The sequence below is a fragment of the Paracidovorax cattleyae genome (assembly GCF_900104515.1).
GTDB classification, from domain to species: Bacteria; Pseudomonadota; Gammaproteobacteria; order Burkholderiales; family Burkholderiaceae_C; genus Paracidovorax; species Paracidovorax cattleyae.
Map to the genome: position 1 here is coordinate 55,427 of NZ_FNJL01000014.1, position 55,548 is coordinate 110,974.

Below are 55,548 nucleotides of genomic sequence, written 5' to 3' on the forward strand. Positions count from 1 at the left end.
CTGGCTGCGCAACCCCTTCGCCAAGTCCCCCGCTCCGCAGGATCCCGCCGCGCCGGTTCCGCCGCAGCCGGGCCCTGCGGCCGCTCCCGTGCCGGCTTCGCCAGCGCCCACGCCGATGCCCGCGCCGCTCCCCGCCGCCCAGGCCCCAGCCCCTCTTTCCCCAGCCATGCCCCCGGCTGCGACGGCAGCCGGACCCGTGCCCGCTCCGGAATCCGGGCAGGAGCGCAAGGGCTGGCTGGACCGGCTCAAGAACGGACTGCGCAAGACGGGCACCAGCATCGCCACGGTCTTCACCGGCACGCAGATCAGCGATGCGCTCTACGACGAGCTCGAAGAGGCACTGCTGATGGCCGACACGGGCGTCAAGGCCACCGAGCACCTGCTGCAGGACCTCCGGCGGCGTGTGAAGGAAGCCCGGGCCACCGATCCCGCGGCGGTCAAGGAACTGCTCGCCGATGCCCTGGCCGACCTGCTGCGCCCGCTCGAGAAATCCCTCGAGATCGGGCGCCACACGCCCACCGTGATCATGGTGGCGGGCGTCAACGGAGCCGGAAAGACCACCTCCATCGGCAAGCTCACCAGGCACCTCGCCACCGAAGGCGCCGCGGTCCTGCTGGCAGCGGCCGACACCTTCCGGGCCGCCGCTCGCGAGCAGCTCGGCGTGTGGGCCGACCGCAATACCGTGGAGATCGTGAGCCAGGAAGGCGGCGATCCGGCCGCGGTGAGCTTCGATGCCGTGAGCGCCGGCAAGGCACGAGGCAAGGACGTGGTACTGGTGGACACGGCGGGCCGGCTGCCGACGCAACTCCACCTCATGCAGGAGCTGCAGAAGATCAAGCGCGTCATCACCAAGGCCGACGGCACGGCGCCGCACGAAGTGCTGCTGGTGATCGACGGCAACACGGGCCAGAACGCCCTCGCGCAGGTGCGGGCCTTCGACGACGCGCTCCAGCTCACGGGGCTCATCGTCACCAAGCTGGACGGCACGGCCAAGGGTGGCGTGCTGGCGGCCATCGCGCAGGAGCGCCCCATACCGGTGTATTTCATCGGCGTCGGCGAGAAGCTGGAAGACCTGGAAACCTTCAGCGCCCGCGAGTTCGCGCAGGCCCTGCTCGCCTGAAGCGCCGGCCCCGGAACCCGGGCGCGGAGCGGCTCAGCGCGACCAGGCGCGCGTGGCCTGCCGCTGCTCGCCCAGGCCTTCGACGCCCAGCCGCATGGTGTCGCCCGGCTTCAGGTACACCGGCGGCTTCTGGCCGAGGCCGACGCCGGGCGGCGTGCCCGTGCTGATGATGTCGCCTGGCATGAGCGACATGAATTCGCTGATGTAGCTCACCAGCTTCGCCACCGGGAAGATCATCGTGCGCGTGCTGCCGTCCTGGTAGCGCCGGCCGTTGACTTCCAGCCACAAGCCGAGGTTCTGCGGGTCGGGCACCTCGTCCTTCGACACCAGCCAGGGACCGATGGGCGCGAAGGTGTCACAGCCCTTGCCTTTGTCCCACTGGCCTCCGCGCTCCATCTGGTATTCCCGCTCGGACACGTCGTTGACCACCGTGTAGCCCGCCACATGGTCCATCGCATCGACCTCGGCGACATACGAGGCCCTGCGACCGATCACTACGCCCAGCTCGACCTCCCAGTCGGTCTTGGTGGAGCCGCGGGGAATCACCACGGTATCGTCCGGCCCGACGATGCACGAGCTCGGCTTCAGGAAGAGGATGGGCTCGGCCGGGATCGGCGCCCCCGTTTCCGCCGCATGGTCCGCGTAGTTGAGTCCCACGCAGACGATCTTGCCCACGCGGGCAACCGGAGGGCCGTAACGCACTGCGCCGCCCACCAGGGGCAGGCTGCCAGGGTCGAGGGCGGACAGCGAAGCCCAGGCCCCGGGCGACGCCAGCAGGTCTGCGTCCACATCGGACACGTGGCCCGACAGGCCGCGCACCCGGCCTTCGGCATCGACGATTCCGGGCTTCTCCTGGCCAGGCTGGCCGTAACGTACCAATTTCATGAAAGTCTCCAGAAAGGGCGGACAGGATTCGCCGGACATTCTCGGCGAACCTTCGTCAGTGGGCCCCGCCGCCGTCGATCATGTGGATGGCCGGTGGCGGTGAAGACGGACGCCTCCATCGGCCATCTCACCCGGTCCATTACCGAAACCATCTTTTGTTAATACAAAAGTTTCATAAAAATAAACGAATAACTCATAAAAAATAAATTTATTTAACCCATAAACCAGACTCTCCCACGCCGCCCTTCAGAGAGCGTTTTATCCAGCCGGGACACTCAATAATCCGGCCTTGAAACCAACAAGGAGGAGAACCCGTGCAGGAGATATTCATTACCGCGGCGCCGGTGGGCGCAGTGCCGCGCAACATCGAGCCGCTGGGCCCGAAATACCTTTCCGCGGCGCTGTCACGGCACATTGCCGGGTTGGATGCGGCACTCGAGAAAGGCCATGGCTGGGAGCCCGTGGCCGAGGGTGGGTTGCTGGCCAGCGAATCGACCCGGATTCCCGCCGGGGCGGATTTCATCTGCTCCCTGGCGCCCACCGCGGACGTGCTGGATCGCTGGCTCCGGGAGACGGGTCTGCACGCACAGGACGGCGTCTTCCAATACCACCAGCCGGACGCCCCGGTGGCGCGGCACCTGGATGCCGCCTGTTTTGCCAGGATCGCCTCCCGGCAAACTGCGGCGGAACTGGTGGTGCACCTGACAGGCCAGGGCTGGACCGGCGATGGCGCCGGGGGCCTCGCATGGCGGCATGCCGGAGCGGTGGAGTCGTACATACCGCCGGAGCTCGTGGAGCGGCTCCATGCCTGCGGCCCCGGAGTGGTGGAAGGGCTTGCCGCCGCCGGCTGGTGCAGGGCCGGCTCGGGCCATGCGCTTTCCGGCAAGGGCGCGTCCTGCTGGCTGCCGATCGCACCCTCCGCCATCGTGGACGAGTGCGTGGCCGCGGTGCGGGAAGGGGCCGCCATCCTCCACCTGCACACCCGCGACCACGTCGGGCAGGCATGGCGCCTGCCCTGGCTGCCCATGTCCCTGGTTACCGGCCCGCAGCCCAACCGGATCGTGCCGGACGACTACGACGCCATCGTGCCGCGCCTGCGGGCCGAAGTGCCGCTGGCCATCCTCAACCTCTCCACCAGCGTGCGGGGCGGCGGCGATGCCGAAGGCGCCGCCCGCCGCGAGCACCTCAAGCCTTATGCGCCGGACGGCACGCCCCCCGAGCTGTCCTCGCTGAGTCCGGGCGAAGTGCTGTTCCAGTCCGGCGGCGGATATCACAATACCCCGGCCTTCCTACAGCAGCAACTCGCGCATGCGCGCAGATACGGCATCCGCCCCGAGATCGAGGTCTTCAACCGCACCATCCTGCAGGAGGCGCTGGGCCCGTTCAGGCCCTGGCTGGAAGAGGCAGGCGCCCCGTGCCTGCTCATGCTGGTGGCAGGCGTGGACCAGCACCGCCGCGCCGGGGATGCCCTGGAGGACGATTCGCTCATCCCGGCTGCGCAGCGGCAGGCGATCTATGCGTCGCTGCAGGCGGGGGATGCCGCCGGCATCGACCGCGCCCTGGACATGGCCGTGGCGGCGCTCGAGCCCTCCGTGGCGGCGATCCGCCAACAGCTCCCCGGTTCACGCATCTCGGTGCTGATGCCGGGGCCGATGCAGCAGTTGCTGCCCCGGCTGGCGGTGCGGCTCCGGCTCGACGGCGTGCGCATCGGGCTGGAGGACGGTCTCACGGTACCGGACCGGAGCGTGCCGGGCGGCATGCGCAAGGGAAGGACCGCGGAGCAGGTCCGCTGGCTGCGCGAGGAACTGCAGGCGCTCGGCTGCCACGTGCTCTCCGCCGAGGCGACCCGCCGCTTGCTGCAGATGCCCGCCGCGGCCCATGCCCTGTTCCTGGCGGCCATGGATGCCACGTCGCACCTCGCCACTCCGCAATGCCCGCCCTCCGCCAGTCCGATGGCCGCCGTGATCGGAGCCCTCTCACACCTGCGTCCGGCCTTCGACCGCCGCGAGCAGTGGCTGCGCGGGCAACTCGTGCGCCACAGCCACAGCCACGGCGACAGCGCCAGGGCGGCCGCCATCGCCCGCGACCTGATCCGCCAGGCCGGCCTGTACGTGCGCTGCTTCATCGAGGAGCGGGACCGCTATCCTGCGCAGGGTGCGAGCGCCTTCCGCCCCATCCACGACATACAGCCCCTCAACCATGCATGGGAACTGCTGCTGGAAAACGGGCAGGATGCCACTTTCTACCAGCAGGCGCTGGAAGGGCTGGCGTCCGGGGCGGGCGTGGCACCGGACGGCTTCCTGACACGGCCGTCCCAACGCAAGGGCCCGGACCTACGCTTCCTCGAATACCTCGCGTCGCTTTCCTGCCGGTTCAGCGCCGACCGCCAGCACGTGGAGAACCTGGACCTGCGCCTGCAGCCCGGCTACGCGGCGTTCCAGGCCACCCTGTTCCAGGCCGTCGAGGAGGCGTACCGGCGCATGCGTGCCGGCAGCGAAGCCGAACCCAAGCATCCAGGCATCCTCGCATTCGACGCCGGCACGGGCGACACCGTGGATCCGGCGGACCTGCGCCAAGCGGTCCGCGACAGCCACTGGATCATGCTGCCCAGCACGCCGACGACCCACTACGCGGAAGGGCTGCAGCTGTCGCGGGGGCTGTCCACGACCTTCCTGTCGCACCTGCGCCGCATGCTCCCGCGCCAGGCCGATGGGCTTCGCATCCTCGGCTTCGTGCATGCGGGGCTGGACGGCGAGGGCCACCCCCTGATCGAGGCCAGCATGCTCCACAACCGCTTCCTGCTGGGAACCGACCGGGAGGGCAGTCTCGTCGGCCACCCATCGCGCCTGCTGTATGAAGCACTGCTGCTGCCCCGGTTGGTGGAGCACCCCGCAAGGCTGCTGCGAAACGCGGACGGCACGGTGGAGCGGGAAGGCGGCATGCCCCTGTATGAAGACCGCAGCCCCGCACGCCGCATCGACTTCCGGTCCATCGAGGACATACCGCCCCTGCGCTTCCTGGCGCACAGCTCGGGTATCGCGACCATGCAGCAGATGGACAACGCCATGCGCCACGACATGGAACGGCTGGGCTATTCACTGCTGGAGCAGACCGAGCTGTTCAACCGCAATGTCGTGGTGTCGTTCGCATCGGCCGCGGACATCGCTTCCGGCACCCCCGGCACGCCCACGGTGGACGTGACGGCCTACAACGACATCCGCAGCATGGCGGGGACGACCACCCCCGACTATGCGATACCGGATGCGCACCGCCGCCGCCAGGCGCTCTCCGCCCGCGATGCGAACCATCGCTATGAAGACACGCAGTGGAAGCTGATCCGTGGCGCTTCCGGCAAGGTCGTGTTGAGGCGCATCGGCGTTTTCCTGCGCGAAGACCCGGCCCGCCAGCACGATAGCCATTCGATTCGCCGCTACCTGGAAGGCGCGCCGGAGGCCGTCAGGCACCTGCTGGAGCAGTTGCACACGATGTCCGGCGCACCACGCTTCGATTTCACGCTACGGCGCCTGGCCTCGGCGGATGCACAGCCGGAACCGGAGCTGCAGCCGTGATGCGCATCGCCATCATCGGCGCCGGCTGCAGCGGCACCCTGGTGTGCCGCAGCCTGGTGCCGGAGGCACGCAAGGGCCGGGTGGCTGCGGTCACCCTCTTCGACGCCTCGGGAGACTTCGGCCCCGGCCTGCCTTACGGCAGCGGCACCACGGCCGACAGCTTCCTGCTCAACATGACGGCATCGACCCTCGGCATCGGCGAGCCACCGGACGATTTCCTCGACTGGCTCACCAGCCAGGGTCAGACCGGCGGCTACGTTCCCCGGCGGATGTTCGGCCAGTACCTCCGCACCGCGCTGGCCAACACCGTACGCGACCTGGCCGACGCCGCGGTGGATGTGCGCCGGGTGCACGGCGCAGTGACCGACATCCGGAAAACAGCCGGAGGCTACACCGTGGAGTCGCCGGCAGGCGGCATGGTGTTCGACCGGGTGGTGCTCGCGATCGGGCACCTGCGCAAGATCTCCCCGTTCGGTCTGAACGAACGCTATTTCGCCAACCCCTACCACGCGCTGGCCGGCATCGCCCACGCCATTGCGGAGGACGCATCGGTGGGCATCATCGGCAGCAAGCTCACCGCCATCGACATGGCCCTGTACCTGCGGGACCAAGGCATCCGGAGCATCCACATGCTCTCGCATTCAGGACGCCTCCCGCTCGTGCGCGGCGTGATGCCCGATGGGGGGGATTTCCGGACGGACCTGCCCCTGCAGCCTCGGGCCAGCGTGCGCCGCTTCCTGCGCCACTTTGCCGCATCGCGGCCCTTTGCCGCGGAATACCCGGGCTTCTTCACCCTCAGCGATCCCCGGTTGCGGCTGGACCTGGAGATCGAGGCGGCCCGGCAGGTCCGGCCGTGGCAGCTCTACCTGGATGGCACGAAACATGCCATCGACAGCTACTGGCAAGCCATGGATGCGCAGCAGAAGCGGCTATTCCAGCGCAAGTACCGGGGCCTGTGGATGAGTTGCCGCCATCCCATGCCCCTGGACAATGCGCTCAGGATCCGCCAGATGCTGGACGAAGGCAGCCTTTTCATCCACCGGGGCTACCGGTCCATGACCCGGCAACGCGAAGGCTTCTCCGCGCAGCTTCCCACGACCAGCCTGCCCCTGGACTACGTCATCGACGCGACCGGGGTGTCCGGCAACATCGGCCACATCGACGATCCACTCGTCGCGCGCCTCATCGACAACGGCCTTCTGGCCCAGCACCCTGCCGGCGGCATCCGGATGGAGCCGGACTCCCTGCGGGTCGCGGGCGAACCGGGACTGTTCGCCATCGGCCCCCTGACCCAGGGCACCCGGTTCTACGTCTCCGCCGTCGAGAGGCTCAAGGTGCATGCAAGCGCACTGACCAACGCGATGGTGCAGTCCATGCACGCGGCACCTTCGCAGGGCCGCCATGCTCTCCGCTCCACCCCTTCGTCCTGCTGAATCTCCACCATGGATACCACCACCGCCATCGTTGTTCTCGGCGCCGTCGCCGGCGGATTCGTGCAGGGCCTGTCCGGCTTCGCCTTCGGCCTGACCGCCATGTCCTTCTGGGCCTGGGCGGTCGATCCCCGCCTGGCAGCCTCGCTGGCCGTGTTCGGTGCACTCACGGGGCAGGTCATCGCGGCATTTTCCGTCCGGCGGGGTGCACACCTGTCCTCCCTCTGGCCCTTCGTGGCGGGCGGAATGGCGGGCATTCCCCTCGGCGTCGCCGTGCTGCCCTACCTGGATGTCCGCCTCTTCAAGCTGGTACTGGGCACGCTGCTGGTGCTGTGGTGCCCGGCCATGCTGTGGGCCAGGGACCTTCCGGCCGTCACCTGGGGAGGCCGCCTCGCGGACGGGCTGGTCGGCACGCTCGGCGGCGTGCTGGGCGGCATCGGCGGGTTCACGGGCACGGCGCCCACGCTCTGGTGCACGCTCAAGCGCTGGGACAAGGATCGGCAACGCGCCGTGATCCAGAACTTCAACCTGTCCACCCTGGCCGTCACGATGGGCATCTACGTGTTCAGCGGCGTCGTCACCCGCGACGCCCTGCCGCTCTTCGCGCTCGTGGCCCCGGCCATGCTGGTGCCGACCCTGCTCGGCTCACGGGTCTATACCGGAATCTCGGACGCCACTTTCCGCAAGGTGGTCCTGAGCCTCCTGACCCTGTCCGGCATCGCCCTGGTCGCTTCGGGCCTCCGGGGCTGAGCGTTCGGCCTGCTCGACGGAAGCGCTTCCCATGGTCCGCATCGCTCTGGGAAGACGGAGACACAGGTGCCGCTCCTACGGCCAGGCGGAAGCGCAAAAAGACAATCGGTTTTCCAACACCCGACGAGGAAAACGCCATGCCCACGACGACAAACCAGCGCACCCCCGCCGATGCCTGCAGCCTCCTGGACGCAGACCATCGCAAGGTGAAGAAGATGTTCAAGGAGTATGAAGAACTGGCCGGCTCCAAGTCCAAGACGTCCATCGCCAAGAAGCGCGACCTGGCACAGCAGATCTGCCTGGAGCTGACCGTGCATGCGCAGATCGAGGAGGAAATCTTCTATCCGGCCCTGCGGGAAGCGCTTCGCGAAACCGACCTGCTGGACGAAGCCGAGGTCGAGCACGCCAGCGCCAAGGACCTGATCGCCCAGATCCAGACCGGCGATGCCATGGACGACAAGTTCGATGCCAAGGTGACCGTGCTGGGCGAATACATCGACCACCACGTCAAGGAAGAGCGCAATGAAATCTTCGTCAAGGCCCGCGCGGCCCGCAAGCTCGACCTGGTAGCCATGCGCGACACGCTGCAGGCCCGCAAGGAGGAACTGATGGAGGAGATGCAGGCCATGGCCTGACGCGCCGCCCGCCCTGGAGCGCACCGAATCGCCCGCCACCGGATAACCGGTGGCGGGCGATTCGCTTTTCGGCACCGGGGGGCTGTGCCGATCCCGTCCGGGGAAGATCCGGCCAAAGAAAGGCTCTCTTCCTACAGAAATGCCTGCGGGACCCTATGCGCCGATGCCCCAGGCGATGGCGAGGAGAGCAGGATCTACCAGGAACTGCGCACCCAGGTGGCGGATTACAGCACCTGAGCCACGTGGTGGTGGCCTCCGGACGCGACGAGCTGGCGCAGATGCTGCAGGCCCTGGAGGACACGCGCGAGCACCCTGCGCACGACCGTGGGCAACGTGCACCACAACGCGGAAGCCGTGGCCACGGCCAGCGCGGAAATCTCCCAGGGCAACCAGGATCTGAGCGGCCGCACCGCAAGCCAGGCGAGCGCGCTGGAGCACACCGCCGCCTCCATGGCACAACTGGGATCGACCGTGCCACAGAACGCCGACAGCGCGCGCCAGGCGAACCAACTGGCCAAGAACGCGGCCGCCGTCGCGATGCAGGGCGGGCAGGTGGTCAGCCAGGTAGTGGAGACGATGCGCGGCATCAACGAGTCGTCACGGCAGATCTCCGACATCATCCAGGTAATCGAGAGCATCGCCTTGCAGACCAACATCCTGGTGCTGAACGCCGCCGTGGAAGCCGCGCGTGCCGGCGAGCAGGGGCGCGGATTCGCGGTGGTGGCCAGCGTGGAGCGTGTGACCGCCGGCAACGCTCTGGTGGAGCAGGCATCGGGAGTGGACCAGGTGGGCGAGGCGGTCACGCAGATGGACCAGGCAACGCAGCAGAACGCCGCACTCGTCGAGGCAATGGCTGCGGCGGCCGGCAGCCTGAAGAAGCAGGCCGAGGATCTCGTGCGGGGCGTGGCGACGTTCAACCTGGGCGGCGGCCGCGTCTCCCACACTGCAGTGGGTTCTCCTGCCCGGCAGTTGCCCTCACGGCATGAAACCCCACGCCGGCGCTGTCGATGTGCGCTATGGCCGCGGTATGGGACTCGGTGGGCTGGCCGCTGTGAACACGCGACCCCTGCCGCCATGGAAAGCATCAAGCCGGCGGATGCGTCGCGCCGGACTGCCAGGCCTTGTGGCCGGGTGACTCGTGCGCTGCGCCTGCCTGCGCGCAGACCGGCGCAGGCGGCAGGCCCCCCACCTCGGCCGGGGTCGCCACCACCGGCTCGGCCGGTGCGAGCATGCGTGCCTGGCGCCAGCGGCCCCAGCGGTAGTAGGCCATCGACATCAGCATGGCGCACAGCGCGCTCGCCGGAAAGCTCCACCAGATCGCATCGGTGCCCAGCCAGGACTGCAGGCCGTAGGCGATCGGCAGGCGGATGCCCCAGAGCGCCAGGCACAGGATGATGAGCGGCGGCACCACCGCGCCGGTGGAGCGCACCACACCCGAGAGCACGAAGGTCACGCCGAAGAAGAGGAACGAGCCCACGGCGATGTGGTTCAGGTGGCGCGCCGCCTCCAGAGACGCGCTGCCGGCGGGCAAAAAAAGCGACAGCGTCGCGCGGTCCAGCAGCACCAGCGGCATGATGATCGTGCCGGTCAACAAGAAGTTGAACAGCGTGCCGCTGCGGGCCACGCCGTCCACCCGCTCCCAGCGGCCGGCGCCCACGTTCTGCGCCGCCATGGACGAGCAGGCCGCCCCGATGGCCATGGCCGGCATCTGCACGTAGGTCCAGAGCTGCAGCGCGGCGCCGTAGGCCGACGCGGTGACCACGCCCTGCGCGTTGACCAGACCCATCAGCATCAGCATGGCGGTGGAGATCATCACCATCTGCGCGCCCATCGGCAGGCCCTTGACGACCAGCGCGCGCAGGATGGTGCCGTCGGGCACGAAGAGCCGCCAGTCGGCACCCCCGATCCAGAGCGGGTGCCGGCGCCAGCGCAGCCAGGCCAGCAGCGCGGCGAAGCTGGTCGCGTTGGCCACCAGCGTGGCCATGGCCGAGCCGGCAATGCCCATGCGAGGCACTGGCCCCCAGCCGAAGATGAGCAGCGGGTTCAGCGCCGTGTCCAGCACCACCACCAGCAGCAGGAAGAGGAATGGCGTGCGCGTATCGCCCGCACCGCGCAGCACGGCCGAGATGAAGGCGAACAGGTAGAGCAGCGGGATCGCCAGGAACAGGGTGCGCAGATAGGTTTCGGCCAGCGGCAGGGCAGCGGCGGGTGTCCCCATCCAGCCCAGGATCTCGCGCGAAAGCGGCGGGCCGGCCGCGGCGATCAATGCGGCCGTGCCGCCGAAGAAGGTGGCACTGGTGCCGATCACGCGGCGCGCCTGCTGCGGGTTGCGCGCCCCCATGGCCTGCGCCACCAGGATGGTGGCCGCCATGCCCACGCCGAACACCGCGCCGATCAGCAGGAACAGGATGTTGTTGGCATTGGCGGTGGCAGTGAGCGCGGCCTCTCCCAGGTAACGGCCCACCCACACCGCATTGACCGAGCCGTTGAGCGACTGCAGCACATTGCCTGCCAGGATGGGCAGCGCGAAGACCAGCAGGGTGCGGCCGATGGGGCCTTGCGTCAGGTCGCGGGTCGGGGCGCGGGTGGACGTGGAAGAAGGATTTGCAGGCGGACTGGAAGGCAGGCTCGAAGGAGCGCTGGAGAGGTAGGGCGGCGAGGCGGGCATGCGGTATGGTGCCCACGCATTGCATGCCGGGCTGTCGGCCGACGCCGAAAGTCTGCGGCTGCGAAGGTGGATCCTGCCGCAGCCTGGCGACTCGCCGCCCTGTTCCCGCATTCGCGACGCTGGCCCATGCAGCAGGTGGTAAAAGCGTCGTTCCGCCCGGAGGCTCAGCAGTGCGCCGACGCACAACCTTTCAGGAGTTCGGGGTCTGCATCCAGAGCTCTTTTGCGCTCAAGAATGCAGTGGCGGCATCCCGTCGTGCAACATCGTGACGCCCAGTTCGTACACGCCGTCCCACACGATCTGCACGCCCAGGCACAGCAGGATGAAAGCCGATGCGGCGCGCCAGCAGCGCGCGCGTGGTCGGTGATGCCCCTTCGGTCAGGCCGAGGAAGACGGGCGCCGTGGCGGCCGGGTTCAGGATCGGCAGCAGCGCGGCAGCTTGGCCGTCCAGCGCTTGATCGCTCTTCCATCAACATACTCACGATGTCTTCCTTTCAAACATAACACCTGAGCAGGGTTTCACGCGGTCAATACGAACTCGCCCAGCGGGTGCTGATCTTCCGGCGCTCCGGACGGGGCCGGGGAGTTGGTGAGGTCGAAGCGGTGTCGTACCGCACCAAGGCTCAGCCGCAATAGCATTGCCGAACACGGACAAACTCAGCGAGAAAACTACAAGACTCACCGGAAATCGGCAGAAATCGCACTCCGACTTCGCAGACATCCCCAGTCCTACGCGGGGAAAGGAACTTCGGCCTTAGCACTCCATCCAAGAGACTGCTAAAGTGAAAGCATGGAAGAAAGGATTTCTGGAATGACGACTCAGTCTGGAACCGCCGCCACCGCGCTTGCTCCTGCCAACGCCTGGGCGCTGATCCCCCCGCTGGGCAACCTGGATGCGTACATCTCGGCTGTGAACCGGCTGCCCATGCTGACGGCCGAGGAGGAGCGCACCTATGCCCGCCGGCTGAAGGAGCACAACGACGTGGAAGCCGCGGGCCGGATGGTGATGTCGCACCTGCGGCTGGTCGTCTCTATCGCCCGGCAATACCTGGGCTATGGCCTGCCCCATGGCGACCTGATCCAGGAAGGCAACGTGGGCCTGATGAAGGCCGTGAAGCGCTTCGATCCGGACCAGAACGTGCGCTTGGTGAGCTACGCCATGCACTGGATCAAGGCCGAGATCCACGAGTACATCCTGAAGAACTGGCGCATGGTGAAGGTGGCCACCACCAAGAGCCAGCGCAAGCTGTTCTTCAACCTGCGTTCGATGAAGCAGGGCTTCAAGGCCGACTCCGCCGCCGGCAGCACGGGCACGCACCGCGAGACGCTTTCCGAGCAGGAGATCGATGTCGTGGCCCAGCAGCTCAACGTCAAGCGCGAGGAAGTGATCGAGATGGAAACGCGCCTCTCGGGAGGCGACGTGATGCTGGATCCAGCCCCTTCGGAGGATGGTGAACAGGCCTACGGGCCCATCGCCTACCTGGCCGACGGCACGCATGAGCCGACCGCCATGATCGAATCGCGCCAGCGGGACGTTCTGGCCACTGACGGCATCGCGAATGCCCTGGCCACGCTGGACGACCGCAGCCGCCGCATCGTCGAGGAGCGCTGGCTCAAGGTCAACGACGACGGGTCGGGCGGCATGACGCTGCACGATCTGGCCGCGGTGTATGGCGTGAGCGCCGAGCGCATCCGGCAGATCGAAGTCGCCGCGATGAAGAAGATGAAGAAGGCATTGGCGGAATACGCCTGACACCACCGGGCACCGTTTCGCACCACGGAATCTCCGTGGCAACAGCGATAATCGGGCGCGCCACCTGAACGGGTGGCGCGCCCTTTTTTTCATCTGCCCCACATTCCCATGCCACGCCAAGACACGTCCCTCGCCCCCCTGACCCGCCGCCGCATCCTGGCCTCCGGAGCCGCCCTGCTGGGCAGTGGATGGGCAGTGGCCGCACAGCCGGTGGCCCAGGGCGCCACCTGGCCTTCCAGGCCATTGCGCCTCATCGTGGGATTTCCCCCGGGTTCCTCGCCCGACCTGACGGCGCGCACCTTCGCGGATCCGCTGGCCCATGCCCTGGGCCAGCCGGTGGTGGTCGAGAACAAGGTCGGCGCCAGCGGCAACATCGGCGCCGACGCGGTGGCCAAGGCAACGGACGGCCACACCATCGGGCTGTTCATCAACGTCAATCTCACGATCGCCAAACTGATCAATCCGGCGCTGCCCTTCGATCCGCACCGGGATCTTGCGCCGCTGAGTCTCGTGGGCATCTCGCCCCTTGTGCTCACCGCGCCGGCTTCGCAGGCGGGCGTGCCGGCGCATGCGGATGCACGGTCCTTCCTGGCTGCTGCACGGCAGGCGGGCGACCGCTGGAGCTACGGCACGCCGGGGATAGGCACCGTCGGGCACCTGGGTACCGAACTGCTCAAGGCCCGCACGGGCATCGCGCCGGTGCATGTCCCCTACCCCGGCTATCCGCAGGTAGCCATGGGCATGCTGGGAGGGCAGCTGCAGATGGCCTTGCTGCCGCCGGCACTGGCGCTGGCCCAGCAACGCAGCGGCAAGCTGCAGCTGCTGGGGGTGACCTCGGCCGGCCGCAGTTCGTTGGTGCCGGGGGTCCCGAGCCTTGCCGAGGCCGGCGTGAAGGATTTCCAGCTGGAGATCTGGAACGCCTTCGCCGCACCCGCGGCCATGCCGGCCGCCCACCGGGCCCGCCTTTCCGCGGCGATCGCCGAGATCGCCCGGGCTCCGGAAGTGCGCGATGCGCTGTTCCAGCAGGGCTGGCAGGTGGCGGGCACTTCCGCCGAGGGCCTGGCCCGGCGCATCGATGCGGATACATCCCAGATGGAGCAGGTGATCCGCGCACAGAACATCCGGGTGGAGTGACCGGCGGCGGGCCGCCGCTCCCGCGGGCGCAGCGCGGCCATTGATGTAGATCATGCCCGCCAGGGCATCGCGCCCGCAGACTCCGGTCATCGTTCCAATTTCCGGGAGTTTCCTGCCATGCCAACATTCCGCATCATCGTCATCGGTGCAGGCCAGACGGGCACGCCGCTGCTGCGCCAGTTACTGTCCGCACCCTTCGTCCAGGTACTGGGCGTGGCGGACCTCGATCTGTCGCTGCCCGGCATCGCGCTGGCGCGCAGCCATGGCGTGCCCGTGCACCAGGATTACATGGACATCCTGCAGCAGCATGGCGCCACGGCGGACATCGTGATCGACGTCACCGGCCAGGCACCGGTGCGGGAGGCCCTGCGCAAGCACATGGTGGACTCGGGCAACCAGAAGACCGTGATCCTGCACGAGCGGATCGCGCTGCTCATGATGTCGCTTTCCGCCGGCGCCCTCGTTCCGAGCCGCCACGGCGACGTGGCCTACGCCTGAGCCCGCCCGTCACCGGTTCACGGCGGGGCATGAGGCCCGCGGCGGGGCGCCCGCCAAGACCGCGCAGCCGGGTACTCCTGCCCTACTCCTCCCGAATGGCCTTCCCATGCCCCTCTCCGAACCGGACCGCAAGACCTGTCATGAATGCTCCAGCCGGCGTCTGTGCCTGATCGGCCGCCAGGGCGATGCCACGCGGGCGCCCTGGCCGGCGCTGGTGCAGGAGCACCGGTTCCGCAAGGGGGATGTGCTCCAGAACCAGGGGGAGACGGCCGAATCCATCTCGGTGCTCAAGGTAGGTACCGCGCTGCTGCAGCGCACAGGGCCGGACGCGGTGGCGCGCCCCGTGGCCATGGCGGGCTGCGGGCAGGCCCTGGGCACGGGCGCGGTGCTGGGCACCCCCGAACGGCTGACCTGGGTCGCCGTCCAGGAAGGGCGGCTGTGCCGGATACCGGCAGCGGCGCTGGTGCACTCCGGCGGGCTGGATTCGGAATTCCTGCAGGCGCTGCTGCAGGAGGAGGCGCAGGCGCAGGAACGGCTGGCGGACTGGTCCGGCCTGCTGCATCTGCGCGGCGTTCCCGCCCAATTGGCCAGCGCGCTGCTGCAACTCTCCCAGCTGCAGCGCAGCACGCTGGTGCGGCTGCCCACCCACACGGTATTGGCGTCCCTGCTGGCCACCACGCGGGAAACCATCGCGCGCTCCCTGACGCAGCTGGCACAGCAGGGCGCCGTCATACGCCACGACCGCTGGCATTGCGCCATCGTGCGGGCGCCGCTGGTCGCGCTGCTGGCGAACCAGGCAGTGCGCGCCGAGGCCCAGCCGCCCTCTCTGGTTCGCCGCCCTGCCCCCGCACGCGATGGCGGCAGGCCCGCCGCATGGCGCGCCGCCCGGGCCGCACCGGCCGCGCGCGCGCCCGCCGTTCAGGCCCTGGGTGTGTGACGCTGTCCCGCAGCCCCGCGCGGGTGCCGGGGCAAGGGCCTGGACTCCGCACCATGGCATGTGCCACGGCCGACCTTTCATGCTCAGGCGGCGGGCGCCTGCAGCAATGCCTTGACGTCGGAAGCCAGGGCCTGGGCGCCGCTGCCGTAGCGGTGATAGACGCGCAGCCGCCCTGCGGGGTCGTAGATGTAGCTGCCCGCCGAGTGGTCCATGGTGTAGCTGGTGGGCGTCTGTCCAGGCACCTTCTTGTAGTAGATCTTGAAGTCCTTGGCGACGGCCGCGAGTTGCTCGGGCGTGCCGCGCAGCGCCAGAAAGCTCGGGTCGAAGTTGGTCATGTAGGCCTTGAGCACCTCGGGTGTGTCGCGCTCCGGGTCCACCGTGACGAACAGCCCCTGCAGCCGGTCGCCGTCCGCGCCCAGCGAACGCTTGACTTCGGCCAGCTCGGCCATGGAGGTGGGGCAGACATCCGGGCACTGCGTGTAGCCGAAGAACACGACGACGACCTTGCCGGCGAAATCCTTGAGACGGCGCAGCTGGCCGTTGTGATCCGTCAGCGGCAGGTCGCGCGCGTATTCGGCGCCGGTGATGTCCACGCCCTGGAAGGACGGGGCCTGTTCCCTGGAGCAGCCAGCGAGCAGGCCCGCCGCGCCGGCGAACAGGGCGCAGGCCGCTGCGCTGCGAAGGAGGGTGCGTTTGTGCATGGGCATGGCGGTTCAAAGCACGTAGTGGTCCACCAGCAGCGCGGCGAAAAGCAGGCTGAGGTGGATGAGGGAAAAGCGGAAGGTCTTGCGCGCGAGCGCGTCCGAGTAGTTGCGCCAGAGGCGGAAGGCATAGGCGCAGAAGCCGGCGCTGAGCACCACGGCAGCGGCCAGGTAGATCCAGGAGCTCATGCCGTACACGAAGGGCATCAGGCAGCCGGCGAACAGGATGAAGGTGTAGAGCAGCACCTGCAGGCGGGTGAACTCGTTGCCGTGCGTGACGGGCAGCATGGGCAGGCCGGCCTTGCGGTAGTCCTCCACGCGGTAGAGCGCGAGCGCCCAGAAATGCGGCGGCGTCCAGAGGAAGATGATGAGGAAGAGGATCAGCGGCTCGGGGCCCACGTCGCCCGTCATGGAGGCCCAGCCCAGCACCGGAGGCATCGCGCCGGAGGCTCCGCCGATCACGATGTTCTGCGGCGTGCGCGGCTTGAGCACCACGGTGTAGATGATGGCGTAGCCCACGAAAGTGGCGAAGGTGAGCCACATGGTCAGCGCATTCACCCACATGAAGAGCACGAGCGAGCCGGCCAGGCACAGCAGGGCCGAGAAGGCGAGCGTCTGGGCGTTGGAGAGCTCGCCCTTGGCCGTGGGGCGCCAGGCGGTGCGCTTCATCTTCGCGTCGATGTGCTGCTCCACAAGGCAGTTGAAGGCGGCCGCGGCACCGGCGACCAGCCAGATCCCGAAGCAGGCGATGGCCATGTGCAGCCACTGCGCCCCGCTCGGCAGGCCGGGCACCGCGAGCACCATGCCGATGAACGCGCAGAAAACGATGAGCTGCACCACGCGCGGCTTGGTCAGCGCGTAGAACTGCGAGAAGCGGGACGGCACCGCGGGGGATGCGGTGGAAGCGGAGGCGGCACTCATGGCGAAGAAATTCTCTGGGCACCCGCGGCGGTTTCAACCGCGCGGGGGGTGGACATTTTGTCCCTGGCGCCCACGGCCCGGCTGGCGGCCAGGGTCCAGGTGAGCGCGACGACGAGGGCGGCCGCGCCGCCGGTGTGCAGCACGGCGGCCACCAGGGGCCAGTCGAGCACGACGTTGGACAGGCCGGTGGCGAACTGCAGCAGCGCCAGCCCTGCCAGCCAGCGGGCCTGCGGCCGCAGCGCCGGCACGCCGCGCAGGCGCCAGGCCAGCAGGGCGAGGGCGGCCAGCACGGCATAGGCCGCCAGCCGGTGCGCATAGTGGATGGCGGTGAGGCCGGCGAAGCTGATGTGGCTGCCGTCCTGCAGCAGGCCCAGGGGCCGCCAGATCTGGAAGCCCTCGGCGAAAGCCATGTCGGGCCACCAGCTGCCCTGGCAGGTGGGGAAGCTGGAGCAGGCAAGGACGGCGTAGTTGGTACTCACCCAGCCACCCAGCAGGATCTGCAGGCCCACCAGCGCCGCCGCCAGCACGAGCAGCGCGCGCAGGCCCGGTGCCAGGAGGGCCGTTGCGATGCCGCGCGAGGCCTGGGTCTGCCGCACGGCCTGCACGCACAGCAAAGCCAGCAGCACGATGCCGCCGACGAGGTGCAGCGTGACGATGGCGGGGAAAAGCTTCATGGTCACCGTCCAGGCGCCAAACGCGCCCTGCAGGCAGACCCATACGAGCGTGGCGGTGGGCCACCAGGGGTGCACGGCCATGCGCTCCTGCGCGGCATCCGGGCCTGCCCGGCGGCTGTCGCGCCATTGCCACCATGCGCCTGCCGTGAGCGCGATGATGAGCACGCCCACGGCGGAGGCCAGGTAGCGGTGGACCATCTCCACCCAGGCCTTGCGGTGCGTGACCGGGCCGGTGGGCATGGCTTCCTGCGCGGCGGAGATTGCCGCGCGGGCGCCCACCGGGCTCGCATTGCCGTAGCAGCCGGGCCAGTCGGGGCAGCCCAGGCCGGAATCGGTGAGCCGGGTGAAGGCGCCGAACAGCACCAGGTCGAACGTGAGGAACAGGGTGAGGATCGCCAGCGCCTGCCAGCGCCGCACGGGCGAGCCGTGGCGGTTGCGCCATGCGACCCAGGCGAGCGGCCCGAGGGCGATCGCGAGGCCGAGCAGCATCAGCTCGGCGAGCGGCGCGAAATCGTAGAGCGGCTGGGCGGCGTTCATTGTGCGGGGCCTCCGGAGGAGGCCGTCACGCCAGCGCATGGGCTGACCCGGATCATGGCTGCGCCTCCGGGCGGCCGGGCTGGTCCCACGACGACGAGGCCCGCATCAGCCGCTCCAGGTCGCGCTTGGCCCGGGCAGCGCCCGCGGCGTCCAGGCGGGCGGGAAAGCGCATCATCCAGTGGCCCATCGGGTCCACGACGAAGAGATGGTCGGACAGCGCATGGCCCGGCGCCGGGGCGAGCCAGCCCGCGAGTGCCTGGGCGTCCACGCGGCGTACCACGGCGTCGCGCAGGCCCGGGGCGATCTCGGCCGGGGCCGGGGCCGCGTCGGTCACGAGCCACACCCAGTCCATGCGCTCCTTGTCCTTGCCGAGGCTCTCGCGCAGCTGGCGCTGCAGGTAGAGGTGATTGCGGCACGGTTCGTCGCATGCGCCGGATGCCACGCTGACGAGCAGCCACTGCCCTTTCAGCGCCCCGAGCGGGCCGGCCGCTGCGCCGTCGATGCCGCGGGTGGCCAGGGCATCGGGCAGCGGACGCTGCGGATCGATGAGCTCGCCGTAGCTGCGGCGGGCCTCCGGGCGCACCAGGTAATAAGCGGTGTAGGAGGCGATGACGGGGGCGGCGCACACCAGCAGCACGCCCAGCATCTTCCAGCGGCCCTGCCCTGCGCGCTTTTCCAGCGCCGCCATGGCATCCGCCGCGGCTGGCAGGCCGTGCACGCTCAGGCCCAGCGGATGGGAGGAACCCGGGCCGTCAGGCAGAGGGGGCCGGCTGGCGGCCTGGGCGAATGAAGCGTCGGACGATTTGGAACCAGACATAGAGGATTGCCACGAGGGCGCAGAGCCCGAACCACTGGAAGGCGTAGCCATGGTGCCTGGCGACCCCGGCATCGACCGCCGGCCAGTCGCGCTGCAGCGGACCCTCGGGCCCGCCTGTCTCGATCACCGTGAGGGGGGCGAGCCGCTGCAGCCCCGTCTCGGCGCGGTAGGCCGCCAGGTCGAGATTCTGCCGGATGCGGGAAGACCCCTCTCCGCCTGCGGCGGAAGCCGGTCCGCCGGGATCGTAGAGCCGCGACGGTGCGGCCGCGATGCGGCCGCGCACTTCGACATCTTCCTCAGGCGCCGGCACCTCGGGCAGGCGCGTGCGATCCTGGAAATCGCGCGGCACCCATCCGCGCTGCACGAGCACCACGGCCCCCCCGGCCCCAGGCGAGGTGAGCTGCAGCGGCGTGAGCACGAAGAATCCGGGACGCCCCTGCATCTGCCGGTTGTCGAGGAAGACCGTATCCTGGGGAAGCCATCGGCCCCGGAGCACCACCGGGCGGTGCACGAGGGGGTTGCCACCGGGTATGCCGGAGGCGCCGTCCTCGGCCGGTGCCTTGGTGCCGGCCACCTCGGGGCCGGACACGGGCGGCAGCGATGCCAGGGCCGTGGCAGGCACGGGCGGCATCGCCTGCCGCGCATCGACCATGGCCTGCAAGGCCTGCTTCTCGGCCGCGCGCGCCAGCTGCCAGCGGCCGAGCGCCGCGGTGGCTGCCATGGCGGCGACGGCTGCGGCGGTGATGCACCAGAAGCGCCAGTCCGGCCGGAAAGGCCTGGCTTCATCGGTGTGCTTGCGGATAATGGACTGCATGAAATACGTCGTGGTGCTGGCCTTCCTGGCCATTCTGGCGAGCCTCGCGTCGGCGCTCTTCTTCATGATGCGCACCGGGCGGGACGATGCCCGCCGCGGCAGGCACATGGCCCGGGCGCTCGCGGTGCGGGTGGGCCTGTCCATTCTGCTCTTCCTGTGCCTGCTCGCGGCATGGAAGCTGGGCTACATCCAGCCCACGGGCCTGCCCGTCGGGCGCTAGGAGCAGCGAACACGACCCCTTCTGGCGTCGTTGCTGCAACTTGTCGTACTGCGTGTACTGCCTGCGATGCTGCGCTTCGCCAGAACCGCTTCGCTGGGTCGTGTCAGCCGCTCCAAAGCCCCCGCCCCAACGGCCCCGGATGCAAAAAAGCGCCCGGAGGCGCTTTCCTGCCGGGGCGGGCGCCGGCTCAAAGCCAGTAGACCAGCACGTACAGGCCCAGCCACACCACGTCCACGAAGTGCCAGTACCAGGCAGCACCCTCGAAGCCGAAGTGGCGCTCGGCGGTGAAATGGCCCTTCTGCAGCCGCAGCGTGATGAACAGCAGCATCAGCATGCCCACGAAGACGTGGAAGCCGTGGAAGCCCGTCAGCATGAAGAACGTGGAGCCGAAGACACCGGAGCTGAGCTTGAGGTTCAGCTCGGTGTAGAGGTGGAAGTACTCGTAGCCCTGTACGCAAAGGAACACGAAGCCGAGAACCACGGTCACCCACATGAAGCCGACGGCGCGCGCGCGGTGGCTTTCGCGCAGGGCATGGTGGGCGATGGTGAGGGTGACGCCCGAGGTCAGCAGCAGCGCGGTATTGATGGTGGGCAGCCAGAAGGGCCCCACGGTCTGGAAGGGCTCGACGATGCCGGCAGGCGAGGCCGTGGCGCCCGCGGCCAGGCTCGGCCAGACGGCCTTGAAGTCGGGCCAGAGCAGCGCGTTGTCGAGGCTGCCCAGCGCCGGGATCGAATGCGAGCGCGCCCACCACAGGGCGGTGAAGAAGGCGCCGAAGAACATCACCTCGGAGAAGATGAACCAGCTCATGCTCCAGCGGTACGAGAGGTCGATCTTGCGGCTGTAGAGGCCGCCCTCGCTTTCGCGGGCCGCGTCGCGGAACCACTGGTAGAGCACGAACAGCCACCAGGCGAGGCCGAAGAACAGCGAATACTTGCCCCAGTCGTGGCCGTTGACCCACTGGCCGGCGCCGAGGATCACGAAGAAAAGGCCCGCGGCGGCCATGGCCGGATGGCGCGACTCGGCGGGAACGTAGTAGTACGGCGTGGTGCCCTGGGGGGTGGATGCACTCATGGCTGGCTCCTGTCTCTTTCCTTCTTGTCGTCTTTCGTCTTCTCGGGATCGGTCTCGGGCCGGGTGGCTACACCACCCAGTTCACGAGGGCGATGAGGCCGCCTACCAGCAGCACGATGGCCACGAGGCCGACCGCGATGATGTGCAGCGGGTTGATGCGCTCGGTGTCCTCCCGGTATTCGGCGCCCTTGCGGATGCCCAGCAGCGACCATGCCACGGCGCGCACCGTGCGCCACAGCGATCCGGGGCGCGGGGCCGGCGCGGCGTGGCGGGGTTCATGGCGCGATCCCGTCATGAGCCGGCCTCCGGGCGGACCTGCGGCGCCGCGGACACGGTGGCGGGCGCCGGGGGCGTCCTGCCGCCGACCTCGAAAAACGTGTAGGACAGTGTGATCGTGGTCACGTCCCTGGGCAGGCGCGGATCGACCACGAAAGCCACCGGCCATTCGCGCTTCTCGCCGGGCTCGAGCGTGTACTGGTTGAAGCAGAAGCACTCGAGCTTGTTGAAGTGCGCCGCCGCCTGCCGGGGCGCGTAGCTCGGGATCGCCTGGGCCGCCATGCGGCGGTTCTGCACGTTCTGGAATTCGTACATCACGGTGGTGAGCTCGCCGGGATGCACCTGGACGGAGGAGCGGGCGGGCTTGAAGTCCCACGGGCCGCGCGCGTTGGCATCGAACTCGACCGTGATCGTGCGGCTGGTGTCCACCTGCGTGTTCGCGGGCAGCTTCACGTCGCGGCCCGCCACGCCGTTGCCGGGCACCTGCCGTTCCGACAGCGAGAGGATGTTGATGCCCGTGATTTCGCAGATGTGCTTGTAGATGGGGATGAGCACGTAGCCGAACGCGAACATGCCGGCCGAGATCACGGCCAGCTTGCCCACCATCCTGAAGTTCTCGCGGCGGCGGCTCATCGTACTCCTTCCTCCTGCGGCACGATCCGCAGGGCGCAGCACCCCGACACGGCTTCACCCGTCCGAAGGCCGCGGAGCAGGCCACGCCAGCAGACGCCGTGGAACCGGCTTCGCCGGTCCACGGGCGTCGTCCCCCTGGAGGGGGAAGGCGCGCAGCGACTCAGGGGGTGCCTCATAGTCTCCAGGCCATCTTGAACATGAAGCCGATGAAGAAGGCCACGGCAATGCTCGCCAGGATGATGGCCATGCGCAGGTTGGCCTTCTTCTGCTCGGGTGTCGCCATGTCGCGCCTCCTCCTGTCTTTGCCGGTGCCGTCAGCCGATCACGCGGGTGGCGGATGCGTCGAGCTTGGGCGGGGTCTCGTAGGTATGGAACGGGGCCGGGGACGGCACTTCCCATTCCAGACCCTCGGCGGCCTCCCACGGGCGCTGGGGCGCGGGCTCGCCCTTGCCGCGCATGGCGGGCAGCACGACGGCGAGAAAGAAATACACCTGCATCAGCCCGAAGCCGAAGGCGCCGATGGAGGCGACCATGTTGAAGTCGGCGAACTGCATGGGGTAGTCGGCATAGCGGCGCGGCATGCCGGCCAGCCCCAGGAAGTGCATCGGGAAGAAGGTGATGTTGAAGGTGATGAGCGAGCCCCAGAAGTGGATCTGGCCGCGGCGCTCCGAATACATCACGCCGGTCCACTTCGGAGCCCAGTAGTAGTAGGCCGCGAACATGGAGAACAGCGAGCCGGCCACCAGCACGTAGTGGAAATGCGCCACGACGTAGTAGGTGTCCTGCAGCTGGATGTCGATGGGCGCCATCGACAGGATCAGGCCGGTAAAGCCGCCCATGGTGAACACGAAGATGAAGCCCACGGCGAAGAGCATGGGCGTCTCGAAGGTCATGGAGCCGCGCCACATGGTGGCGATCCAGTTGAAGATCTTCACGGCCGTGGGCACGGAGATCAGCATGGTGGCGTACATGAAGAACAGCTGGCCCGTGACCGGCATGCCCGTGGTGAACATGTGGTGCGCCCACACGATGAACGACAGGATGGCGATGGACGAGGTGGCATACACCATCGAGGCGTAGCCGAAGAGCTTCTTGCGGCTGAAGGCCGGCACGATCTGGCTGATGATGCCGAAGGCCGGCAGGATCATGATGTACACCTCGGGGTGGCCGAAGAACCAGAAGATGTGCTGGTACATCACCGGGTCGCCGCCGCCTGCCGGATTGAAGAAGCTGGTGCCGAAGTGGCGGTCGGTCAGCGTCATGGTGATGGCGCCGGCCAGCACGGGCATCACGGCGATCAGCAGGTAGGCGGTGATGAGCCAGGTCCAGCAGAACATGGGCATCTTCATGAGCGTCATGCCCGGCGCGCGCATGTTCAGGATGGTCACGATGATGTTGATCGAGCCCATGATGGACGAGGCGCCCAGGATGTGCATGGCGAAGATGCCGGCATCCATCGAGGGGCCCATCTGCAGCGTGAGCGGCGCATAGAGCGTCCAGCCCGCGGCGGGCGCGCCGCCGGGCATGAAGAACGAGCTGACCAGCATCAGCGCGGCCGGGATCATCAGCCAGAAGCTGAAGTTGTTCATGCGCGCGAAGGCCATGTCGGATGCGCCGATCTGCAGCGGGATCATCCAGTTCGCGAAGCCCACGAAGGCCGGCATGATGGCGCCGAACACCATGATGAGGCCGTGCATGGTGGTGAGCTGGTTGAAGAGTTCGGGGTTCACGATCTGCAGGCCGGGCTGGAACAGCTCGGCGCGGATCAGCAGCGCCAGGATGCCGCCGATCATCAGCATCGTGAACGAGAACAGCAGGTACAGCGTCCCGATGTCCTTGTGGTTGGTGGCGAACACCCAGCGGCGCCAGCCCGTGGGGCCGTGATGTGCATGGTCGTGGCTGCCGTGGTCGTGGCCGGCGGCATGCCCGGTGGGGTCGAGAACTGCGCTCATGTCGGGTTCCTCAATGCTTTAGCTGTCTCACTTGCCACGCTGGGCCACGATTTCCGCGGGCTGGACGATCTGGCCGGTCTTGTTGGACCAGGCGTTCTTCGTGTAGCTGACCACGGCCGCGAGGTCGGTGTCACTCAGTTGCGCCCAGGAGGGCATGGCCCCGCCGGCCGCGCCCTTGAGCACGATGTGGATCTGCCTGGTGTGGTCCTCGTCCTTCACGATGGCCGAGCCGTCGAGCGGCTTGATGGGGCCGGCGCCCTTGCCGTTGGGCTGGTGGCAGGCGGCGCAGTTGGCGGCATAGACCTTCTCGCCACGGGCCACGATGTCGGTCAGCGTCCAGACCTTGTTGGGATCGTCGGCCTTGGCGGCGGCCTTCTTCTTCTCGGCGGCGACCCACTGCGTGTAGTCGGCGGCGGAGAGCACCTTCACGTGGATGGGCATGTAGGCGTGCTCCTTGCCGCAGAGCTCGGCGCACTGCCCGTAGTAGTCGCCGACCTTGTCGGCGCGGAACCAGGTGTCGCGCACGAAGCCGGGGATCGCGTCCTGCTTGATGCCGAAGGCCGGCACCATGAACGAATGGATGACGTCGTTGGCAGTGGTGATCACGCGCACCTTCTTGCCCACGGGCACGACCAGGGGGTTGTCCACCTTGAGCAGGTAGTCCGGCGGCGCGTCGGCGACCTTGCCGCTGTCGGAGAGCCGGCGGTGGCTGCTGTCGAGCGTGGAGACGTAGGCCAGGCCCTGGCCCTCGCCGTTGATGTAGTCGTAGCCCCACTTCCACTGGTAGCCGGTGACCTTCACCGTGAGGTCGGCGTTGGTGGTGTCCTTCTGGGCGACGAGCACCTTCGTGGCCGGCAGTGCCATGAGGATCACGATGATGAAGGGGACGATGGTCCAGATGACCTCGACCGTGACGGACTCGTGGAAGTTGGCGGGCCTGGCGCCCTGCGACTTGCGGTGCTTCCAGATGGAATAGAACATCACCGAGAACACGCCCACGAAGATCAGCGTGCAGATGACGAGCATCATCCAGTGCAGGAAATGCTGCTCCTCGGCGATGCGCGTGACCGGGGGCGCGAGATTGAGCTGGCGCACGGCCGGGCCACCGGGGAGGTCCTGCACCGCGTGCGCAGCGCCCCCCACCCATGCTCCGCACAGCAGCAGCAACGAAGGCAGCGGGTTGGAAATGCTTTTCTTCATAGTTCTCACTTCTCAGCCTCAATTAACCCTTTCCCCAGGGCGCGCCCGCGTGGGGTCGGGCGGCGCCCGGGGGCATGCGGATTCCGACAGCCGGGGCACGGCGGCCCCCGGCCGCGGTGCCCCGGGTTCCGCACGAACCCGGCGTGATCGAACGCGCGGTGCCGGCAGCGCCGCGCGGGTGTCTCTCTCCTGTCCCTGCATGCACCGGCCCGCTGCTCCGCAGGGCGGCCAGCCGTGCATGGCGCAGCATGCCGTCCCCGTGGCGCGATTGCAATAGCGCGGGCGCCATCCGCGGCCCGGCCCAGTACAAACCATGAGAAGGAAGGAGGCGGCCGTGCGACAGTCGGCCGGGCGATGGCGCGCGACGGCGCCACGCACTCGGAACGGCGCGCGGCGCGGGGCGCGGGGCCCGTGCATGCTGCGCACGGGCCGGCAGGCCCCATAGCCCGCAAATTGTAGCTTGCTGTCGATTCAGGTCACGGGCCGTAGCCGCCCGGGACGACCCGCCCCGCGGCACGGCGCCGGACTGGGCCTGCCTTCAGGGTCCGGGCGTGCGCCCCTGCCGCAGCATGGCACGCATGTCCTGCAGCGAGACCGCGCTGCTTTCGCTCATCTTCAGCCGCGGCGCGGGCTTGAAGGCATGGCCGTAGATGATCTCGAAGGTGAGCGCGAGCTGCCCCCCGTGGTCGGGGCTGGCGAGGCGTTCGGCCAGCGCCTGCTCGAGCCGGCCGCGCCAGGCGCGGCCCCGCAGCGCGGGAAAACGCGCAGGGTGGAAGTTGCGGCCGAGTTCGCGCAACTCCTGCAGCAGCCGCGCGGGCGTGGCGAAGGTCAGCGTGATGCGTTCCATGTCCATCACCGGCTCTGCGAAGCCCTGCTGGACCAGCATGTCGCCCCAGTCGTGCATGTCGGTCATGGCGTGCCCCGCGGGCGGCCACCCCAGGGCCGAATGGAGCGCGTGCAGTTCACGCACGGTATCGGGCCCCAGGCACGAGAACATCAGGTAGCCGTCCACGGCCAGCGCACGGTGCCAGCGGGAGATCAGCGCCTGCGGATCGGCCGAGAGGTGCAGCGCCATGTTGGCCCAGAGCATCTGCACGCCGCCGTCCGGCGGCAGGCCGAAACGCGGCGCGCCGGACGCCCAGCGCCCCGGGCTCCACCAGGGCCGCGCAAGCACCTCGCGCGCCGCGGGCAGGTGATGCGGCACGGTCTCGGCGACCCATGCGACGGCACCGGGGTACCTCTGGGCCACCAGCCCGTGCCCCTGCAGGCCGCCGCGCACCGGATCCCAGTCGGCCCAGGCGGCGGGCGCCTGCCGGATCCACTGCAGCCGGTCCTCCATGCGGCGCGCAACCTCTTCGTGCAGCCACGGGGAGGCAGCAGGCGCGGCCGCATGCCAGCGCGCGGCGGCGGCCGGGTCGATGGTGGGGGGAAGCAGGCGGTCGGGAGGCGCGGACATCGGGTGCGGGCGGGAAGCGGGTCGGGCAGTATATTGATGCCATGTGGAAGCAGTGGTTCTCGGGGATATCGGGCGGACTCGCCGCCGCCGTCCGGACCGTGCCCAGCCAGTGCGCGGTCTGCCATGCATGGCCGGCGCGCCGCGTGTGCGATGCCTGCGCGGAGCGCTTCGCCCAGCCGCGCCACCGTTGCGCGACCTGCGCCCTGCCCGTGCCTGCGGGCGTGCGCCGGTGCGGGGACTGCCTGCGCGATCCCCCGCCCCTGTCGGCCTGCGTCGCCGCGGTGGACTACGGCTATCCGTGGTCGGACGCGCTCGCCGGGTTCAAATTCCACTCCGACCCCGGCTGGGCCGCCAGCCTGGCCCTTCTGGTGCGCGCAGCGCCCTGGGCCGAACCGCTGCTCGATGCCGCGGATGCGGTGCTGCCGATCCCGCTCGCGCCGGAGCGTTTGCGCGAGCGCGGCTTCAACCAGTCGGCGCTGCTGGCGGCGGCCCTCTCGCCGGAGCGCTGCGACGCCCGCACCCTGGTGCGCCTGCGCGCCGCGCCAGCGCAGAGCAGCCTGTCGCGCGCCGGGAGGCTGCGCAATCTGGACGGCGTGTTCGCCGTGGCGCCGGACCGGGCCGCCCGGGTGCGGGACCAACGCATCGTGCTGGTGGACGACGTGATGACCACCGGCGCGACGCTGCACGCTGCCGCCCATGTGCTGCTGCAGTCCGGTGCCTCCCGGGTGGACGCGGTGGTGCTGGCGCGCACGGCCTGAAGGGCGGTCGGGTAGGACAAATGGCCGAGCCGGAAAGCCTGCGCTGCCCGATACATTTTTTTGCAATCTGCCCTCCACCGCGCCGGGGCGCCCGCACGCTGCGGCACACAATAGGTCCATGTTCCACATCGTCCTCGTCGAACCGGAAATCCCGCCCAACACCGGCAACGTGATCCGGCTGGCCGCGAACACGGGCTGCACCCTGCATTTGGTGGAACCGCTGGGCTTCTCCATGGAAGACAAGCTCATGAAGCGCGCCGGCCTGGACTACCACGAATATGCGGAAGTGCAGTTGCATGCGGGGTGGACGGCCTTCCTGCGCGATGCCCGGCCCAGCCCCGAGCGCGTGTTCGCCATGACCACGCATGGCGTGCACACGGTCTATGAGACCCCGTTCCTGCCGGGCGACTGGTTCGTGTTCGGCTCCGAAAGCCGGGGGTTGCCCCCCGAGCTGCGGGATGCCTTCCCGCCCGCCCAGCGCCTGCGCCTGCCGATGCTCCCGGGCCAGCGCAGCCTCAACCTGTCGAATGCCGTCGCCGTGACGGCATACGAAGCCTGGCGGCAGAACGGCTTCGCCCCGCCCCAACCGGCCTGACGGCCCGTTGTCCCCAGCCCTATCCCAGCGCGCCCGAAGCCTGCATGGCTTCCTCGATGGAATGCCGCGTGCGCTGGCTCAGGAAGTCCAGGAAGGCCCTGGTGCGCGCCGGCATGAACTTGCGGCTCGGCAGGGCCGCGTACAGCGTGAAGCGCCCCGTGGTCCAGGGCTCCAGCACGCGCACGAGCCGCCCGCTGCGCAGGTAGGGCGCCGTCAGGTCGAGCGGCTGCGAACTGATGCCCGCCCCATCCAGCGTGGCGCGCAGCAGCGTGTCGATGTGGTTGGACACGCACACGGGCTGCACCGCGACCTCCACCACGCGCCCTTCGTCACCGCCTTCGAGCAGGCGTATCACGCCGGGGCGCGTCTCTGAACGCCGGCGCAGCAGGCACTGGTGGTGCTTCAGGTCTTCCGGCACCTGCGGGATGCCGTGCGCGCGCAGGTACTCGGGCGAGGCGCAGACGATGCCGTCGAGCGAGACGACGGGCCGGGCGATGATGTTGGCGTTGAAGCGTTCGTCCGCGCCGAGCAGGGTGATGTCGTAGTCGCCGATGGGCGGGTCGAGCGAGGAGTCCACGTGGATCTCCAGCGTGACCCGTGGATGGGCCTGGCGGAAGCCCGCGACCAGCGGGGCGAGGATGTGCACGGCCAGCGCCGGGGGCGCGAGCAGGCGCAGCACGCCGGCGATCTCGGAGGTGTGCGCCTGGGCGACGGCGAAGGCCTCGTCCACGTCGGCCAGGATGCTGCGCACCCGCAGCAGGTAGGCCTCCCCCGCTTCCGTGAGCGACACCCTGCGGGTGGTGCGCTGCAGCAGCCGCGTGCCGATGTGGTCCTCGAGGTCGGCCACCAGCCGGGTGACGGCTGCAGGGGAAAGATCCAGGGCCCGGGCGGCAGCGGCGAAGCCGCCCTCGTCCGCCACGGCCTGGAAGACGCGCATGGTGAGCAATCTATCCATGTTCGCAATGAAGGTGATCCATGAAATCAGATTATTTCAATTTCATGAATTAATCATTGCCGCCGATGCTGTTTTTCCGGGGGTTAACCCTGCGTACAGTCGGATCCATCGATGAGCGACCCGTCGGGCTCACCGAGGCAGGACAAGACCGGCGCCGCGCACCGCGCAGCAAGCCGGCCTTGCCCGGACATTTCCCGACGCATGGACAGACAAAGGAACACATCATGAACCGCAAGCCTCTCGCCATTGCCGCAGCCCTGCTCGCACTGACCGCCTTCTCCGCCCAGGCCGATACCGGAATCCAGGGCGACTGGAACAACTACCCGGCCGTGAACGACGGCCCCAGCACCCTGACGCGTGAAGCCGTGATCGCCGACCTGGTGGCCGCACGCCAGAACGGCACGATGCCGCGCAGCGGCGAATGGAGCGACGTCCCCGCTCCGCTGGCCGTGTCCAATGGCAACACCCAGGTGGTGACCCGCGACCAGGTGCGTGCAGAAGCCGTCGCGGCAGCCCGCTCGCACGAGATCGTCAGCGGCGACCATTGAGACCGCGCCGCAGCGCCCTGCGCCCCGGCAACGGGACGTGCGGCGCCGCACGCAGAACGCAAGCCCGCCCATGGCTTCAGCCCGGCGGGCTTTTTCACGCCTGCACGGCACCCGTGCGAGGCGGGCCGGCAGCCAGGCGATCAGGGTTTCGCGCCGTAATTGCGGGTGAGGGATTCGGCCACGCACACGGGCTTGTCGACGCCCTCGCGCTCGATCGTGGCCAGCCAGGTCATCTGCACGCCGTCCGGCGGCGCGGGCTCGCAGGCCTGCAGCGTGAGCCGCGCCCGCAACCGGCTGCCCACGGGCACGGGCGACATGAAGCGCACGCGGTTGAGGCCGTAGTTGACGCCCATGCGCGCGCCCTCGATATCGAAGGCCGACTCGAAGAAGCGCGGCAGCAGCGACAGCGTCAGGAAGCCATGGGCGATAGGGCCGCCGAAAGGCCCCTGCGCGGCACGCTCCGGATCGACGTGGATCCACTGGTGGTCGCCCGTGGCCTCGGCGAACCGGTTCACCTGCTCCTGCGTGACGGCGATCCATTCGGTGACGGCCACCTCGCTGCCGACGCAGGCCGCCAGCTCGGAATACGACTGAAAGGTCTTCTTCATGCCCTGCACTGTAGTGCGCGGGCCGCGCCGGGGCGTGTCGGCCCGGCGACAGCGCGTCAGCCGCCGGAGAGCCAGTCGCAGATGGGCTTCCACTGCTCCAGATCGCGGGCGACCCGGCCGGGCGAGACGTCGAAGAGCGACAGGCCCTGCGCCGCGAGGTGGATGTAGTTCTGGGTGTCGCGGAGCATGCCCAGGACGGGCAGCCCCAGCCCTTCCACGAATTCCTGCAGCTTGTCGGCGGCGATGGTGCGCGAGTCCACCCGCATGCCGACGATGCCGATCTGCGTCGAGGCGGCCTGGCGGTGGGCGGCCAGCTCGTCCAGGAAGCTGCGGGTGGCGAAGATGTCGAACACGCTGGGCTGCAGCGGTACGACCACCCTGTCGGCGAGCTTGAGCACCTCCTTGAGCGGGGCGCCGTGCAGGCCGGCCGGGGTGTCCAGCACCGCATGGGTGGCGTCGCGCGGGGGGCGCGGCACGGCGCCGGCGGGCGTCTCCCAGTCGGCGATGGGGCGCGCGGCCGGCGGCCGCAGGCTGCGCCAGAGGCGCGACGACTGCTGGGGATCCAGGTCGCCGAGGGCGACGGCATGCCCCTGGCTCGCGAAATAGCCGGCCACATTCATGGCTAGCGTGGACTTGCCGACACCCCCTTTGGGGTTTGCCACTGCGATCACGGGCATGTGCGACTCCTCGATGGCGGAAATCGTTCGGTACGGGACGCCGATGGTAGCGCCACGGCGTGACGGCGCAAGCTGTCCGTCGCCGTCAGGCGTGCTGACCGCCGCGCCGCACGAAGAACAGCCCGGCGCCCACGGCCATCAGCAGGCCGCCGAAGACACGGTTCTGGTTGCGTACCGCCCGGGGGCTGCGCAGCAGGCGCCGCAGCGCGCTGGCGCTGGCCGCATAGCCGTGCATGACGGTGAGATCCACCATGACCATGGTGGCACCCAGCGCGAGCAGTTGCGTCCACAGGGGCCGCGACTCCGTCAGGAACTGCGGCAGCACCGCGACCATGAAGATGATGCCCTTGGGGTTGGTGGCGTTGGTGAGGAAGCCGGCAGCGCAGCGCCGGCGCCAGGAGGCCGCGGGGGCGGCCCCTTCGTCGCCGAACACCGTGGCGCCGCGCGCGCGCCACTGGGTGAACCCGAGATAGATCAGGTAGCACGCACCCATCACCTTCACCGCGCTGAACGCGGTCTCGGATGCCAGCAGCAGCGAGCCCACGCCGGCACCGGCGATCACCAGCACGAGCAGCAGGCCCAGTTGCAGGCCGAGGATGGTCGCGCCCGTCCGGCGCACGCCGTAGGCCAGCCCGTGGCTCATGGACAGCACGGCCCCGGAACCGGGCGAGAGGGCGATGAGGCAGGCGGCCGCGGCGAAGGCGAGCCAGGTGTGGAAATCCATGGGAAGGCAGCAGGAGACAATGGAAAGGGGATGCCGCGCCGGCATGGCCGCCGACACGGTGGCGCATGTTAACGGGGCACAATGCCCCGGCGCCTCCCTCTTCCGCTCCCTCTCCTCGTTCCCGCCGCTGCCGACACCGCGTCCATGGCCCACGCACCCACCTGGCTCACCTACGGATTCCTCTACCTCGGCGCCGCCGTACTGGCGGTGCCCATCGCGCGCGCGCTCGGGCTGGGCGCCATCATCGGCTACCTCGCGGCCGGCATCGCCATCGGCCCCTGGGGCCTGGGCCTGGTGAGCAACGTGCAGGACATCCTGCATTTCGCCGAGTTCGGCGTGGTGCTGATGCTGTTCCTCGTGGGCCTGGAGCTGCAGCCGAGCCGCCTCTGGAGCCTGCGGCGGCCGATCTTCGGACTCGGCAGCGCGCAGGTGCTGGGCTGCGCGGCCCTGCTGTGGGCGGTGGCCTGGGCTTGCGGGCTGCCCTGGCGCGTGGCGCTGGTCGGGGCGCTGGGGCTGGCGCTGTCGTCCACCGCGATCGCGCTGCAGGTGCTGGCCGAGCGCAACCTGATGCGCACGGACAGCGGGCAGAAGGCGTTCTCGATCCTGCTCTTCCAGGACGTGGCGGCCATCCCCATCCTGGCGCTGCTGCCGCTGCTGGCCGCCGGTGCGGAGGGCGCGGGCGGCGCGGCGCAGCCCCATACGGCCGGCGGCCTGGCGCTGGAGGCCGCGAAGATCGTCGGCGTGGTGGGCGCGATCGTGCTGGGCGGGCGCCTGCTGCTGCGGCCGCTGCTGCGCTGGATTGCGCGCAGCCGCACGCCGGAGATTTTCACGGCCGCGGCACTGCTGCTGGTGGTCGCCACGGCCATGCTGATGCTGGCCGTGGGCCTGTCGATGGCGCTGGGCGCCTTCCTGGCCGGCGTGCTGCTGGCCGAGAGCGAGTACCGCCGCGAACTGGAAACCGACCTGGAGCCCTTCAAGGGCCTGCTGCTGGGCCTGTTCTTCATGGCCGTGGGCATGACCATCGACTTCGGCGTGCTGATGCGGTCGCCGTGGGCCATGCTGGCGCTGCTGTTCGGGTTCCTCGCGGTGAAGGGCGTGGTCATCTACACACTCGCACGCGCCACCGGCATGGCCTACCAGGAGCGGCCGGTGTTTACGCTGCTGCTCGCGCAGGGCGGCGAGTTCGCGTTCGTGGTGTTCCAGACGGCCGCGGGCGCGGGTGCGATCCCGGCGGAGACGGCATCGCTGCTGATCGGCGCGGTGGCGTTGTCGATGCTGTTGAGTCCGCTGCTGCTCACGGCGATGGACCGCGTGCTGCTGCGGCGCCATGCGCGCCTGAAGGACGAGGTCCCGCCGGAGGTGGAAGAGATATCCGAGCCCCAGGAGGCCCCGGTGATCATCGCGGGCTTCGGCCGCTACGGCCAGATCGTGGCTCGCATGATGCTGGCCCAGGGCGTGCCGGCCACGGTGCTGGACCACAGCGTGGAGATGCTGGAGGTGGCGCACACCTTCGGCTACCGTGTGTTCTACGGCGATGCGACGCGGCTCGACCTGCTGCGCATCGCGGGTGCCGCGCAGGCCCGCGTGCTGGTGGTGGCGGTGGACGATACCGAGCAATCGCTCAAGATCGTGAAGATCGCGCGAAAGCACTTCCCGCAGCTGGAGATCGTGGCCCGCGCGCGCGACGTGACGCACTGGAATGCGCTGCGCGACCTGGGCGTGGAGCGGGTGGAGCGCGAGGTATTCGAGTCCAGCCTGAAGACCGCGCGCACCGTGCTGGAGGTGATGGGCATGCCCGCCGTTCAGGCCGAAGCGCTGGCCGACCGTTTCCGCTGCCACAACACCGCTTTGGCCAACCGTATGTACCCCCACCACAAGGATCGCGCGAAAATGATCGCCGTGGCCAAGCAGGGCCGCCAGCAACTGGTGGAGCAGATGGCCAAGGAACGGCAGGAGCAGGCGGCCGCTGCCGCTGCCCAGGCTGGCGGTCCGGCGCCCGCGGAGGGTGCGGGCCCACCGGTCGGCAGCTCCTGATCCCTGCCGTCATCCGGCCGGCCCCGGCGGCCTGCGGGCCGCAGCCCCTTGAGGCGCTTTTTCCGAAAGGATTCACGACTTCATGCGACGTTTCGAACTGATCGAGGGAAACTCCAGCAAATTCTGGGAAGTGGAGCAGGCAGCCTCCGACCTGAACATCCGGTGGGGCCGCATCGGCACCGCCGGCCAGAGCCAGACCAAGCCGTGCGCGGATGCCGCCAAGGCCTCCGCTGCGCCGACCAGGCTGGTCGCCGAAAAGACGGGCAAGGGCTACGCGGAAAAGTCGGTGTCGCGCCGGGCGCGGCGATCGGCGCATCGCCGGCGAAACCCGCGCAGGTGAAAGCCTCCGCCGCCACCGCTCCGGACGAGGCGGCCGATACCGGAACGGTTGCGGTGCAGGCGACAACGACGGCGACGGAGATGGCGGCGGCTCCCATCCGGACGACCGATGCGCCCCCTGCCGAAAGCCTGGACGCGCAATGCGAACGCGCCGTCGCCGCGACCTGGGTGCAGCTGGCCGACTGCTCGCTGAAAGTGGGCGACGTGCTCTCCGCCGCGGGGCTCAAGCGCCAGCACGGGGTGAGCGACCAGGGCGCTGCCATGGCGTTCGAGCAATTGAAGTTCGAAGGCCTGCTGCAGGGCTGGGGTACGACGGCGAAGGTCTCCAGGCAGGCGCTGATGGTCGATACCGCGGCCCGCGCGGCACAGACCACTCACGCCGATCCTGGACCGGCCCCCGCCAGCGCCAGTGCAGACTCCGTGCCGCCGTGGCTCGCGCTGCGGGTGAAATGTAAGGGACGATGAGGAGGGGCGTTGCCTCCGGGGCTCGCTGTGCAACGTGGTTTCGCAGTTCCAGCAGCGCGGAACGGGCATACCGCGGTTGCGCATTCGCCTTGTATGCGCAGATGAGCAGATACTGGCGCCCATCCACGAGCATGCGGGCGATCAGATCCGGCCCCCAATCCCCGGACACGGTTTCAGCTTCGATGCCTTCGACCCGAAGGACCGGTACCTTCTCGAGCAGCCTGTGCAGTGCCTCGCCAGCGCGGGCGTCTGCCGCTCTCATTGGATAGGCCTTTTTCACTTGAAACCTTAATTTCAACATTTGCTGAAACCGCATTGCAAATTGAAATTGCCTGATGGACGGCCGTGTGTCGCTTATAGGATGGGCCGGAGATCAAAGACACAACCCCATCGCGTGCAGGGCGGCGAGCAGCTCGCTACGCGCCCTCGCCGCTCTCCAGCATCTTGCGCAGCAGGAAATCCAGCGCCAGCCGTTCCGCGGGGTTGAGCTTGCCGTAGGTGCTCTGGGTGATGCTGCGTGCGAACGGCTGCATCGTGCGCACGAGGCCGCGGCCTTCGTCCGTCAGCTCGATCACCACCTTGCGCCGGTCCACGCGGTCGTGGTCCACGCTGATCAGGCCGCGCTGCTTCAGCCGGTCGACCACGCCGCGGATCGTGGCCTGGTCGATCACGGTGGCCTTCACCACCTCGGCCAGCGAACTGCTGCCCTGGTCGTGCAGCGAGCACAGCACCACGAACTGGGCGGCCGTCAGCTGGGAATCGGGGATGTACTGCTGGAACAGCGCCGTGTGCCGCTGATAGACGCGGCGCAGCAGATGCCCCACCTGTTCGGAGAACACATACCCCTCATCGGCACCCTCGGTCGCGGTCTTGTCGTGCATGCCGGGATTGTAGGGAGCGCCTGCGGCGGGGGACGGATCAGTCGAGCGCGCGGTTGCGGGACTCCACATCCACCGCCCAGATCGACAGCGCGCCGCCCGCCAGCATGGCGGACAGCACGGCCAAGGCCAGCGTGAAATGCGTGGCCATGATCGGAGCGATGATGGCCGGGGCGAACAGGCCGCCGAAGCGCGCGACCGCGCCCGCCATGCCCATGCCGCTGGCGCGCAGGTCGGTGGGATAGACCTCGGGGGTGAAGGCGTAGAGCGCGCCCCAGGTGCCCAGCAGCGAGAAGCTCATGAGCAGGGTGGAGCCGATCACCACGAACGGCGACGAACCCAGGCTGTAGAGCATGCAGCCCACGGCGCTGAGCAGCAGGAAGCCGATCAGCGTGGGCTTGCGTCCCCAGCGCTCCACGCCATAGGCCGAGAGCGCGAAGCCGGGCAGTTGCACCAGGGCCAGCACCACCAGGAAGACCTGGCCGCGCATGAAGGCGAAGCCCTCGCTGCCGAGCTTCACCGGCAGGTAGACGAAGACGCCGTAGTACGCGATGGAGATCAGCGCCCAGGCCAGGAACAGCGCCAGGCTGCGGCGGCGCAGTTCCGCCGAGAACAGCGCGAACAGCGACTTGCGCTCCTGCTTCTCGGGCTGCAGCGGCGGGATCGGCGTGGTGTTGCCGTTGACCTTGGCCACGCGCTCGAGCACCTGGCGGGCCTGGTCGGACTTGCCGTTGCGGTTCAGGTACATGGGCGACTCGGGGATGTAGAACCGCAGCACCACGCCCACCAGCGCCGGAATGCCGGTCACGAAGAAGATCACGCGCCAGGCATCGTTGCCCCAGGACACGGCCACCAAAGCCAGGATGGCCAGGAAGATGGTGCCCACGGCCCAGAACGACTCCAGCAGCACCAGCCAGCGCCCGCGACGGTCGCTGGGCAGGAATTCGGCCATCATGGTGTAGTCCACGGGCAGCGTTCCACCCACGCCGATGCCGGTGATGAAGCGCAGCACCAGCAGCCAGGCGAACTCGGGCGCGAAGGCCGACGCCACGCCGGCGCAGGCATCGATCACCACCGCCATCATCAGCACCGGGCGGCGCCCGATGCGGTCGGCCAGGCGGCCGAAGACGAAGGCGCCGATCAGCATGCCGATGAAGAAGAAGGTGCCGGTCTGCAGCGCCTCGGGCACCGTCTTGCCGAAGGTCTTGGCGATGGACGGCGCGCTGAAGCCGATGGACAGCACCTGCATGGCGTCGGCCAGCCAGACCAGGCCGAAGATCACGAAGAGCCGGTACTGGAACCGGCCGACACCCGCTGTCTGGATGCCTTTTTCCACCGAAACGAATGAAGATGACATGGGAACTCCTGTGGTCGTCACCGCTAGCTGTTGATATGCCCCTTCCGCCAGGTCGCGACGCCGTACCGGCACGTGCCCTGCCAGAAAACCCCTGGCGATCGAACCCTCCGGCGCCACCCGAAGGGGCCGATCGCGAAAACCGTCCTCCCGCTTTTCCTCTTCTTGTCCGCGGCCCCGCGTACCGCAGCCCGCGCTCACCGGGTCATGCGGTCATGGCACGCCCGCATGTGCCGTCGCACGCAGCCGGTGGATCGTCTCCATATCGATCGGCCACGCTTTTTCCTCCGGCGCGAAACGCCAGCGCAGGTAGCCGAGCAGGTCGGTGATCTGCCGGTCGTCCAGGCTGTCGCCGAAGCCCGGCATGTAGCCCAGGGCGTCATTGGCGGGTTGCTGTATGCCGTGGAGGATGACCTGGACCAGGTTGTCCGGCGTGGCGGCATGCAGGTTGGTGTTGAGCCCTAGCAGCGGCCTGGCGCCGAAGAGGGTCGGGCCGCTGCCGGCCTCGTGGCAGACGGCGCAGGCGTTCTGGTAGAGGCGCTCGCCGCTGGCGTGGCGGTCCAGGGTGCGCGCAGGCACCGGCATTGGCACCGCTGCGGCCGTGGCCGCCGCCGTTACGGCGGCTGGCGCGGGATCCGCGGCCGGGGCGGCCTGCGGCGCCCGGCCGGGCAGCTCCAGCAGGTAGGTGGCGATGGCGCGCACGTCGTTATCAGGCAGTTCGGCCAGGCCGTGGATCACGGGCGCCATGGGCCCGGCGGCCACGCCGTGGCGCGCGGAGAAGCCCGTGCGCAGGTACTGGTAGAGCGATTCGCGGCTCCAGGGCCGCGGGCCGTCGGCCAATCGGTTGAGCGCGGGTGCGCTCCAGCCCTCGGCCTCGCCGCCGCCCAGGTAGTGGATGCCGCCCTTCTCGGCGCCCAGCGCGTTGCGCGGCGAATGGCAGGCGGCGCAGTGGCCCGCGCCTTCCACCAGGTAGGCGCCCCGGTTCCATTCGGCGCTGCGGGCCGGATCGGCGCGGAAGGGCGTGGCATCGTGGAACAGCAGGTTCCAGCCGGCCATGGCCGGGCGCAGGCTGTAGGGGAAGGCCAGTTGCGTCTCGGGTGCCCGGGCCTGCACGGCGGGCTGCGACATCAGGTAGCCGTAGAGCGCCTGCAGGTCGCCGTCGCCGAGCCTGGCGAAGGCCGTGTATGGGAAGGCCGGATAGAGCTGGCGCCCGTCCTGGTGGATGCCCTGGCGCATGGCACGCTCGAAGGCCGCATACGACCACCGGCCGATGCCGGTTTCCGTATCGGGCGTGATGTTGGTCGAGTAGATGGTGCCGAACGGCGTCTCCAGGCCCAGGCCGCCCGCGTTCGGGGCGCCGCCCGGCGCGGTGTGGCAGACGACGCAGTCACCAGCCGCCGCGACGAGGCGGCCGCGCTCGATGGCCTGCGCCGAGTAGATCGACACATCGGGCCCGTCGGTCAGCGGCAAGGCCGGCTTCATCGGCCACGCCATGGCAGCCAGGCCAGCGATGCCCGCGGCACCGGCCGCGAGCCAGCCCAGGCCGCGGCGCAGCGCGCCGCGCACGGGCTGGCCGCCCGCACCCGCCTCGCCGGACAGCGCGAGGCGCAGCGGCTCGGTCTGGAACGGCACTTCGCGCAGGCGCACGCCCGTGGCATGGCGGATGGCATTGGCGATCGCGGCGGCGGCGGGCAGGGTGGCCACGCCGTCCAGGTCCAGCTGGCCATGGCGGACGAGGGCCTGCTCACCCTGCCCTCCCGCCAGGAGTTCACCGCCCGCAGCCGGAGCCTCCTGGGCGGCAGCTGGGCTGTTCCATGTATCGAAGGCGGCCGGAGCGCCCAGCAACCGGCGCGCGCCGGCCAGCCAGTGCGCATCCTGCTGCACGGTCCGGGTGTGCACGCTGGCGCCCTGCGCTGCCTGCAATTGCTGGCTGTCGTGGCCTGCGACCACGCGGGTGACTTCGATCTCCCCGGTCTGCGGATGCACGGCCACCTCGGCCACCCAGGCGCTCCAGACCACGTGGTCCCGCCCCTCGGCATCCAGCGTCTGCATGCAGGCCGCCGCGAATCCCCGGCCATGCAGCCGTCCGTGCGCATCCGGCCCGCCGCCGGTCCACGGCGCGCTGTGCGCCACGCGCAGGGCCAGGTCGCGCGCCGGGCCTTCGGGCAGGTGCCGCAGGCGCCAGTCCAGCGGGTCCTGCCCCTGCTCCAGCGCCTGTTCGTGCCACAGGCTTTCGCTGGCGAACACCTGCGCGGCATTGAGATCGTCCACCCCGGCCTGCGCAAGGCCGCGTGCATGGCGCCCGCCCTGCACGGTGCCGGCGTCCTGCACGCTGGGCAGGGCCGCCGCGCGGGCCGCATCGGACTGGCTCAGCAGGCGTGCGCAGCTGGGCCGCACGGCCCAGGGCAGCGGGGAGGAAAAAGCAAAGGGGGCCGGCGCATCCGCATCGTCGCCGGCCGGCTGCAGCGCCGTGCCGGCGCCGACGGAGGGGCTGGCCGCAGCGTGCAGCGCCAGCGCGCACGGTTCGACGCCCGCCGCGCACGCCACGCTGACGGGCCGGGCAACGACCCGGGACAGCAGCGCCGCATCGGCCGCCGCGTCCACCAATGCCAGCGCGGGCGGCGCGGCGCCGTCCAGCGCGAACAGGCGCAAGCCCTGCACAGGCACTTGCAGCAGCGCCGCGATCTCGCTGGCGATCAGGGCCTGGACATCTGGCGCGCAACGGGGCAGCCACAGGCTGGCATGGCCGTCCATGCACCAGGCAATGGCGCGCGCGCCGGCAGGACCATCCGCGCGGGCCGGGTGCCAGACGAACGCATCGCCCGCCGGGGCATCGGGCAGCGGCTCACGCGCACCGGCACCGGCGTCCGTCCCGCGCCAGACCGGCGCCAGAACCACGGCCGCCTGCTGCGCATGGACCGGTGCCATGGCGACCACGCCCAGGAAGTTTCCGCTACGCACCGCGGCCACGACGCCGGCCATGGCGCGCACGTCGTCCAGCCGGGCATCGGCCAGTGCGTCGCCCTGGTAGCGCAGCCCGTCCCAGCCCATGCGGTCGGGCCGCAAGGCCAGCCCGTGCAGCAGGTCCGCGGGCACGCCCGGGACCTCGGTCGCAGCCGGCGCGATGGAATGGGCCGGCAGGTTCACGGACGCACTCCTGCTTCGCTCGCCGGGGCATCCGGGGCCGCGCCGCCCACGCGCAACCGCGCGGCGCGCAGCGCGGCCTGCAGGATCTCCACGTGCGTGCCGCAGCGGCAGAGGTTGTGGTGCAGCTCGCTGCGCACTTCCTGCTCCGATGGGTGCGGATTGCGGCGCAGCAGGGCCTCGACGGTCATGACCATGCCGTTGAGGCAGTAGCCGCACTGGGCCGCCTGGCAGTCGATGAAGGCCTGCTGGGTGGGACCGGGGCATTGGCGCGAACCGAGGCCCTCGAGCGTGGTCACCTCGCGGCCCACCGCAGCCTGCACGGGGATCACGCAGGACCGCGCGGCCACGCCGTCGATCAGCACCGTGCAGGCACCGCACTCGCCCAGGCCGCAACCGTACTTCGGGCCATTCAGTTCCAGGTCGTTGCGCAGCACGTGCAGCAGCGCCGTGCCGGGCGCGGCGGGCACGGCGCAGGCGCGGCCGTTGACCCGCAGCCGGAGGCCGGGGGCCGGGCTGCTGGATTGGACGGGGTTTCCCATGGGATGCGTTGCGGCTGCGCCAGGAAGTATCAGGCCGCTGCGGCGACCTTCGGTTCCACCAGGGGGATACTGAACACGTCGTAGCCGAAGCACCACGACGGGTCCTCGTTCGTGCGCAGCCAGGTGTTGTCGTGCGAGATGCGCTGCACCTTGCTCGCGCGCTCGGCGCGGTTCGCCTCGTACAGGGCGAACGCCAGCTCGTGGTTGTGCGCGCCGACTTCCTTCAGGCAGCGGGCCAGCATGGCGCCGTCCTCGATGGCCATCGCCGCGCCCTGCGCCATGTGCGGCTTCATGGGATGGCAGGCGTCGCCCAGCAGCACCAGGCGGCCGCGGCTCCACAGCGGCAGCGGGTCACGCTCCAGCAGCGACCACTTGGTCACTTCCACCGTCGCGTCGATCAGCGCCTGCACCGTGGGATGCCAGCCCGAGAAGGCCTCGCGCATCTCGTCCTTGCTGCTCGGCAGCCAGCGGTCGTTCAGGTCCCACTGCTCGACGGGCACGCCGGTCACGTAGTAGAGCTCGTCCTGCTTGCCGGTGACGAAGTAGGTCATCATGTGGCGGTCGTCGCTCCACCACTTCACGCAGGCGTCGAAGGGCAGCATGCCCGCCTTGACCTCGGGCGTGGGGAACACGGCGCGGTGGGCCAGGTAGCCCGCGTACTTGGGCAGTTCGGGGCCGAGCAGTTCCTCGCGGATGCGGGAGTTCACGCCGTCGGCGCCGATGACGATGTCGGCCTCTTCGGCCGTGCCGTCGGCGAAGTGCATGACCACCACGTCGCCACGGTCCTCGACCTGGGTCAGGAACTTGCCGTAGGCCATCACGCTGTCCGGCAGCGCATCGATCAGCAGCGCGTGGAAATCTCCGCGGTGCACGGTCAGGTAGCTGGCACCGTATTCCTTGACGGCGTAGTCGCCGAGCGGGATCTGCGCCATCACGTCGCCGGTCTGCCAGTGGCGGCTGTACCAGTAGTCGGGGTGCGAGCCCTGGGCGTCGAGTGCGTCCTCGATGCCGATGCGGCGCAGGATCTTCATTACGTTGGGCCCGACGTGGATGCCGGCCCCCAGGCGCGAGAAGCTCGGCGCCTGCTCGTACACGCGGACATCGAAGCCCTCCTGCAGCAGCAGCTTGGCGGCGGCGGCGCCGCCCAGACCGGCGCCGACGACGGCGATACGGGGGGATCGGGACATGGTTTCTCTCCTTGCGGGAATGGGGATCAATCGGACGGGCGGCCGTCGCTGCGGCAGGCTCTTGCCAGGGTGAAAAGCACTATCCATGCCATGCAAGAATTCACCCAATTTAGGTGTATGCACTTGATTTGTTGACCCACATCAAGCGCACCACGGTGCAGAAGGATACGGTGCATTGTGCATTTTTTGGTGCATTTCATGCACAACATAGGTGCAAACCCCGATGAAATTGCCGTTTGCCAGACGGCACGGGTTTTGCAAAAATGAAGCGTACACACCCATCTGATCTTTATCAAACGCGCATCGCGCGAACAAGGCACGCCATGACCCAGACATACCGCATCGGCCAGATCGTCCCCAGCTCCAACACCACGATGGAGACCGAGGTGCCGGCCATGCTGCAGGCCCACTCCACGCTGCGGCCGCAGGACCGCTTCACCTTCCACTCCAGCCGCATGCGCATGAAGAAAGTGCAGAAGGAAGAGCTGGCCGCCATGGATGCCGAAAGCGACCGCTGCGCGCTGGAGCTGAGCGACGCGCGGGTGGACGTGCTGGGCTATGCCTGCCTCGTGGCCATCATGGCGATGGGCAAGGGCTACCACCGCGTGTCGCAGCGGCGCCTGACGGAACGCACGGCCAGCAACGGCGCCACGGCCCCGGTCATCACCAGCGCGGGCGCACTGGTCGAGGCCCTCAAGGTCATGGGCGCGAAGAAGATCGCCCTGGTGGCGCCCTACATGGTTCCGCTCACCCAGCTGGTGATGGACTACATCGCCGCCGAGGGCTTCGAGATCGTCGATTGGCGTGCGCTGGAGATTCCCGACAACCTCGAGGTGGGCCGCCACGATCCCGCGAAGCTGCCGGGCATCGTCGCCGGCATGGACTATGCCGATGCCGACGTGATCGTGCTGTCGGCCTGCGTGCAGATGCCCTCGCTGCCGGCGGTCGCGCAGGTGGAAGCGGCCACGGGCAAGCCCGTGCTCACGGCCTCGATCGCCACCACCTATGCCATCCTGAAGGAACTGGGACTGGACCCGGTGGTGCCGGGTGCGGGCGCGCTGCTGTCGGGCGCCTATCCGTACGACACGGCCGCCACGGCCTGAGGAGCATTCCATGAGCGACCATGCCAGCACCTTCCGCTACGGCGGCCACGTCCATGCCAACGGCATCCGCCAGCACTACCTGCGCTACGGCGGCGCGGATGGCGAGCGCGCGCAGCGCGATGCCGTCATCCTGATCCCCGGCATCACCAGCCCGGCCGTGACCTGGGGCTTCGTCGCCGAACACCTGGGCCGCCAGTTCGACACCTACGTGCTGGACGTGCGCGGGCGCGGCCTCTCCTCTTCCGGCCCGGGCCTGGACTACGGCCTCGATGCCCAGGCCGCCGACGTGATCGCGCTGGCGCAGGCCCTGGGGCTGCAGCGCTGGGCCCTGGTCGGCCACTCCATGGGCGGGCGCATCGCCGTGCGCGCGGCCCGCAGCCAGCCGGCCGGGCTCATGCGCCTGGTCATCGTCGATCCGCCCGTCTCCGGCCCCGGCCGCCGCGCCTACCCGGCCGCCCTGCCCTGGTACGTGGATTCCATCCGCCAGGCCGCGCAGGGCATGGATGCCGAAGCCATGCGCGCCTTTTGCCCCACCTGGACGCAGGAGCAGCGCCAGCTGCGCGCGCAGTGGCTGCACACCTGCCACGAGCCCGCCATCGTGCAGAGCTTCGAGGACTTCGGCCGCGACGACATCCACGCCGACCTGCCCCGCATTCCGCAGCCGCTGCTGCTCGTCACTGCCGAGCGCGGCGACGTGGTGCGCGACACGGACGTGGCCGAGTGGCAGGACCTGGCGCCCCAGACCGTTCACGTCCGGGTGCCCGGTGCCGGGCACATGATCCCGTGGGACAACGAGGCCGGTTTCTACGCAGCGCTCGGCGACTTCCTCGGAGCCCGGGTGGGATGAGACGACACCCCCCTGAGCGGCTGCGCCGCTTCCCCCCGCTCTCGCCATGCAGCGCATGGCGGGCAGGGGGACGACGCCAGCGGCCGGGCGAAGCCCGTTCCGCGGCGCCTGCTGGCATGGCCTGCTCCGCGGCCATCGGACGGGTGACTCCGCGCCGGCTTCATGGGTTGCCGGTGGCGCGAAACGCCATGGATAACTGAAATGCACTTTCTCTACTACCGTACGCCAAGGAGCCCCGCATGTCCGTCAGCGACAACGATCTGATCCACGCCTGGAAGCAGGTGCTCACGCTGTCCCGGCTCGAGCCCGGCCAGACGGTCACCGTGCTCACGGGCGCCGACACGCACCCTCAGACGCTGCGCTGCGCGATCGCGGCCTCCAGCGACCTGGGCGCGCGCGTCAACCGGCTGGACCTGCCGCCCGTCAACGCCGAGAAATCGCTCAGCCGCGATTCGCTGGCCTACCTGGGCACCACGCCGTTGACCGGCAACCCGGCCGCCATCGCCGCGCTCAAGGCCAGCGACCTGGTGCTCGACCTCATGACCCTGCTGTTCTCCCCCGAGCAGCACGAGATCCTGCAGACCGGCACCAGGATCCTGCTGGCCGTGGAGCCGCCCGAGGTGCTGTGCCGCCTGGTGCCCACCGAGGCCGACCGCGCACGCGTGCAGGCCGCATCGAAGCGCATCGAGGCGGCCAGGCAGATGCACATCACCTCCGCGGCTGGCACCGACCTGCGCTGCGCGTTGGGCGAGTTCCCCGCCATCTGCGAATACGGCTTCGTGGACGAGCCCGGCCGGTGGGACCACTGGCCGAGCGGCTTCGTGCTGACCTGGCCCGACGAAGGCCAGAGCCACGGCCGCGTGGTGCTGGACCGCGGCGACATCCTGCTGCCCATGAAGGACTACGTGACCGATCCCATCGAACTCACGATCGAGAAGGGCTACGTGACGCGCATCAGCGGCGGCCTGCAGGCCGAGATCCTGAGCGAGTACATGGCCTCGTACGAAGACCCGGAAGCCTACGCCGTCTCCCATGTGGGCTGGGGCCTGCAGCCGCGCGCCCACTGGTCGATGCTGGCGCACTACAACAAGGAGACCCACATCGGCATGGACGCCCGCGCCTTCGAGGGCAACTTCCTCTGGTCCATGGGCCCCAACAACGAAGCCGGCGGCAGCCGCACCACCGCCTGCCACATCGACATCCCCATGCGCCACTGCACGGTGGCACTGGACGGCACGCCGGTAGTGATCGACGGCGTGGTGCAGGACGAAGCAGGACTGGCACGCGCCGCCAGAAGACCCCAGCAAGGCAAGGACATCGCATGACGAACGCCACCACCAACAGCGCCCAGGGCGTCCCCGCCGGGGCCGTCCAGGGCGACATCTCCGCCTACGCCCGCCAGGGCTTCGGCACGCCGCTGCCGCTCAAGGCGCCCTTCGGCCTGCTCATCATCGACTTCGTCAACGGCTTCGCCGACCCGGCGGTGTTCGGCGGCGGCAACATTCCCGAGGCGATCGAGCGCACCCGCGGCCTGCTGGCCCATGCGCGCGAGCGCGGCTGGCCGGTGGCGCACAGCCGCATCGTGTTCTCGGACGACGACGCGGACAGCAACATCTTCTGCCTGAAGGTGCCCGGCATGCTGACGCTGAAGGAAGACAGCCCGGCCAGCGCCATCGTGCCCGAGCTGGCCCCCGCCCCCGGCGAATACGTGGTGCGCAAGAGCACGCCCTCGGCCTTCTTCGGCACCATGCTCGCGCCCTGGCTGGCCCAGCGCGGCGTGCAGACGCTGCTGGTGGCCGGCTGCGTGACCAGCGGCTGCGTGCGCGCCAGCGTGGTCGATGCCATGCAGTCGGGCTTCCGCCCGCTGGTGGTGGCCGACTGCTGCGGCGACCGCGCCCTGGGCCCGCACGAGGCCAACCTGTTCGACATGGCGCAGAAGTACGCGGCCGTGATGCCCCTCGACCAGGCCCTGGCCGATACCGGCGCGCTCGCGCGTTGAAATAACGCCGCTCCATGAACCTGCTCCAGCCCCACGACCTGCACGCCCCGCTGCTGGACCGCCCCGACACCCTGCTGGTCGTGCGCCAGCCCGTGGCGCCTCCGAAGCCTGCGCCGGGGCAGCCCGGTTCGGGCACCGACTACGTGCAGGCCACGCCCGAGATCTTCGTGGCCGTGCTCGCCGACCCCGGTGCGGAAGCAGGCTGGCGCGCCCTGGCCTTCAACGGCCACGTGGACCTGGGCACGGGCATCCGCACCGCCCTGGCGCAAATCGTGGCGGAAGAACTGGAAGTGCCTCTGGCCCGGCTGGAGATGGTGCTGGGCCACACGGCCGCATCGCCCAACCAGGGGCCGACCATCGCCAGCGCGAGCATCCAGATTTCCGCGGTGCCGCTGCGCCGCGCGGCGGCCCAGGCGCGCGAGCAGCTGCTGGCGCTCGCCGCCGCGCAATGGGGCGTGGATGCCGAACGCTTGCAAGCGTGCGATGGCATCGTGCGCCTCGCGGATGGCGGCGATGCGCGCACGCTCCATTACGGACAGCTATTGCACGGGCTGCAGGGGCAGCGCCTGCACCTGCCGCTGGCGCCGCCCGAGCAGCCGGTGAAGCTCAAGCCCGCGAGCGAATACCGGCTGGTGGGCCGCGGCGCCGCGCGCGTGGACATTCCCGCCAAGGCCACCGGCGAGCTTAGCTTCGTGCACGACGTGCGCGTGCCCGGCATGCGCCATGGCCGCGTGGTGCGCCCGCCGCACCCGGGCCGCGACGGCGGCGACTTCATCGGCCACTGCCTCGTCGCCGTGGACCCTGCCTCCGTCGCCCACCTGCCGGGCCATGTGCAGGTGGTCACCGAGGGCGACTTCGTCGGCGTGGTGGCCGACCGGGAAGAGCAGGCCATCGCCGCCCTGCGCGCGCTGCGCGTGCAATGGCGCCCCGTGCCGCCCGCCCCCGACCTGAGCGACCTGGCGGGCGCGATCCGCGCGAACCCGGCGCAGCGCCGCGTGCTGATGGACGAGGGCGACGTGGACGCCGCCTTCGCGGGCGCCGAAACGGCCGCCGTGCTGGAGCGCAGCTACGTCTGGCCCTACCAGATGCACGCCTCCATCGGCCCGTCCTGCGCGGTGGCCGATTTCCAGGGCGGGCGGCTCAACGTGTGGTCCGGCACGCAGAACCCGCACATGCTGCGCACCGACCTGGACCGGCTGCTGCGGCTGGGCGAGGACCGCATCGACATCGTGCGCCTGGAGGCAGCGGGCTGCTACGGCCGCAACTGCGCCGACGACGTGTGCGCCGACGCGGCCCTGCTGTCCATGGCCGTGGGCGCGCCGGTGCGCGTGCAGCTCACGCGCGAGCAGGAGCACCAGTGGGAGCCCAAGGGCACGGGCCAGCTCATGGACGTGCGCGCAGCCATCGGCCAGGGCGGCGAGCTACTGGCCTGCGATTTCGCCGTGCGCTACCCGTCCAACGATGCGCCCCTGCTGGCCCTGCTGCTCACGGGCCGCGTGCCGGGCCAGCCGCGCACGCTGGAGATGGGCGACCGCACCGCCGTGCCGCCCTACCGCTACGCGAGCCGGCGCATCGCCTGCCACGACATGGCGCCGCTGGTGCGCTCCTCGTGGCTGCGCGGCGTCTCGGCCCTGCCCAACTCCTTCGCCCACGACTGCATGATCGACGAGCTGGCCCACGCGGCCGGCGCCGACCCGGTGGACTACCGCATCCGCCACCTGGGCGACCCGCGCGCCATCGAACTGATCGAGGCCACGGCGCGCCATGCCGGCTGGCAGCGCGGGCAGCCGGGCAGCCGGGGCCAGCCCGGTGCCCACGGCCTGCTGCGCGGGCGCGGCGTGGCCTATGCGCGCTATGTGCACAGCCGCTTTCCCGGCTTCGGCGCAGCCTGGGCGGCCTGGGTCGTCGATATCGAGGTCGATCCGGCGAGCGGCCGCATCGCCGTGCGGCGCGTGGTGGTGGGCCAGGACACGGGCATGATGGTCAACCCCGATGGCGTGCGCCACCAGATCCACGGCAACGTCATCCAGACGCTGAGCCGCAGCCTGCTGGAGCGCGTGGCCTTCGACGACCGGGGCGTGGCCAGCCGCGAATGGGGCGGCTACCCCATCATCGGCTTCCGCGACGTGCCGCCGATCGAGGTGGTGCTGATGCCGCGCCAGGACGAGCCGCCCATGGGTGCCGGCGAGTCTGCCTCGGTGCCGGGTCCGGCCGCATTGGCCAATGCCCTGTTCGACGCCACGGGGCGGCGCTTCTACCAGGCGCCGTTCACCCCGGACGTGGTGCGGCCAGCGCTCGGCACCTGACATGGAAGCGGGCGACCTGGACAGCCTCGTGCTGCGCACGGCGAACGGCTGGCTGCAGGCCGGCGTCCCCGCATGGCTCGTGGCCGTCGCACGCACCTGGGGATCGTCCCCGCGCCCTCCCGGATCGCTGATGGCGATGAATGCGCGCGGCGAGGTGGCGGGATCGGTGTCGGGCGGCTGCATCGAGGACGATCTGGTGCGCCGCGTGCAGCAGCAGGCAACGGCGCAAGCGCAGGCCGAGGGTACCGCGGCGCTCCCCGAAGTCCTGCGCTACGGCATCTCGGCCGACGAGGCCCACCGCTTCGGCCTGCCCTGCGGCGGCACCGTGGAACTGGTGATGGAGCCGCTGCAGGAGCGCAGCCGGTTGCCGGAACTGCTCTACGCCTGCGCGCAGCGGCGCTGCGTTGAGCGCACGCTGCACCTGGCCACCGGGGCGGTACGGTTGCGCGACCGTGCGCAGGCCGCCGCGCCAGTACTGGAAGCGGACCGCTTCGTGGCCTGCTTCGCGCCAGTCGCGCGCCTGGTCGTCATCGGCGCGGGCGACACCGCGTACTACGCATGCCAGATGGCTGTGAACGTCGGCTTCGACATCGTGCTGTGCGACCCGCGCCTGGAGCAGGCCCCTGCCTGGGCGCAGGGCCGCATCGCCTTCACGCGCGACATGCCCGACGACGTGGTCCTGGCGCTGAGGGAAGACGACCGCACGGCCGTGCTCGCCCTGAGCCACGATCCCAAGCTCGACGACCTGGCCCTGATCGAGGCCCTGCGCTCGCGCGCGTTCTACGTCGGCGCCATCGGATCGCGCAACAACAGCGCCCGACGGCGCGAACGGCTGCGGCTGCACTTCGGGCTGCAGGACGCCGAACTGCAGCGCCTGCACGGCCCGGCGGGCCTGTTCATCGGCAGCCGGACACCCGCCGAGATCGCCCTCTCGATGGTGGCCGAGGTGGTGGCGGCGAAGAACGGCGCACTTTAAAGCGGCCCAAAGAACCCTTAATCCACGCTGGCGCCGGACTCCTTCACCACCCGGCCCCACTTCACGCTCTCCTTCTGGATGAAATCGGCAAACTGCGCGGGTGTCTCGCCGGCCGCCTCGGCGCCCTGCTCCGCAAGCTTCTTGCTGATGTCGGGCTGCGCGAGCACCTTCACGATGGTGGCGTTCAGTTTGGCGACGACCGGCGCGGGCGTGCCGGCCGGCGCGAACATGCCGAACCACGACGTGGCCTCGTAGCCGGGCACGCCGGCTTCGGCGATCGTCGGCACGTCGGGCAGCTCGGGCGAGCGTTTGGCCGTGGTGACGGCGATGGCGCGCAGTTTGCCCGAGCGCACGTGCTGGATGGCCGAGGGCATGTTGTCGAACATGATCGCGATCTGGTTGCCCAGCAGGTCCGTCACGGCCGGCGCACTGCCTTTGTAGGGCACGTGCACCATGTCCACCTTGGCCATGCTCTTGAACAGCTCGCCCGAGAGGTGGATGGAGCTGCCGCTGCCGGACGATCCGAAGTTCACCTTGCCCGGGTTCGCCTTGGCATAGGCGATCAGCTCCTGCACCGTCTTGAACGGCTGCGCCGGATTGGCCACCAGCAGGTTGGGCACGTTGGCCACGCGCGTGAGCGGCGCGAAGTCCTTGATCGGGTCGAACGGCATCTTCCTGTAGAGCGCGGCGTTGATGGCATGCGTGCCCACCGTGCCCATGAAGAGCGTGTAGCCGTCGGCCGGGGCGCGTGCCGCCACCTGGCCGCCGATGTTGCCGCCCGCACCGGCGCGGTTGTCCACCACCACCGGCTGGCCCAGTTCGGTGCCCATGCCCTGGGCGATGATGCGCGCCAGGATGTCGGTGGTGCCGCCGGCCGCGAAGGGCACGACGATGGTGATGGTCTTGCTCGGGAATGCCTGCGCGGCGGCCAGCCCGGGCAGGAGCGCGCAGGCGGCCGCGGCGGCGATCAGGCCGCGGCGGAAGATGGAGTGGGCGATGGTCATGGCTTGTTTCCTCGGATCTCTTCGTTGTAGGGATGGGGATGCGGCGCGCCCGCGCTCACTCCTGCACGATGGACGACGGGTGGTTGGCCAGCGGCGTCACCTTGATCTCCATGTACGGGAACAGCGGCAGGCCGCTCAGGATCGCGTGGAGCTCGTCGTTGCCGGACACGTCGAAGATGCTCACGTTGGCGTATTCGCCGACGACGCGCCACAGGTGGCGCCATTGGCCATCGCGCTGCAGCTGCTGCGAATACTCCTTCTCCTTGCGCTTGATCTCGTCGGCCACGTCGGGGGCCAGCGTGGACGGGATGCGGACGGTCATTTCAGCCATGAACAGCATGGGTTTCTCCTTGAGGATTCGGGTTGGGATGTGGAAAGAAAGCGGACGGCCCGTACGGCCATCACAGATGCGGCCAGACCAGCATGGTCACGGCATAGATCGCGCCCACGAGCAGCATGGAGACCACGGTGTAGCCCATGATGTCCTTGAGCTTGAGCTTGGACAGCGCCAGCGCCGGCAGGATCCAGAACGGCTGCACCAGGTCGTTCCAGCCGTTGCCCAGCATCACCGACATGGCCGTCTGCGCCTGCGAAGCGCCCAGCGTGGTGGCCGCGTTGATCATGAACGGGCCCTGCAGCACCCAGTGGCCGCCGCCCGAGGGCGCGAAGAAGTTGATCACGAAGGAACTCACGAGGCCCCACAGCGGCAGCGTGGCGGCAGTGGAGATGTTCACGAACACGTGCGCGATCGATTCCACCAGCCCCGAGCCGTGCATGATCGCCATGATGCCGGCGTAGAACGGGAACTGCAGGATGATCCCGCCGATCGTCTTCACGCCCTCGTTGACCTTCTCCACGTACTTCATCGGCGTGCCCAGCAGCAGCACCCCGAGGAACAGGATGAAGAAGTTGATCATGTTCAGGTCGAGGTTGCCGCCCTTGATGAAGTGCATGGCCACGTACGCCATGCCGCACAGCCCGATCAGCAGGCTCAGCACGCGGCTGTTGTTGAGGCGGTACGCCAGCGTCTTCTCGTCGCCCAGCAGGCCCTCGGCGCCGGCGGCGGGCTTCGTGTCGGCCACGGTGGCGGGGTCCAGCTCGACCACCTTCTCACCCTGCTTCGGGTGCATGGCGGCATTGAGCAGTGGCAGCGCGATCAGCACGGCGAGGCTGGTGAGCAGGATGGGCGCGGAGAAGATCGTCTGCGTGAGCGGGATCAGGCCCATCGTGCCCTCGAAGGCATGGCCCTTGGTGGAGATCAGTACGGGAATCGTCGCCGAGAAGCCCAGGCTGTACATGGTGAAGCCCGTGTAGGCCGCCGCGATGATCAGCGGATAGTGCACGCCCTTCACCTTGAGGGCCAGTTTGCGCGCCATGATGCCGCCGATCACCAGGCCGAAGCCCCAGTTCAGGTAGCTGCCCACGCCGCCCACGATGGTCGCGACGATGATGGCCTGCCGCGGCGTGTCCACGCGCGCGGCGATGCGGTCGAGAAAACGGTCCACGATAGGCGCGGCCGCCAGCACGTAACCCATCACCAGGATCACGGCCATCTGCGTCGTGAAGGCCAGCAGGCTCCAGAAGCCCTTGCCCCAGTCCTGCACCACGGCGTCGATCGGGCGGCTCTCCACGCCGAAAGCGAGCGCCATGGTCAGCAGCGTGAGCAGGATCGCGAAGACGAACGGATCGGGCAGGTAGCGCCGCATCAGTTCGGTAAAGAAGGCGGTGATTTTCGACATGGAAGAACTTGTCTCGCTGTTATGGGATGAATGAGAGAAGAAGAGAAATCGCTTCAGTGGCGCAGCTTCTGGAACCGTCTCGGCCTGTCCTGTCAGAAGGCCGCGGAGCAGGCCACGCCAGCAGACGCCGTGGAACGGGCTTCGCCCGGCCACCGGCGGCGTCCCCCTTCCCGGAGCGCGCAGCGGTCCGAGAGAAGGGGGAAGGCGCGCAGCGCATCAGGGGGTAGTTCACACACCGGCCACGCCAACGGTCATGCCGCCGCAGACATAGAGCACCTGCCCCGTGACGAAGCCGCTGCGCGCATCGAGCAGGTACGACACGGCATGCGCCACGTCGTCCGGCGTGCCCACGCGCTTCACGGGCACCGCATCGATGATGGCCTGCGTGCGCGGTGCATCCGGCGGGTTGGCGCGGTCGAACAGCTCGGTGCGGATGGGCCCGGGACCGATCGCGTTGGCCGTGATGCCGTGGCGCCCCAGCTCCAGCGCCCAGACGCGCGTCATGCCGATCAGGCCGGCCTTGGTGGCCGAGTACGCGGTGCGCAGCTCCTTGCCCAGGGCGGCGCGCGAGGACATGTTCACGATGCGCCCGAAGCCGGCCGCCTGCATGCCCGGCAGCAGCGCCTGCATGCACTGCAGGCTGCAGCGCAGGTTCAGCGCAACAGCCAGGTCGAACTGCTCCAGCGTCTGCTCGGCCGCCCCGGCCGGCACCACGATGCCGACGTTGTTGACCAGCCGCGTGATCGGTCCGCCGGCCAGCGCCTGCTGCAGCGCGCGCGCCGTCTCTGCGGGATTGGACAGGTCGGCCTGGATGCCGCCGGGCACGCGATCGACCAGGCGGTCGATGACGACCGGCTCGTAGCCGTCGGCGCGGCAGCGTTCGGCCGTCGCCGCGCCGATGCCGGCGCCGCCGCCGGTGATGAGAACGCGCTCGCGCACGGAGGAGACCAGGGAATTCGTCATGGGGAATCCTTCAGGGGAATAGGTGGTGCCGCGCCGCAGCGGACGGCTCACAGGTAGCACTGTCCGTCCACGTAGGCCTTGCGCCAGCGCGTGAGCACCACGCGCTCGAACAGGCCGGCGGCATGGAAGGGATCGGATTCGATGAAGCGCTGCGCCTCTTCGCGCGCATCCATCGCCACCACGTAGAGGCCGCCGCCCAGATCCCTGCCGCCGTCGTCCAGCTTGGCCCCGCAGGCCAGCAGCAGGGCCTTGTGGCGGTCCAGGAATTCCAGGTGCGCGGCGCGCGTGGCCTGGCGCACGTGCTGGTGGCCGGGCTTGTCGAAGGTTTCGATGATGAAAGGCATGGCGTGTTCTTCCGTGCGGCAGGCCGGCACATGGCGGATGCCGCGGGCCAAGGGGCCTGCGGCGTGTTCGGGATGGGTGGCTCCCGGGCCCGCGGGCCCGGGAAGTGGCGGCGGTGGTCTCAGACCGTGGCGACGGGCGTCACGGGCGAGCCCACGGCGCCGGGCAGGTTCAGCGGCGGCGCCGTCAGCAGGAAGCGATGGCGGCCGTGCTCGCGCAGCCAGCGCGCCAGCGGCGTGAGGTACCAGAGCTCGCCCAGGTGAACGCCCAGCTTGAACAGGCAGTGCTCGTGCAGCGGCAGCGCCGCGCAGCAGGCCGGCCCGGGGCGAGCGGGCAGGCCCTCGACGGCGTAGTTGTCCGCCGCGATGGCGGCGAGCTGGCTGTCGGTGATCCACTGCAGCAGCTTCTCGTCGCGGCCGTCCAGCACCGCGCAGGCGTTGTGCAGCACCTGCGGGTCGGGATGCCGACGCATGCCCAGCACCACGTCGGCGAAGCCCGTGTGCAGGCAGACGATGTCGCCCGTCTCCACCGCCACGCCGTCGGCCTCCAGTACGCGCATCAGCGTGTCGTAGCCGACCAGCGTGCGCGCATCGCCCAGGTGGGCGCGCAAATCGATCATCACGCCGCGGCCCTGCACGCCCGTGCGCGCCATGCCCTCGATGCCCAGGGCATGCGCGGCCGAGGTGCTGCCGGCAGAGTCCGCGGCGGCCGGCACGCCCGTGTCGCGCACGTCCTGCGGGCCGACGATGTGCCGCCCCGCCGCATAGCCGTTGTAGTAGAGCGCCTCGGGCAGGCCGTCGCCATTGGCGTCGAACAGCGATCCGGCGTGCGCCAGGCTGTCCCACTGCGTCGAGTACTGCAGGTACAGGATGGCCAGGTCGTCGGACATCACGTCGGTGCGGCCCGGCTCCAGCTCGGCCATCAGGCAGTTGAAATTGACCAGCCCCTTGCGCAGCGTGGGCCGCAGCACGGGGGGATGCCGGTTGGGATTGAGCGCGCTGCCGCCGGGGTAGTCCAGCGGCAGGCTGAGCGCGAAACTCAGGCCCTCGCGCACCTCGGCCACGCCCTGGAGCACCTTGTCGGGCGTCAGCAGGTTCAGGCGGCCCAGCTGGTCGTCGGGCCCGAAGTCGCCCCAGGTCGAGCCAGGTGGGCGCTGCTTCCAGCGGGGGTTCGCGGGCTGTGGCTGTTCCATGGAATCGGTCCTAGTTCCTTTGCAGAAAATCCGAGAGCGCGGCATCGAAGGCCTGCGGCGCCTCGAGGTTGGACAGGTGCGAGGCCGGCAGTTCGGCCACGCGGGCGCCGGCGATGGCGGCCTGCATGGCCTGCGTGTCCGCCACCGTGGTGACCGGGTCGGCCGCGCCGGCGATGAGCAGCGTGGGCACGGCGATGCCACCGATGGCCGCGCGCAGGTCGGCCTGGGCCAGGGCCTCGCAGCAGCCGGCGTAGCCTTCGGGATCGACGCCGGCGATCCAGCCTTGGGCGCGGCGCACCACCTCGGGCTGCGCGGCGGCGAAGGCGTCGGTGAACCAGCGCCCCGGCGAAGAAGCGGCCAGTTCGGCCATGCCGGCCGCGCCCTTCTCGCGCACCATGGCGGCGCGCGTGGTCCATCCCTCGGCCGTGCCGATCTTCGCGGCACTGTTGGCCACCACCAGGCGCTCCAGCCGCTGCGGCGCATGCACGCCGAGCCAGAGGCCCGTGAAGCCGCCCATCGAGATACCACAGAAGCTGGCACGGGCGATGCCCAGGGCATCGAGCAGGGCGACCACGTCGCCGCCCAGCTGGTCGAAGGTGTACGGCCCGGGAGACACCTCGCTGCCGCCGTGGCCGCGCGTGTCGTAGCGCACCACGCGGTGGGTGCGCGCGAACCGTTCGGCCTGCGCGTCCCACATTTCCAGCGTGGTGCCCAGGGAGTTGGAGAACACCAGGGCCGGCGCATCGGCAGGCCCTTCCACCCGCACACGGAAAGCGCCCGCCGCGGTCTTCAGCACGTCGTCGTTCATGGCCATGTCGCCCCCGCTCACACGCGCTCCAGGATCACCGCGATGCCCTGGCCCACGCCGATGCACATGGTGGCCAGCGCATAGCGCCCGCGCGTGGCATGCAGCCGGTTGACGGCCGTGGTGGCCAGGCGCGCGCCGCTGGCGCCCAGGGGATGGCCCAGGGCGATGGCACCGCCCCAGGCGTTCACGCGCTCGTCGTCGTCTTTCAGGCCCAGCATGCGCAGCACGGCCAGGCCCTGCGCGGCGAAGGCTTCGTTCAGCTCGATCACGTCGAGCTGCTCCAGCGTGAGGCCGGTCAGCGCCAGCACTTTCTGGGTGGCGGGGGCAGGGCCGATGCCCATCACGCGCGGCGCCACGCCGGCCGTGGCCATGCCGACCACGCGGGCCTTCGGCGTGAGGCCATGCTTCGCGGCCGAGGCTTCATCCGCCAGCAGCAGCGCGCAGGCACCGTCGTTCACGCCGCTGGCGTTGCCCGCGGTCACCGTGCCGCCCTCGCGCACCACTCCCTTGAGCCGGGCCAGCGCCTCCAGGCTGGTCTCGCGCGGGTGTTCGTCCTTGTCCACCACCACCGCGTCGCCCTTCTTCTGGGGAATGGTCACGGCAGTGATTTCGCGCGCCAGGTGGCCGGCCTTCTGCGCGGCCACGGCCTTGAGCTGGCTGGCCAGGGCCATGCGGTCCTGCGCCTCGCGCTCGATCTTGTAGTCGTCGGCCACGTTCTCGGCCGTTTCCGGCATGGAATCGACCCCGTACTGTGCCTTCATGAGCTTGTTCACGAAGCGCCAGCCGATGGTCGTGTCGTACACCGCGTT

The 55,548-nt window shown here is 69.5% G+C and carries 53 protein-coding genes and 1 pseudogene (2 of these 54 only partly in view); 23 read left to right on the forward strand and 31 right to left on the reverse strand.

The window, feature by feature from the left end; genetic code table 11:
* On the forward strand, window positions 1-1,120 hold the 3' portion of the coding sequence (ftsY, locus tag BLR05_RS13190; RefSeq protein ID WP_092834917.1) for a signal recognition particle-docking protein FtsY. It extends 164 nt beyond the left edge of the window; 1,120 of the gene's 1,284 nt are visible here — the last part of the coding sequence; the start codon falls outside the window, past its left edge; its stop codon occupies window positions 1,118-1,120.
* 33 nt (window positions 1,121-1,153) lie between these two features.
* Here the strand turns inward: ftsY and BLR05_RS13195 are convergent, their stop codons facing one another.
* Complete coding sequence (locus tag BLR05_RS13195; RefSeq protein WP_092834918.1) at window positions 1,154-2,005, reverse strand: fumarylacetoacetate hydrolase family protein; 852 nt, start codon at window positions 2,003-2,005, stop codon at window positions 1,154-1,156.
* Window positions 2,006-2,319: 314 nt separating this feature from the next.
* On the opposite strand from BLR05_RS13195, the gene BLR05_RS13200 reads away from it, so the two are divergent.
* The 5 genes and pseudogenes from BLR05_RS13200 to BLR05_RS13220 form a co-directional block, all read left to right on the forward strand.
* Window positions 2,320-5,574 (forward strand): 3-keto-5-aminohexanoate cleavage protein, encoded by a 3,255-nt coding sequence (locus BLR05_RS13200; RefSeq protein WP_225978968.1) that lies wholly within the window; start codon window positions 2,320-2,322, stop codon window positions 5,572-5,574.
* A complete protein-coding gene (locus tag BLR05_RS13205; RefSeq protein WP_092834919.1) occupies window positions 5,574-7,007 on the forward strand; it encodes an FAD/NAD(P)-binding protein in 1,434 nt (477 codons plus the stop codon). The genes BLR05_RS13200 and BLR05_RS13205 overlap by 1 nt, the downstream gene beginning before the upstream one ends.
* A 9-nt stretch (window positions 7,008-7,016) precedes the next feature.
* Window positions 7,017-7,754 (forward strand): sulfite exporter TauE/SafE family protein, encoded by a 738-nt coding sequence (locus tag BLR05_RS13210; RefSeq protein ID WP_092834920.1) that lies wholly within the window; start codon window positions 7,017-7,019, stop codon window positions 7,752-7,754.
* 137 nt (window positions 7,755-7,891) lie between these two features.
* Window positions 7,892-8,389 carry a hemerythrin domain-containing protein gene (locus BLR05_RS13215; RefSeq protein ID WP_092834921.1) on the forward strand — a complete coding sequence of 166 codons (498 nt, stop codon included), beginning with the start codon at window positions 7,892-7,894 and terminating at the stop codon, window positions 8,387-8,389.
* A gap of 233 nt (window positions 8,390-8,622) precedes the next feature.
* A pseudogene (locus BLR05_RS13220) lies at window positions 8,623-9,346 on the forward strand (methyl-accepting chemotaxis protein); the annotation flags it as partial.
* A 127-nt stretch (window positions 9,347-9,473) separates the two neighbouring features.
* Here BLR05_RS13220 and BLR05_RS13225 read toward each other — a convergent pair.
* Window positions 9,474-11,057, reverse strand: coding sequence for an MATE family efflux transporter (locus tag BLR05_RS13225; RefSeq protein WP_092834922.1), 1,584 nt, complete (start codon window positions 11,055-11,057; stop codon window positions 9,474-9,476).
* Window positions 11,058-11,868: 811 nt separating this feature from the next.
* Here BLR05_RS13225 and rpoH point away from each other — a divergent pair.
* From rpoH to BLR05_RS13245, 4 genes are all read left to right on the forward strand, one after another.
* The gene (gene rpoH / locus BLR05_RS13230) at window positions 11,869-12,810 is read left to right on the forward strand and encodes an RNA polymerase sigma factor RpoH (protein WP_092834923.1); all 942 of its coding nucleotides are present in this window, start codon (window positions 11,869-11,871) and stop codon (window positions 12,808-12,810) included.
* Window positions 12,811-12,918: 108 nt separating this feature from the next.
* Window positions 12,919-13,944: a Bug family tripartite tricarboxylate transporter substrate binding protein gene (locus BLR05_RS13235; RefSeq protein ID WP_092834924.1), complete on the forward strand. Its 1,026-nt coding sequence runs from the start codon at window positions 12,919-12,921 to the stop codon at window positions 13,942-13,944.
* Between the two features lie 117 nt (window positions 13,945-14,061).
* A complete protein-coding gene (locus BLR05_RS13240) occupies window positions 14,062-14,442 on the forward strand; it encodes a Gfo/Idh/MocA family oxidoreductase (protein ID WP_092834925.1) in 381 nt (126 codons plus the stop codon).
* A gap of 106 nt (window positions 14,443-14,548) precedes the next feature.
* Window positions 14,549-15,379, forward strand: coding sequence for a Crp/Fnr family transcriptional regulator (locus BLR05_RS13245; RefSeq protein ID WP_092834926.1), 831 nt, complete (start codon window positions 14,549-14,551; stop codon window positions 15,377-15,379).
* Window positions 15,380-15,462: 83 nt separating this feature from the next.
* On the opposite strand, the gene BLR05_RS13250 is transcribed toward BLR05_RS13245, so the two are convergent.
* From BLR05_RS13250 to BLR05_RS13270, 5 genes are read right to left on the reverse strand one after another with little or no spacing between them, the layout of a single operon-like run.
* Window positions 15,463-16,086, reverse strand: a complete 624-nt coding sequence (locus BLR05_RS13250; RefSeq protein ID WP_092834927.1) for an SCO family protein — start codon at window positions 16,084-16,086, stop codon at window positions 15,463-15,465.
* Between the two features lie 6 nt (window positions 16,087-16,092).
* Complete coding sequence (gene cyoE / locus BLR05_RS13255) at window positions 16,093-17,001, reverse strand: heme o synthase (protein ID WP_092834929.1); 909 nt, start codon at window positions 16,999-17,001, stop codon at window positions 16,093-16,095.
* Window positions 16,998-18,212 (reverse strand): COX15/CtaA family protein, encoded by a 1,215-nt coding sequence (locus BLR05_RS13260; protein ID WP_092834931.1) that lies wholly within the window; start codon window positions 18,210-18,212, stop codon window positions 16,998-17,000. Before BLR05_RS13260 ends, cyoE begins: the two co-directional genes overlap by 4 nt.
* Window positions 18,213-18,264: 52 nt before the next feature.
* On the reverse strand, window positions 18,265-19,029 hold the full coding sequence (locus BLR05_RS13265) for a redox-active disulfide-containing membrane protein (RefSeq protein ID WP_230680840.1): 765 nt from the start codon (window positions 19,027-19,029) through the stop codon (window positions 18,265-18,267).
* Window positions 18,965-19,843: an SURF1 family protein gene (locus BLR05_RS13270; RefSeq protein WP_092834935.1), complete on the reverse strand. Its 879-nt coding sequence runs from the start codon at window positions 19,841-19,843 to the stop codon at window positions 18,965-18,967. The genes BLR05_RS13265 and BLR05_RS13270 overlap by 65 nt, the downstream gene beginning before the upstream one ends.
* Between BLR05_RS13270 and BLR05_RS13275 the strand changes: the two genes are divergently transcribed.
* Window positions 19,842-20,063, forward strand: coding sequence for a twin transmembrane helix small protein (locus BLR05_RS13275; protein ID WP_026433067.1), 222 nt, complete (start codon window positions 19,842-19,844; stop codon window positions 20,061-20,063). The two genes, BLR05_RS13270 and BLR05_RS13275, sit on opposite strands and share 2 nt — an antisense overlap.
* A 187-nt stretch (window positions 20,064-20,250) precedes the next feature.
* On the opposite strand, the gene BLR05_RS13280 is transcribed toward BLR05_RS13275, so the two are convergent.
* The 7 genes from BLR05_RS13280 to BLR05_RS13305 all read right to left on the reverse strand — a co-directional run bounded on the left by BLR05_RS13280 (window position 20,251) and on the right by BLR05_RS13305 (window position 26,652).
* The gene (locus BLR05_RS13280; RefSeq protein WP_092834937.1) at window positions 20,251-21,135 is read right to left on the reverse strand and encodes a cytochrome c oxidase subunit 3; all 885 of its coding nucleotides are present in this window, start codon (window positions 21,133-21,135) and stop codon (window positions 20,251-20,253) included.
* A gap of 67 nt (window positions 21,136-21,202) precedes the next feature.
* The gene (locus tag BLR05_RS13285; RefSeq protein WP_092834939.1) at window positions 21,203-21,430 is read right to left on the reverse strand and encodes a DUF2970 domain-containing protein; all 228 of its coding nucleotides are present in this window, start codon (window positions 21,428-21,430) and stop codon (window positions 21,203-21,205) included.
* On the reverse strand, window positions 21,427-22,044 hold the full coding sequence (locus BLR05_RS13290; RefSeq protein WP_092834941.1) for a cytochrome c oxidase assembly protein: 618 nt from the start codon (window positions 22,042-22,044) through the stop codon (window positions 21,427-21,429). Before BLR05_RS13290 ends, BLR05_RS13285 begins: the two co-directional genes overlap by 4 nt.
* A 172-nt stretch (window positions 22,045-22,216) precedes the next feature.
* On the reverse strand, window positions 22,217-22,327 hold the full coding sequence (locus tag BLR05_RS27200; RefSeq protein ID WP_225978969.1) for a cytochrome oxidase small assembly protein: 111 nt from the start codon (window positions 22,325-22,327) through the stop codon (window positions 22,217-22,219).
* A gap of 31 nt (window positions 22,328-22,358) precedes the next feature.
* The gene (ctaD, locus tag BLR05_RS13295; protein ID WP_092834943.1) at window positions 22,359-23,996 is read right to left on the reverse strand and encodes a cytochrome c oxidase subunit I; all 1,638 of its coding nucleotides are present in this window, start codon (window positions 23,994-23,996) and stop codon (window positions 22,359-22,361) included.
* Window positions 23,997-24,023: 27 nt separating this feature from the next.
* The gene (gene coxB, locus BLR05_RS13300) at window positions 24,024-25,196 is read right to left on the reverse strand and encodes a cytochrome c oxidase subunit II (RefSeq protein WP_092834945.1); all 1,173 of its coding nucleotides are present in this window, start codon (window positions 25,194-25,196) and stop codon (window positions 24,024-24,026) included.
* Between the two features lie 538 nt (window positions 25,197-25,734).
* Window positions 25,735-26,652, reverse strand: coding sequence for a class I SAM-dependent methyltransferase (locus BLR05_RS13305; RefSeq protein WP_092834947.1), 918 nt, complete (start codon window positions 26,650-26,652; stop codon window positions 25,735-25,737).
* 41 nt (window positions 26,653-26,693) lie between these two features.
* Here BLR05_RS13305 and BLR05_RS13310 point away from each other — a divergent pair, with 41 nt between their 5' ends.
* Window positions 26,694-27,410 carry a ComF family protein gene (locus BLR05_RS13310; RefSeq protein WP_092834949.1) on the forward strand — a complete coding sequence of 239 codons (717 nt, stop codon included), beginning with the start codon at window positions 26,694-26,696 and terminating at the stop codon, window positions 27,408-27,410.
* Window positions 27,411-27,528: 118 nt separating this feature from the next.
* Window positions 27,529-28,005 carry a tRNA (cytidine(34)-2'-O)-methyltransferase gene (locus BLR05_RS13315; RefSeq protein WP_092834951.1) on the forward strand — a complete coding sequence of 159 codons (477 nt, stop codon included), beginning with the start codon at window positions 27,529-27,531 and terminating at the stop codon, window positions 28,003-28,005.
* 19 nt (window positions 28,006-28,024) lie between these two features.
* Here the strand turns inward: BLR05_RS13315 and BLR05_RS13320 are convergent, their stop codons facing one another.
* Window positions 28,025-28,960: a LysR family transcriptional regulator gene (locus tag BLR05_RS13320; RefSeq protein WP_092834953.1), complete on the reverse strand. Its 936-nt coding sequence runs from the start codon at window positions 28,958-28,960 to the stop codon at window positions 28,025-28,027.
* 224 nt (window positions 28,961-29,184) lie between these two features.
* On the opposite strand from BLR05_RS13320, the gene BLR05_RS13325 reads away from it, so the two are divergent.
* Entirely contained in the window at window positions 29,185-29,508 is a 324-nt protein-coding gene (locus BLR05_RS13325; RefSeq protein ID WP_092834955.1) for a DUF4148 domain-containing protein, read from the forward strand.
* A gap of 140 nt (window positions 29,509-29,648) precedes the next feature.
* Here BLR05_RS13325 and BLR05_RS13330 read toward each other — a convergent pair whose 3' ends face one another.
* The 3 genes from BLR05_RS13330 to BLR05_RS13340 all read right to left on the reverse strand — a co-directional run bounded on the left by BLR05_RS13330 (window position 29,649) and on the right by BLR05_RS13340 (window position 31,517).
* Window positions 29,649-30,116, reverse strand: a complete 468-nt coding sequence (locus BLR05_RS13330) for a MaoC family dehydratase (protein WP_092834957.1) — start codon at window positions 30,114-30,116, stop codon at window positions 29,649-29,651.
* A 56-nt stretch (window positions 30,117-30,172) separates the two neighbouring features.
* Window positions 30,173-30,793, reverse strand: coding sequence for a nucleotide-binding protein (locus BLR05_RS13335; RefSeq protein WP_092834959.1), 621 nt, complete (start codon window positions 30,791-30,793; stop codon window positions 30,173-30,175).
* 85 nt (window positions 30,794-30,878) lie between these two features.
* Complete coding sequence (locus BLR05_RS13340) at window positions 30,879-31,517, reverse strand: LysE family transporter (protein ID WP_092834961.1); 639 nt, start codon at window positions 31,515-31,517, stop codon at window positions 30,879-30,881.
* Window positions 31,518-31,661: 144 nt separating this feature from the next.
* Here BLR05_RS13340 and kefC point away from each other — a divergent pair, with 144 nt between their 5' ends.
* The 3 genes from kefC to BLR05_RS27210 all read left to right on the forward strand — a co-directional run bounded on the left by kefC (window position 31,662) and on the right by BLR05_RS27210 (window position 34,355).
* The gene (kefC, locus tag BLR05_RS13345; RefSeq protein WP_092834963.1) at window positions 31,662-33,551 is read left to right on the forward strand and encodes a glutathione-regulated potassium-efflux system protein KefC; all 1,890 of its coding nucleotides are present in this window, start codon (window positions 31,662-31,664) and stop codon (window positions 33,549-33,551) included.
* An 82-nt stretch (window positions 33,552-33,633) separates the two neighbouring features.
* Window positions 33,634-33,891 (forward strand): WGR domain-containing protein, encoded by a 258-nt coding sequence (locus BLR05_RS27205; protein WP_225978971.1) that lies wholly within the window; start codon window positions 33,634-33,636, stop codon window positions 33,889-33,891.
* Window positions 33,888-34,355 carry a hypothetical protein gene (locus tag BLR05_RS27210; protein ID WP_225979397.1) on the forward strand — a complete coding sequence of 156 codons (468 nt, stop codon included), beginning with the start codon at window positions 33,888-33,890 and terminating at the stop codon, window positions 34,353-34,355. Before BLR05_RS27205 ends, BLR05_RS27210 begins: the two co-directional genes overlap by 4 nt.
* A gap of 416 nt (window positions 34,356-34,771) precedes the next feature.
* Here BLR05_RS27210 and BLR05_RS13360 read toward each other — a convergent pair whose 3' ends face one another.
* The 5 genes from BLR05_RS13360 to BLR05_RS13380 all read right to left on the reverse strand — a co-directional run bounded on the left by BLR05_RS13360 (window position 34,772) and on the right by BLR05_RS13380 (window position 41,460).
* A complete protein-coding gene (locus tag BLR05_RS13360) occupies window positions 34,772-35,236 on the reverse strand; it encodes a MarR family winged helix-turn-helix transcriptional regulator (RefSeq protein WP_092834965.1) in 465 nt (154 codons plus the stop codon).
* Window positions 35,237-35,273: 37 nt separating this feature from the next.
* The gene (locus tag BLR05_RS13365) at window positions 35,274-36,590 is read right to left on the reverse strand and encodes an MFS transporter (protein WP_092834967.1); all 1,317 of its coding nucleotides are present in this window, start codon (window positions 36,588-36,590) and stop codon (window positions 35,274-35,276) included.
* 210 nt (window positions 36,591-36,800) lie between these two features.
* On the reverse strand, window positions 36,801-39,734 hold the full coding sequence (locus tag BLR05_RS13370) for a c-type cytochrome (protein ID WP_208606014.1): 2,934 nt from the start codon (window positions 39,732-39,734) through the stop codon (window positions 36,801-36,803).
* Window positions 39,731-40,273, reverse strand: coding sequence for a (2Fe-2S)-binding protein (locus BLR05_RS13375; RefSeq protein WP_092834969.1), 543 nt, complete (start codon window positions 40,271-40,273; stop codon window positions 39,731-39,733). The genes BLR05_RS13370 and BLR05_RS13375 overlap by 4 nt, the downstream gene beginning before the upstream one ends.
* A gap of 29 nt (window positions 40,274-40,302) precedes the next feature.
* Complete coding sequence (locus tag BLR05_RS13380) at window positions 40,303-41,460, reverse strand: FAD-dependent monooxygenase (protein WP_092834971.1); 1,158 nt, start codon at window positions 41,458-41,460, stop codon at window positions 40,303-40,305.
* A 323-nt stretch (window positions 41,461-41,783) separates the two neighbouring features.
* Here BLR05_RS13380 and BLR05_RS13385 point away from each other — a divergent pair, with 323 nt between their 5' ends.
* The 6 genes from BLR05_RS13385 (at window position 41,784) to BLR05_RS13410 (ending at window position 48,691) form a co-directional block, all read left to right on the forward strand.
* Window positions 41,784-42,563: a maleate cis-trans isomerase family protein gene (locus BLR05_RS13385; protein ID WP_092834973.1), complete on the forward strand. Its 780-nt coding sequence runs from the start codon at window positions 41,784-41,786 to the stop codon at window positions 42,561-42,563.
* A gap of 10 nt (window positions 42,564-42,573) precedes the next feature.
* Window positions 42,574-43,410, forward strand: coding sequence for an alpha/beta fold hydrolase (locus BLR05_RS13390; RefSeq protein WP_092834975.1), 837 nt, complete (start codon window positions 42,574-42,576; stop codon window positions 43,408-43,410).
* Window positions 43,411-43,649: 239 nt separating this feature from the next.
* Window positions 43,650-44,735, forward strand: coding sequence for a 2,5-dihydroxypyridine 5,6-dioxygenase NicX family protein (locus BLR05_RS13395; protein WP_092834977.1), 1,086 nt, complete (start codon window positions 43,650-43,652; stop codon window positions 44,733-44,735).
* Window positions 44,732-45,409: an N-carbamoylsarcosine amidohydrolase gene (locus BLR05_RS13400; RefSeq protein ID WP_092834979.1), complete on the forward strand. Its 678-nt coding sequence runs from the start codon at window positions 44,732-44,734 to the stop codon at window positions 45,407-45,409. The genes BLR05_RS13395 and BLR05_RS13400 overlap by 4 nt, the downstream gene beginning before the upstream one ends.
* Before the next feature lie 14 nt (window positions 45,410-45,423).
* Window positions 45,424-47,715 (forward strand): xanthine dehydrogenase family protein molybdopterin-binding subunit, encoded by a 2,292-nt coding sequence (locus tag BLR05_RS13405; protein WP_092834981.1) that lies wholly within the window; start codon window positions 45,424-45,426, stop codon window positions 47,713-47,715.
* Window position 47,716: 1 nt separating this feature from the next.
* Window positions 47,717-48,691 carry an XdhC family protein gene (locus BLR05_RS13410; RefSeq protein WP_092834983.1) on the forward strand — a complete coding sequence of 325 codons (975 nt, stop codon included), beginning with the start codon at window positions 47,717-47,719 and terminating at the stop codon, window positions 48,689-48,691.
* Between the two features lie 17 nt (window positions 48,692-48,708).
* On the opposite strand, the gene BLR05_RS13415 is transcribed toward BLR05_RS13410, so the two are convergent.
* The 8 genes from BLR05_RS13415 to pcaF form a co-directional block, all read right to left on the reverse strand.
* Window positions 48,709-49,695: a tripartite tricarboxylate transporter substrate binding protein gene (locus BLR05_RS13415; protein WP_092834985.1), complete on the reverse strand. Its 987-nt coding sequence runs from the start codon at window positions 49,693-49,695 to the stop codon at window positions 48,709-48,711.
* A gap of 55 nt (window positions 49,696-49,750) precedes the next feature.
* Window positions 49,751-50,035 (reverse strand): muconolactone Delta-isomerase, encoded by a 285-nt coding sequence (gene catC, locus BLR05_RS13420; protein ID WP_092834987.1) that lies wholly within the window; start codon window positions 50,033-50,035, stop codon window positions 49,751-49,753.
* 61 nt (window positions 50,036-50,096) lie between these two features.
* Window positions 50,097-51,434, reverse strand: coding sequence for a short-chain fatty acid transporter (locus BLR05_RS13425; protein WP_092834989.1), 1,338 nt, complete (start codon window positions 51,432-51,434; stop codon window positions 50,097-50,099).
* Between the two features lie 228 nt (window positions 51,435-51,662).
* A complete protein-coding gene (locus BLR05_RS13430; protein ID WP_092834991.1) occupies window positions 51,663-52,397 on the reverse strand; it encodes an SDR family NAD(P)-dependent oxidoreductase in 735 nt (244 codons plus the stop codon).
* Window positions 52,398-52,444: 47 nt separating this feature from the next.
* Complete coding sequence (locus BLR05_RS13435; RefSeq protein WP_092835051.1) at window positions 52,445-52,741, reverse strand: YciI family protein; 297 nt, start codon at window positions 52,739-52,741, stop codon at window positions 52,445-52,447.
* A gap of 119 nt (window positions 52,742-52,860) precedes the next feature.
* Complete coding sequence (locus BLR05_RS13440) at window positions 52,861-53,931, reverse strand: cyclase family protein (RefSeq protein ID WP_092834993.1); 1,071 nt, start codon at window positions 53,929-53,931, stop codon at window positions 52,861-52,863.
* 10 nt (window positions 53,932-53,941) lie between these two features.
* Window positions 53,942-54,745, reverse strand: coding sequence for a 3-oxoadipate enol-lactonase (gene pcaD, locus BLR05_RS13445; protein ID WP_377777428.1), 804 nt, complete (start codon window positions 54,743-54,745; stop codon window positions 53,942-53,944).
* 11 nt (window positions 54,746-54,756) lie between these two features.
* Window positions 54,757-55,548, reverse strand: the 3' portion of a protein-coding gene (pcaF, locus tag BLR05_RS13450; protein WP_092834995.1) for a 3-oxoadipyl-CoA thiolase. The gene runs 417 nt beyond the window's last position; 792 of the gene's 1,209 nt are visible here — the last part of the coding sequence; the start codon falls outside the window, past its right edge — the gene reads right to left on this strand; its stop codon occupies window positions 54,757-54,759.

Coding starts and splice junctions, on each gene's coding strand:
- BLR05_RS13280 (WP_092834937.1), bottom strand. CDS start 21,135: ATGAGTGCATCCACCCCCCAGGGCACCACGCCGTACTACTACGTTCCC.
- BLR05_RS13205 (WP_092834919.1), top strand. CDS start 5,574: ATGCGCATCGCCATCATCGGCGCCGGCTGCAGCGGCACCCTGGTGTGC.
- BLR05_RS13415 (WP_092834985.1), bottom strand. CDS start 49,695: ATGACCATCGCCCACTCCATCTTCCGCCGCGGCCTGATCGCCGCCGCG.
- BLR05_RS13315 (WP_092834951.1), top strand. CDS start 27,529: ATGTTCCACATCGTCCTCGTCGAACCGGAAATCCCGCCCAACACCGGC.
- BLR05_RS13260 (WP_092834931.1), bottom strand. CDS start 18,212: ATGAACGCCGCCCAGCCGCTCTACGATTTCGCGCCGCTCGCCGAGCTG.
- BLR05_RS13285 (WP_092834939.1), bottom strand. CDS start 21,430: ATGACGGGATCGCGCCATGAACCCCGCCACGCCGCGCCGGCCCCGCGC.
- BLR05_RS13335 (WP_092834959.1), bottom strand. CDS start 30,793: ATGCCCGTGATCGCAGTGGCAAACCCCAAAGGGGGTGTCGGCAAGTCC.
- BLR05_RS13400 (WP_092834979.1), top strand. CDS start 44,732: ATGACGAACGCCACCACCAACAGCGCCCAGGGCGTCCCCGCCGGGGCC.
- BLR05_RS13340 (WP_092834961.1), bottom strand. CDS start 31,517: ATGGATTTCCACACCTGGCTCGCCTTCGCCGCGGCCGCCTGCCTCATC.
- BLR05_RS13405 (WP_092834981.1), top strand. CDS start 45,424: ATGAACCTGCTCCAGCCCCACGACCTGCACGCCCCGCTGCTGGACCGC.
- BLR05_RS13320 (WP_092834953.1), bottom strand. CDS start 28,960: ATGGATAGATTGCTCACCATGCGCGTCTTCCAGGCCGTGGCGGACGAG.
- BLR05_RS13240 (WP_092834925.1), top strand. CDS start 14,062: ATGCCAACATTCCGCATCATCGTCATCGGTGCAGGCCAGACGGGCACG.
- BLR05_RS13310 (WP_092834949.1), top strand. CDS start 26,694: ATGTGGAAGCAGTGGTTCTCGGGGATATCGGGCGGACTCGCCGCCGCC.
- BLR05_RS13385 (WP_092834973.1), top strand. CDS start 41,784: ATGACCCAGACATACCGCATCGGCCAGATCGTCCCCAGCTCCAACACC.
- BLR05_RS13430 (WP_092834991.1), bottom strand. CDS start 52,397: ATGACGAATTCCCTGGTCTCCTCCGTGCGCGAGCGCGTTCTCATCACC.
- BLR05_RS27200 (WP_225978969.1), bottom strand. CDS start 22,327: ATGGCGACACCCGAGCAGAAGAAGGCCAACCTGCGCATGGCCATCATC.
- BLR05_RS13330 (WP_092834957.1), bottom strand. CDS start 30,116: ATGAAGAAGACCTTTCAGTCGTATTCCGAGCTGGCGGCCTGCGTCGGC.
- BLR05_RS13210 (WP_092834920.1), top strand. CDS start 7,017: ATGGATACCACCACCGCCATCGTTGTTCTCGGCGCCGTCGCCGGCGGA.
- BLR05_RS13305 (WP_092834947.1), bottom strand. CDS start 26,652: ATGTCCGCGCCTCCCGACCGCCTGCTTCCCCCCACCATCGACCCGGCC.
- BLR05_RS13440 (WP_092834993.1), bottom strand. CDS start 53,931: ATGGAACAGCCACAGCCCGCGAACCCCCGCTGGAAGCAGCGCCCACCT.
- BLR05_RS13390 (WP_092834975.1), top strand. CDS start 42,574: ATGAGCGACCATGCCAGCACCTTCCGCTACGGCGGCCACGTCCATGCC.
- BLR05_RS13325 (WP_092834955.1), top strand. CDS start 29,185: ATGAACCGCAAGCCTCTCGCCATTGCCGCAGCCCTGCTCGCACTGACC.
- BLR05_RS13365 (WP_092834967.1), bottom strand. CDS start 36,590: ATGTCATCTTCATTCGTTTCGGTGGAAAAAGGCATCCAGACAGCGGGT.
- BLR05_RS13395 (WP_092834977.1), top strand. CDS start 43,650: ATGTCCGTCAGCGACAACGATCTGATCCACGCCTGGAAGCAGGTGCTC.
- BLR05_RS13250 (WP_092834927.1), bottom strand. CDS start 16,086: ATGCCCATGCACAAACGCACCCTCCTTCGCAGCGCAGCGGCCTGCGCC.
- BLR05_RS13410 (WP_092834983.1), top strand. CDS start 47,717: ATGGAAGCGGGCGACCTGGACAGCCTCGTGCTGCGCACGGCGAACGGC.
- ctaD (WP_092834943.1), bottom strand. CDS start 23,996: ATGAGCGCAGTTCTCGACCCCACCGGGCATGCCGCCGGCCACGACCAC.
- coxB (WP_092834945.1), bottom strand. CDS start 25,196: ATGAAGAAAAGCATTTCCAACCCGCTGCCTTCGTTGCTGCTGCTGTGC.
- BLR05_RS13435 (WP_092835051.1), bottom strand. CDS start 52,741: ATGCCTTTCATCATCGAAACCTTCGACAAGCCCGGCCACCAGCACGTG.
- BLR05_RS13270 (WP_092834935.1), bottom strand. CDS start 19,843: ATGCAGTCCATTATCCGCAAGCACACCGATGAAGCCAGGCCTTTCCGG.
- BLR05_RS13360 (WP_092834965.1), bottom strand. CDS start 35,236: ATGCACGACAAGACCGCGACCGAGGGTGCCGATGAGGGGTATGTGTTC.
- BLR05_RS27205 (WP_225978971.1), top strand. CDS start 33,634: ATGCGACGTTTCGAACTGATCGAGGGAAACTCCAGCAAATTCTGGGAA.
- BLR05_RS13275 (WP_026433067.1), top strand. CDS start 19,842: ATGAAATACGTCGTGGTGCTGGCCTTCCTGGCCATTCTGGCGAGCCTC.
- BLR05_RS13235 (WP_092834924.1), top strand. CDS start 12,919: ATGCCACGCCAAGACACGTCCCTCGCCCCCCTGACCCGCCGCCGCATC.
- BLR05_RS13425 (WP_092834989.1), bottom strand. CDS start 51,434: ATGTCGAAAATCACCGCCTTCTTTACCGAACTGATGCGGCGCTACCTG.
- pcaD (WP_377777428.1), bottom strand. CDS start 54,745: ATGGCCATGAACGACGACGTGCTGAAGACCGCGGCGGGCGCTTTCCGT.
- catC (WP_092834987.1), bottom strand. CDS start 50,035: ATGCTGTTCATGGCTGAAATGACCGTCCGCATCCCGTCCACGCTGGCC.
- BLR05_RS13195 (WP_092834918.1), bottom strand. CDS start 2,005: ATGAAATTGGTACGTTACGGCCAGCCTGGCCAGGAGAAGCCCGGAATC.
- kefC (WP_092834963.1), top strand. CDS start 31,662: ATGGCCCACGCACCCACCTGGCTCACCTACGGATTCCTCTACCTCGGC.
- cyoE (WP_092834929.1), bottom strand. CDS start 17,001: ATGAGTGCCGCCTCCGCTTCCACCGCATCCCCCGCGGTGCCGTCCCGC.
- BLR05_RS13215 (WP_092834921.1), top strand. CDS start 7,892: ATGCCCACGACGACAAACCAGCGCACCCCCGCCGATGCCTGCAGCCTC.
- BLR05_RS13265 (WP_230680840.1), bottom strand. CDS start 19,029: ATGTCTGGTTCCAAATCGTCCGACGCTTCATTCGCCCAGGCCGCCAGC.
- BLR05_RS13375 (WP_092834969.1), bottom strand. CDS start 40,273: ATGGGAAACCCCGTCCAATCCAGCAGCCCGGCCCCCGGCCTCCGGCTG.
- BLR05_RS13290 (WP_092834941.1), bottom strand. CDS start 22,044: ATGAGCCGCCGCCGCGAGAACTTCAGGATGGTGGGCAAGCTGGCCGTG.
- BLR05_RS13380 (WP_092834971.1), bottom strand. CDS start 41,460: ATGTCCCGATCCCCCCGTATCGCCGTCGTCGGCGCCGGTCTGGGCGGC.
- BLR05_RS13225 (WP_092834922.1), bottom strand. CDS start 11,057: ATGCCCGCCTCGCCGCCCTACCTCTCCAGCGCTCCTTCGAGCCTGCCT.
- BLR05_RS13245 (WP_092834926.1), top strand. CDS start 14,549: ATGCCCCTCTCCGAACCGGACCGCAAGACCTGTCATGAATGCTCCAGC.
- rpoH (WP_092834923.1), top strand. CDS start 11,869: ATGACGACTCAGTCTGGAACCGCCGCCACCGCGCTTGCTCCTGCCAAC.